Annotated in this window: 56 protein-coding genes and 1 pseudogene (1 of these 57 only partly in view); 20 read left to right on the forward strand and 37 right to left on the reverse strand. The window is 70.6% G+C overall.

Annotated elements, in window-relative coordinates; genetic code table 11:
• The 4 genes from ACFSNB_RS11570 to ACFSNB_RS11585 form a co-directional block, all read left to right on the forward strand.
• The coding region (locus ACFSNB_RS11570; RefSeq protein ID WP_377316667.1) for a murein hydrolase activator EnvC family protein at positions 1-606 on the forward strand (606 nt) is incomplete at its 5' end.
• Positions 603-1,955, forward strand: coding sequence for a S41 family peptidase (locus ACFSNB_RS11575; RefSeq protein ID WP_377316669.1), 1,353 nt, complete (start codon positions 603-605; stop codon positions 1,953-1,955). The genes ACFSNB_RS11570 and ACFSNB_RS11575, both read left to right, overlap by 4 nt.
• A 173-nt stretch (positions 1,956-2,128) precedes the next feature.
• Positions 2,129-3,397, forward strand: a complete 1,269-nt coding sequence (locus tag ACFSNB_RS11580; protein ID WP_377316671.1) for a divergent polysaccharide deacetylase family protein — start codon at positions 2,129-2,131, stop codon at positions 3,395-3,397.
• Positions 3,398-3,425: 28 nt separating this feature from the next.
• A complete protein-coding gene (locus ACFSNB_RS11585; RefSeq protein WP_377316795.1) occupies positions 3,426-3,914 on the forward strand; it encodes an RNA pyrophosphohydrolase in 489 nt (162 codons plus the stop codon).
• 164 nt (positions 3,915-4,078) lie between these two features.
• On the opposite strand, the gene ACFSNB_RS11590 is transcribed toward ACFSNB_RS11585, so the two are convergent.
• Entirely contained in the window at positions 4,079-4,906 is an 828-nt protein-coding gene (locus ACFSNB_RS11590; protein ID WP_377316673.1) for a prenyltransferase, read from the reverse strand.
• A 254-nt stretch (positions 4,907-5,160) separates the two neighbouring features.
• Here ACFSNB_RS11590 and ACFSNB_RS11595 point away from each other — a divergent pair, with 254 nt between their 5' ends.
• Together ACFSNB_RS11595 and ACFSNB_RS11600 are read left to right on the forward strand one after the other, a co-directional pair.
• Positions 5,161-6,252, forward strand: a complete 1,092-nt coding sequence (locus tag ACFSNB_RS11595) for a GGDEF domain-containing protein (RefSeq protein ID WP_377316675.1) — start codon at positions 5,161-5,163, stop codon at positions 6,250-6,252.
• A gap of 6 nt (positions 6,253-6,258) precedes the next feature.
• The gene (locus ACFSNB_RS11600) at positions 6,259-6,810 is read left to right on the forward strand and encodes a gamma-glutamylcyclotransferase (RefSeq protein WP_377316677.1); all 552 of its coding nucleotides are present in this window, start codon (positions 6,259-6,261) and stop codon (positions 6,808-6,810) included.
• A gap of 68 nt (positions 6,811-6,878) precedes the next feature.
• Here ACFSNB_RS11600 and ACFSNB_RS11605 read toward each other — a convergent pair whose 3' ends face one another.
• The 12 genes and pseudogenes from ACFSNB_RS11605 to petA form a co-directional block, all read right to left on the reverse strand.
• Complete coding sequence (locus tag ACFSNB_RS11605) at positions 6,879-7,145, reverse strand: DUF2934 domain-containing protein (RefSeq protein WP_377316679.1); 267 nt, start codon at positions 7,143-7,145, stop codon at positions 6,879-6,881.
• 74 nt (positions 7,146-7,219) lie between these two features.
• On the reverse strand, positions 7,220-7,840 hold the full coding sequence (plsY, locus tag ACFSNB_RS11610; protein ID WP_377316681.1) for a glycerol-3-phosphate 1-O-acyltransferase PlsY: 621 nt from the start codon (positions 7,838-7,840) through the stop codon (positions 7,220-7,222).
• Entirely contained in the window at positions 7,837-9,141 is a 1,305-nt protein-coding gene (pyrC, locus tag ACFSNB_RS11615; RefSeq protein WP_377316683.1) for a dihydroorotase, read from the reverse strand. The genes plsY and pyrC overlap by 4 nt, the downstream gene beginning before the upstream one ends.
• Positions 9,141-10,097 (reverse strand): aspartate carbamoyltransferase catalytic subunit, encoded by a 957-nt coding sequence (locus tag ACFSNB_RS11620; protein ID WP_377316685.1) that lies wholly within the window; start codon positions 10,095-10,097, stop codon positions 9,141-9,143. The genes pyrC and ACFSNB_RS11620 overlap by 1 nt, the downstream gene beginning before the upstream one ends.
• Positions 10,098-10,308: 211 nt before the next feature.
• Complete coding sequence (locus ACFSNB_RS11625) at positions 10,309-11,169, reverse strand: lysophospholipid acyltransferase family protein (protein ID WP_377316687.1); 861 nt, start codon at positions 11,167-11,169, stop codon at positions 10,309-10,311.
• On the reverse strand, positions 11,166-12,143 hold the full coding sequence (lpxK, locus tag ACFSNB_RS11630) for a tetraacyldisaccharide 4'-kinase (RefSeq protein WP_377316689.1): 978 nt from the start codon (positions 12,141-12,143) through the stop codon (positions 11,166-11,168). Before lpxK ends, ACFSNB_RS11625 begins: the two co-directional genes overlap by 4 nt.
• Complete coding sequence (locus ACFSNB_RS11635) at positions 12,130-13,410, reverse strand: 3-deoxy-D-manno-octulosonic acid transferase (RefSeq protein ID WP_377316691.1); 1,281 nt, start codon at positions 13,408-13,410, stop codon at positions 12,130-12,132. Before ACFSNB_RS11635 ends, lpxK begins: the two co-directional genes overlap by 14 nt.
• Positions 13,407-14,120 carry a lysophospholipid acyltransferase family protein gene (locus tag ACFSNB_RS11640; protein WP_377316693.1) on the reverse strand — a complete coding sequence of 238 codons (714 nt, stop codon included), beginning with the start codon at positions 14,118-14,120 and terminating at the stop codon, positions 13,407-13,409. The genes ACFSNB_RS11635 and ACFSNB_RS11640 overlap by 4 nt, the downstream gene beginning before the upstream one ends.
• Before the next feature lie 16 nt (positions 14,121-14,136).
• Entirely contained in the window at positions 14,137-15,921 is a 1,785-nt protein-coding gene (locus tag ACFSNB_RS11645; RefSeq protein ID WP_377316695.1) for an ABC transporter ATP-binding protein, read from the reverse strand.
• 218 nt (positions 15,922-16,139) lie between these two features.
• Positions 16,140-16,886 (reverse strand): cytochrome c1, encoded by a 747-nt coding sequence (locus tag ACFSNB_RS11650; RefSeq protein ID WP_377316797.1) that lies wholly within the window; start codon positions 16,884-16,886, stop codon positions 16,140-16,142.
• Positions 16,887-16,910: 24 nt separating this feature from the next.
• Positions 16,911-18,131: pseudogene (locus ACFSNB_RS11655) on the reverse strand (cytochrome b); the annotation flags it as partial.
• A gap of 11 nt (positions 18,132-18,142) precedes the next feature.
• The gene (petA, locus tag ACFSNB_RS11660; protein ID WP_377316697.1) at positions 18,143-18,697 is read right to left on the reverse strand and encodes a ubiquinol-cytochrome c reductase iron-sulfur subunit; all 555 of its coding nucleotides are present in this window, start codon (positions 18,695-18,697) and stop codon (positions 18,143-18,145) included.
• A 170-nt stretch (positions 18,698-18,867) separates the two neighbouring features.
• Here petA and ACFSNB_RS11665 point away from each other — a divergent pair, with 170 nt between their 5' ends.
• Positions 18,868-19,395 (forward strand): tRNA (cytidine(34)-2'-O)-methyltransferase, encoded by a 528-nt coding sequence (locus ACFSNB_RS11665; RefSeq protein WP_377316699.1) that lies wholly within the window; start codon positions 18,868-18,870, stop codon positions 19,393-19,395.
• Positions 19,392-20,231, forward strand: a complete 840-nt coding sequence (locus ACFSNB_RS11670; RefSeq protein ID WP_377316701.1) for a carbon-nitrogen hydrolase family protein — start codon at positions 19,392-19,394, stop codon at positions 20,229-20,231. The genes ACFSNB_RS11665 and ACFSNB_RS11670 overlap by 4 nt, the downstream gene beginning before the upstream one ends.
• A gap of 28 nt (positions 20,232-20,259) precedes the next feature.
• Here ACFSNB_RS11670 and ychF read toward each other — a convergent pair whose 3' ends face one another.
• The 4 genes from ychF to ACFSNB_RS11690 all read right to left on the reverse strand — a co-directional run bounded on the left by ychF (position 20,260) and on the right by ACFSNB_RS11690 (position 23,548).
• Positions 20,260-21,363, reverse strand: a complete 1,104-nt coding sequence (gene ychF, locus ACFSNB_RS11675; protein WP_377316703.1) for a redox-regulated ATPase YchF — start codon at positions 21,361-21,363, stop codon at positions 20,260-20,262.
• A gap of 6 nt (positions 21,364-21,369) precedes the next feature.
• Positions 21,370-22,092: an aminoacyl-tRNA hydrolase gene (gene pth, locus ACFSNB_RS11680; RefSeq protein ID WP_377316705.1), complete on the reverse strand. Its 723-nt coding sequence runs from the start codon at positions 22,090-22,092 to the stop codon at positions 21,370-21,372.
• A gap of 1 nt (position 22,093) precedes the next feature.
• The gene (locus tag ACFSNB_RS11685; protein ID WP_377316707.1) at positions 22,094-22,732 is read right to left on the reverse strand and encodes a 50S ribosomal protein L25/general stress protein Ctc; all 639 of its coding nucleotides are present in this window, start codon (positions 22,730-22,732) and stop codon (positions 22,094-22,096) included.
• Positions 22,733-22,855: 123 nt separating this feature from the next.
• Entirely contained in the window at positions 22,856-23,548 is a 693-nt protein-coding gene (locus ACFSNB_RS11690) for a cytochrome b/b6 domain-containing protein (protein WP_377316709.1), read from the reverse strand.
• Positions 23,549-23,724: 176 nt separating this feature from the next.
• On the opposite strand from ACFSNB_RS11690, the gene ACFSNB_RS11695 reads away from it, so the two are divergent.
• From ACFSNB_RS11695 to ACFSNB_RS11715, 5 genes are all read left to right on the forward strand, one after another.
• The gene (locus ACFSNB_RS11695; protein WP_377316711.1) at positions 23,725-24,657 is read left to right on the forward strand and encodes a LysM peptidoglycan-binding domain-containing protein; all 933 of its coding nucleotides are present in this window, start codon (positions 23,725-23,727) and stop codon (positions 24,655-24,657) included.
• Between the two features lie 141 nt (positions 24,658-24,798).
• Positions 24,799-25,653 carry a phosphatidylserine decarboxylase gene (locus ACFSNB_RS11700; RefSeq protein ID WP_377316713.1) on the forward strand — a complete coding sequence of 285 codons (855 nt, stop codon included), beginning with the start codon at positions 24,799-24,801 and terminating at the stop codon, positions 25,651-25,653.
• Positions 25,653-26,459, forward strand: a complete 807-nt coding sequence (pssA, locus tag ACFSNB_RS11705; RefSeq protein ID WP_377316715.1) for a CDP-diacylglycerol--serine O-phosphatidyltransferase — start codon at positions 25,653-25,655, stop codon at positions 26,457-26,459. Before ACFSNB_RS11700 ends, pssA begins: the two co-directional genes overlap by 1 nt.
• A gap of 196 nt (positions 26,460-26,655) precedes the next feature.
• A complete protein-coding gene (locus ACFSNB_RS11710) occupies positions 26,656-27,705 on the forward strand; it encodes an OmpA family protein (protein WP_377316717.1) in 1,050 nt (349 codons plus the stop codon).
• An 85-nt stretch (positions 27,706-27,790) separates the two neighbouring features.
• Entirely contained in the window at positions 27,791-28,324 is a 534-nt protein-coding gene (locus ACFSNB_RS11715) for an invasion associated locus B family protein (protein WP_377316719.1), read from the forward strand.
• A 182-nt stretch (positions 28,325-28,506) separates the two neighbouring features.
• Here the strand turns inward: ACFSNB_RS11715 and ACFSNB_RS11720 are convergent, their stop codons facing one another.
• Together ACFSNB_RS11720 and ACFSNB_RS11725 are read right to left on the reverse strand one after the other, a co-directional pair.
• Positions 28,507-28,986 carry a gamma-glutamylcyclotransferase family protein gene (locus tag ACFSNB_RS11720; RefSeq protein ID WP_377316721.1) on the reverse strand — a complete coding sequence of 160 codons (480 nt, stop codon included), beginning with the start codon at positions 28,984-28,986 and terminating at the stop codon, positions 28,507-28,509.
• Positions 28,983-30,473 carry a carboxypeptidase M32 gene (locus ACFSNB_RS11725; protein WP_377316723.1) on the reverse strand — a complete coding sequence of 497 codons (1,491 nt, stop codon included), beginning with the start codon at positions 30,471-30,473 and terminating at the stop codon, positions 28,983-28,985. The genes ACFSNB_RS11720 and ACFSNB_RS11725 overlap by 4 nt, the downstream gene beginning before the upstream one ends.
• A 110-nt stretch (positions 30,474-30,583) precedes the next feature.
• Between ACFSNB_RS11725 and elbB the strand changes: the two genes are divergently transcribed.
• Genes elbB through ACFSNB_RS11740 form a run of 3 tightly spaced genes read left to right on the forward strand, consistent with a single transcriptional unit; the run spans position 30,584 to position 32,413 of the window.
• Positions 30,584-31,252 carry an isoprenoid biosynthesis glyoxalase ElbB gene (gene elbB, locus ACFSNB_RS11730; RefSeq protein WP_377316725.1) on the forward strand — a complete coding sequence of 223 codons (669 nt, stop codon included), beginning with the start codon at positions 30,584-30,586 and terminating at the stop codon, positions 31,250-31,252.
• Entirely contained in the window at positions 31,246-32,010 is a 765-nt protein-coding gene (locus tag ACFSNB_RS11735; RefSeq protein ID WP_377316799.1) for a HesA/MoeB/ThiF family protein, read from the forward strand. The genes elbB and ACFSNB_RS11735 overlap by 7 nt, the downstream gene beginning before the upstream one ends.
• The gene (locus ACFSNB_RS11740; protein ID WP_377316727.1) at positions 32,003-32,413 is read left to right on the forward strand and encodes a DsrE family protein; all 411 of its coding nucleotides are present in this window, start codon (positions 32,003-32,005) and stop codon (positions 32,411-32,413) included. The genes ACFSNB_RS11735 and ACFSNB_RS11740 overlap by 8 nt, the downstream gene beginning before the upstream one ends.
• A 169-nt stretch (positions 32,414-32,582) precedes the next feature.
• On the opposite strand, the gene ACFSNB_RS11745 is transcribed toward ACFSNB_RS11740, so the two are convergent.
• The 5 genes from ACFSNB_RS11745 to ACFSNB_RS11765 all read right to left on the reverse strand — a co-directional run bounded on the left by ACFSNB_RS11745 (position 32,583) and on the right by ACFSNB_RS11765 (position 37,055).
• A complete protein-coding gene (locus tag ACFSNB_RS11745) occupies positions 32,583-33,350 on the reverse strand; it encodes an oxygen-binding di-iron domain-containing protein (protein WP_377316729.1) in 768 nt (255 codons plus the stop codon).
• 31 nt (positions 33,351-33,381) lie between these two features.
• Positions 33,382-34,101 carry a chemotaxis protein gene (locus tag ACFSNB_RS11750; RefSeq protein ID WP_377316731.1) on the reverse strand — a complete coding sequence of 240 codons (720 nt, stop codon included), beginning with the start codon at positions 34,099-34,101 and terminating at the stop codon, positions 33,382-33,384.
• Positions 34,102-34,271: 170 nt separating this feature from the next.
• A complete protein-coding gene (gene grpE, locus ACFSNB_RS11755) occupies positions 34,272-34,886 on the reverse strand; it encodes a nucleotide exchange factor GrpE (protein ID WP_377316733.1) in 615 nt (204 codons plus the stop codon).
• A gap of 16 nt (positions 34,887-34,902) precedes the next feature.
• Entirely contained in the window at positions 34,903-35,964 is a 1,062-nt protein-coding gene (hrcA, locus tag ACFSNB_RS11760) for a heat-inducible transcriptional repressor HrcA (protein WP_377316735.1), read from the reverse strand.
• 104 nt (positions 35,965-36,068) lie between these two features.
• On the reverse strand, positions 36,069-37,055 hold the full coding sequence (locus ACFSNB_RS11765) for a complex I NDUFA9 subunit family protein (protein WP_377316737.1): 987 nt from the start codon (positions 37,053-37,055) through the stop codon (positions 36,069-36,071).
• Between the two features lie 194 nt (positions 37,056-37,249).
• On the opposite strand from ACFSNB_RS11765, the gene ACFSNB_RS11770 reads away from it, so the two are divergent.
• The gene (locus ACFSNB_RS11770) at positions 37,250-37,792 is read left to right on the forward strand and encodes a Spy/CpxP family protein refolding chaperone (RefSeq protein WP_377316739.1); all 543 of its coding nucleotides are present in this window, start codon (positions 37,250-37,252) and stop codon (positions 37,790-37,792) included.
• 348 nt (positions 37,793-38,140) lie between these two features.
• Here ACFSNB_RS11770 and groL read toward each other — a convergent pair whose 3' ends face one another.
• The 7 genes from groL to ACFSNB_RS11805 form a co-directional block, all read right to left on the reverse strand.
• On the reverse strand, positions 38,141-39,784 hold the full coding sequence (gene groL / locus ACFSNB_RS11775) for a chaperonin GroEL (protein WP_377316741.1): 1,644 nt from the start codon (positions 39,782-39,784) through the stop codon (positions 38,141-38,143).
• 24 nt (positions 39,785-39,808) lie between these two features.
• On the reverse strand, positions 39,809-40,096 hold the full coding sequence (gene groES, locus ACFSNB_RS11780; RefSeq protein WP_377316743.1) for a co-chaperone GroES: 288 nt from the start codon (positions 40,094-40,096) through the stop codon (positions 39,809-39,811).
• Between the two features lie 232 nt (positions 40,097-40,328).
• On the reverse strand, positions 40,329-41,600 hold the full coding sequence (gene purD, locus ACFSNB_RS11785; protein WP_377316745.1) for a phosphoribosylamine--glycine ligase: 1,272 nt from the start codon (positions 41,598-41,600) through the stop codon (positions 40,329-40,331).
• A 95-nt stretch (positions 41,601-41,695) separates the two neighbouring features.
• The gene (locus tag ACFSNB_RS11790; protein ID WP_377316747.1) at positions 41,696-42,850 is read right to left on the reverse strand and encodes a glycosyltransferase family 9 protein; all 1,155 of its coding nucleotides are present in this window, start codon (positions 42,848-42,850) and stop codon (positions 41,696-41,698) included.
• A 3-nt stretch (positions 42,851-42,853) separates the two neighbouring features.
• Complete coding sequence (locus tag ACFSNB_RS11795) at positions 42,854-43,969, reverse strand: glycosyltransferase family 9 protein (protein ID WP_377316749.1); 1,116 nt, start codon at positions 43,967-43,969, stop codon at positions 42,854-42,856.
• A complete protein-coding gene (locus ACFSNB_RS11800) occupies positions 43,966-45,081 on the reverse strand; it encodes a glycosyltransferase family 9 protein (protein WP_377316751.1) in 1,116 nt (371 codons plus the stop codon). The genes ACFSNB_RS11795 and ACFSNB_RS11800 overlap by 4 nt, the downstream gene beginning before the upstream one ends.
• A 9-nt stretch (positions 45,082-45,090) precedes the next feature.
• Positions 45,091-45,477, reverse strand: coding sequence for a DUF6165 family protein (locus ACFSNB_RS11805; protein WP_377316753.1), 387 nt, complete (start codon positions 45,475-45,477; stop codon positions 45,091-45,093).
• Positions 45,478-45,642: 165 nt separating this feature from the next.
• On the opposite strand from ACFSNB_RS11805, the gene ACFSNB_RS11810 reads away from it, so the two are divergent.
• Positions 45,643-46,245: a D-sedoheptulose-7-phosphate isomerase gene (locus ACFSNB_RS11810; protein WP_377316755.1), complete on the forward strand. Its 603-nt coding sequence runs from the start codon at positions 45,643-45,645 to the stop codon at positions 46,243-46,245.
• A gap of 134 nt (positions 46,246-46,379) precedes the next feature.
• On the opposite strand, the gene ACFSNB_RS11815 is transcribed toward ACFSNB_RS11810, so the two are convergent.
• The 6 genes from ACFSNB_RS11815 to kdsB form a co-directional block, all read right to left on the reverse strand.
• Entirely contained in the window at positions 46,380-47,000 is a 621-nt protein-coding gene (locus ACFSNB_RS11815; RefSeq protein ID WP_377316757.1) for a D-sedoheptulose-7-phosphate isomerase, read from the reverse strand.
• 34 nt (positions 47,001-47,034) lie between these two features.
• Positions 47,035-47,985, reverse strand: coding sequence for a phosphoglycerate dehydrogenase (locus ACFSNB_RS11820; RefSeq protein ID WP_377316759.1), 951 nt, complete (start codon positions 47,983-47,985; stop codon positions 47,035-47,037).
• Entirely contained in the window at positions 47,982-48,647 is a 666-nt protein-coding gene (gene gph, locus ACFSNB_RS11825) for a phosphoglycolate phosphatase (protein ID WP_377316761.1), read from the reverse strand. The genes ACFSNB_RS11820 and gph overlap by 4 nt, the downstream gene beginning before the upstream one ends.
• 12 nt (positions 48,648-48,659) lie before the next feature.
• A complete protein-coding gene (locus ACFSNB_RS11830) occupies positions 48,660-49,409 on the reverse strand; it encodes an HpcH/HpaI aldolase family protein (RefSeq protein WP_377316763.1) in 750 nt (249 codons plus the stop codon).
• 77 nt (positions 49,410-49,486) lie between these two features.
• Positions 49,487-50,521 carry a Gfo/Idh/MocA family protein gene (locus ACFSNB_RS11835; protein WP_377316765.1) on the reverse strand — a complete coding sequence of 345 codons (1,035 nt, stop codon included), beginning with the start codon at positions 50,519-50,521 and terminating at the stop codon, positions 49,487-49,489.
• Entirely contained in the window at positions 50,518-51,291 is a 774-nt protein-coding gene (kdsB, locus tag ACFSNB_RS11840; protein ID WP_377316767.1) for a 3-deoxy-manno-octulosonate cytidylyltransferase, read from the reverse strand. The genes ACFSNB_RS11835 and kdsB overlap by 4 nt, the downstream gene beginning before the upstream one ends.
• Positions 51,292-51,727: 436 nt before the next feature.
• On the opposite strand from kdsB, the gene ACFSNB_RS11845 reads away from it, so the two are divergent.
• Entirely contained in the window at positions 51,728-53,923 is a 2,196-nt protein-coding gene (locus ACFSNB_RS11845) for a DUF6044 family protein (protein ID WP_377316769.1), read from the forward strand.
• Between the two features lie 40 nt (positions 53,924-53,963).
• Positions 53,964-54,603, forward strand: partial view of a glycosyltransferase family 2 protein gene (locus ACFSNB_RS11850; RefSeq protein ID WP_377316771.1) — the 5' portion only. It continues 332 nt past the right edge of the window; only the first 640 of its 972 coding nucleotides appear in the window; the start codon lies at positions 53,964-53,966; its stop codon lies beyond the right edge, outside the window.

A 54,603-nucleotide genomic window follows, 5' to 3' on the forward strand; every position in this document is an offset into this window, starting at 1 on the left:
GCGCCCCCGCCGTCCGCCCCGCCGCCGGCCGGCGAGGCGGCGGTGGCGGCGCGCGACGCCGAACAGGCGGCCCAGGCCGAGGCGGCGCGGACCCAGGCCGAGGCCGACCGCACCCAGGCCGAGGCCGACAAGGCGGGCGAGGAGGCCGAGCTGGCCTCGCGCGAGGCGGCGGCGACCCGGCTGACCCGCACCGGCAAGCCGTTCAGCCAGATGCAGGGGCTGCTACCCTTCCCGGCGCGCGGCCGGGTGGTCGAGACCTTCGGCCAGGTCAACGCCGTCGGCCACACCGTCAAGGGGATCGTGATCCAGACCCGCAAGGGCGCGCAGGTGATCGCCCCCTACGACGGGCAGGTGGTGTTCGCCGGGCCGTTTCGCGGCTATGGCCTGCTCTTGATCCTGGAACACAGCGAAGGCTATCATACCCTGCTCGCGGGACTGGACCGGGTCGATGCCAGCGTCGGCCAGAGACTGCTCGCGGGCGAGCCCGTCGGTGTCATGGGGCAGGACGACGCCAAACCCACCCTCTATGTCGAGCTGCGCCATCACGGCCAGCCGGTCAACCCGTTGCCGTGGCTGATGGCACGAAAAAATAAGGCGAGTGGATGATTCGAAAGATACTGGTCGCGGCGGGGACCGTCGCCCTGCTCTCCTCGACCGCCCTGGTTCCGGCCGCCCACGCGACCGAGCAGAAGGAGACCTACCGTCTGCTCGAACTGTTCGGCGAGGTATTCGACAAGGTTCGCACCGAATATGTCGAGCCGGTCAAGGACGAGGATCTGATCGAGGCGGCCCTCAACGGCATGCTGACCTCGCTCGATCCGCATTCGGGTTATCTGAACCCCAAGAACTCCAAGGACATGGACATCCAGACCCGGGGCGAGTTCGGCGGACTCGGGCTTGAGGTCACCATGGAGAGCGGCTGGGTCAAGGTGGTGTCGCCGATCGACGACACCCCGGCGGCGCGCGGCGGGATGCAGCCGGGCGACCTGATCACCCATCTCGACGGCGAGCCGGTCCAGGGCCTGTCGCTGACCGACGCGGTCGATCGCATGCGCGGCGCCCCCGGCACCGACATCAAGCTGACCGTGCGCCGGGGCGGCGCCCAGCCGTTCGACGTCAAGCTGACCCGCGCCGTGATCAAGGTGCAGACGGTCAAGGGGCAGGCGATCGGCGATGCCGGCTACATCCGCATCTCCCAGTTCAGCGCCACCACCGAGACCGACCTGCGCCGGGTGATGGGGCAGGTGCGCAAGGAGCTGGGCAAGAACCCGGCCGGCTATGTCATCGACCTGCGCAACAATCCGGGCGGCCTGCTCGATCAGGCGGTGGCGGTGGCCGACGATTTCCTCGAAAAGGGCGAAATCGTCTCGACCCGCTCGCGCCGGCCGGAAGACACCCAGCGCTACAACGCCCGCTCGGGCGACATCAGTGACCGGCTGCCGCTGGTGGTGCTGATCAACGACGGCTCGGCCTCCGCCTCGGAGATCGTCGCCGGCGCGTTGCAGGACCACAAGCGGGCGACCATCGTCGGCATCCGCTCGTTCGGCAAGGGCTCGGTGCAGACCCTGATCCCGCTGCCCGGCCATGGCTCGATCCGGCTGACCACCGCGCGCTACTACACCCCGTCGGGCCGTTCGATCCAGGCGGTCGGCATCGAACCCGACGTCAAGGTGCCGGTGGTCAAGGGCGAATCCGCCGAGCCCGAGCGGCGCAGCGAGGCCTCGCTGCCGCGTGCCCTGCCCAATCCCAACGGCGCCCATGCGCCCGACAAGGATAAGGACAAGGACGCCGACAAGGCCAAGGACAAGGCCAAGGACAAGGCCGAGCCCAAGACCGAGTGCAAGACCGAGACCCCGCCGCCGACCGTCAAGTTCGGCGACCCGGCGCAGGATTACCAATTGTCCCGCGCGCTTGAGGTCCTGCACGCCGCGCCGCGTCCGGCCGAGGCGCGCTAAAAGGGGCAGGCCGGCCAAGGGGCGGTGCCCCTTGGCGATCCCCCGGAGGGCCTGACGGCCCTCCACCCATGGGTTCGAAGGGCCCCTGGCCCTTCGCGGAGAGCGCCGAGAGGCGGAGCCTTTCGGCATGACGGGGTCCGGCACCGGCGCCGGCGCCAGCGGACGGGATGAGGATGGCTGCGACCCGCTACGACGATCTGGATGACGAGGAGGAGGACCTTCCTCCCGTCTTCGATTCGCTTTCCCTGCCCCCGCCGACGCCGCGCCGCAAGGGCCTGCCCTGGCGGCCGATCGCCTTGGGCGTCGCCGGTGCCGCGCTGCTCGGCGGCGGGCTCTATGTCGCCCTCGCCACCGACTGGCTCGAGTCCGGGCCGCACCAGCCCGAGGGGCCGCGTCTGGCCCTGCCGCTGCCCGAACGCCTGCCGGCGGCCGATCCCGCCGCCTTGGCCTCGGCCCCGGCGGCGCCGGCCGGCGATGCCCCGGCGGCTGCGCCGCCCACCGCTGCCTCGGCGGCTGCGCCGCACGCCGCTCCCGCCCGGGCGCTGCCGCCGCCGCGCGCCGAGGAGCCCGGGGTGCCGCAGCAGCCATCGGCCCGGGGCAGCATCGACAAGCCGCCCAGCTTCGAGGCCCTGCCCGATCTCAAGACCGCCGGCAAGCCGCTGCCGACGGCGCCGTTGCGCGACCTGCTGCGCCGTTCGCCGGCCGGCGACCTGCCCAGCCCCGGTGCCGACGGGCGCGAGCCGCGTCAGGCCTATGCCCGGCCGTGGGAAGGGCCGGCCGATCAGGCCCGCGTCGCGGTGGTGGTGGGCGATCTCGGCCTCGACCGGATCGCCACCGAGGTGGCGATCAACCGGCTGCCGCCCGAGGTGACGCTGGCCTTCAGCCCCTATGCCGCCAATCTCGATCAATGGATCCGCAAGGCGCGCGATCATGGCCACGAGGTGCTGATGGTGGTGCCGGCCGATGGCGGGGCCGGCATCCCGGTCGATCCCGGCCCGTTCGGGCTGGTCGGCGCCGCCGCGCCGGAATCCAATCTCGGCCGGCTGGAGACGGTGATGGCGCGCGGCCCCGGCGCCGCCGGCCTGATGTTGCAGGGCGACGGCTTCGCCGATGCGGCCGAGGCGCAGATGGTGCTGGGCACCGCGCGCGACCGGGGCCTGTTGTTCGTCGGGCCGGGCGGGGCTCCGCCCGACCGCACCCCGGCCCTGGCCGGGATCACCAGCGTGATCGACCGCGACCTGTTCCGCGAGGCGATCGATTTCCGCCTCAATCAGGTGGCGATGACCGCGCGCCAGAGCGGCCGTGCCGTGGTGGTGCTGCATCCGCGCCCGCTGTCGTTCGAACGGCTGGTCGGCTGGCTCGGCCAGCTCGCCCCCAACCGGCTGGTGCTGGCGCCGGTGTCGGCGCTGACCGCGCCGCCGCCGCCGCCGGCCAAATCGTGACCGGCCGCCCGGTCACCGCAGAGGATTGCTGATCGTGAGTCCACGTCTTCCCTATCAGGATCGCCCCTATCGCCAGGGCGTCGGGCTGGTGCTGCTCAACCCGGCCGGGCTGGCCTTCGTCGCCCGCCGCCTCGACACCGCCGACGCGTGGCAGTTCCCCCAGGGCGGCATCGATGACGGCGAAAACCCGGAACAGGCGGTGCTGCGCGAAATGAAGGAGGAGATCGGCACCGACCGGGTGACGATCCTCGCCCGCACCGCCGACGGCATCGCCTATGACCTGCCGCCCGAGATGGCCGACCGCTGCTGGAAGGGCAAATATCGCGGCCAGAGCCAGGTGTGGTTCTGCGCCCGCTTCACCGGCCGCGACGACGAGATCGACCTCGCCACCGAACATCCCGAATTCGACGCGTGGCGCTGGGTCGCCCTGGCCGAGGTGCCGGACCTGATCGTCCCGTTCAAACGGGCGATGTATCAGCGGGTGGTGGCCGAATTCCTGCCGCTGACGGTGAAGTAGCCGGGCTGCCGCCCCCGCGCGCAAACATGCACAGGTTAGGCGGGCTGCCGCCCGCCGGCCCGCTTGGAGGCTGGCGCCTCCAAACCTCCCCCTTTTTCATCGATGAAATCAAAGGGGGTCCGGGGCATCGCCCCGGCCGGGTGCGGGCGGGAGCCCGCGTACTTTCAGGCGAGGGCGGCGAGGACCAGCAGCAGGCCGCCGCCGAGATGGATGGCGATGGTCAGCCGCAGCGCGCTGAGCTGTGACGGCCGGTCGCGCATCATCAGGGGCGCCGCCGCCAGTGCCACCAGCATGGTCGCCACCGGCGGCAGGGTGGCCCAGGCCGGCAGGTCGGCCAGCCAGCCCAGCGCCAGCAGCGCGGCGGCGGCGGTGGCCTGGAGGGCGAGATAGAGCGACGGGGCCTGTTGTGGCCCGAGCTGGACCGCCAGGGTGTGGCGGCCGGCTTCGGCGTCGGCGCGCAGTCCCGGCATTTCGGTGCAGAGCAGGATCGCCGCCGCCCAGCAGGCGATCACCAGCGCCGCCAGCAGGGTGTCGAGCCCGATCCGGCCGCTTTGCAACCAGGCAGCGAAGGCCACCGGCAGGGCCGAGCCGAGCGCCACCGCCGCCTCGCCCAGGCCGCGCGCCGAGGGCGGCGGCAGGGCGTAGCTCAGCGTCAGCAGCAGGCAGGCGGCGACGAAGCCGAGCGCCAGCGGACCCCGGCTGAGGGCGAGGGTGCCGCCGAGGGCGCCGCCGGCCAGCAGCAGCAGCGCGCCCCATCCCGCCAGCCGTCGCGCGTTTTCCACCCCGGGATGGGGGCCGGCGTCGAGGCTGGCCAGCAGGTTGGCGCCGGCATGCAGGCACAGGGCGCAGGCCACCGCCGTCGCCAGCAGGGAAGGGTGGCAGCTCCGTCCGGCATGGGCTCCCCACGCCGTTCCCACCGCCACCGGCACCGCCGAGATGGCGAAGGTGGACGGCCGGATGGCACGCCATAGGGTCTGAAGCGTATCCCTCATCGCCCGCCACAGTGACTCCGCCGGTCGCCCTCCCGGTAGCCTCCTGCGACCGCTCCCGACCGAAGGCATGGCGCTCTTCTGTCCAAGGTATGGCGTTGAGGGGGCCGGAGCGGTGATCCCCCTTTCCTATCGCCGGGATCTGCCGCTATATGATGAACGGTCCGTCCCCCGATCGCAGACAGCGGCGGGGGAGGGAACGATGCGTCGGGCAGCCCGGGAGGACCCCAAGAATGCAGGGGTTGGTGGCGAGTGTGATGGATCCCCGTCTGATCGACCTGCTCGCGCAGTGGCGGGCGGCGGGCGGTATCGAGGATGCGCCCCGGCAGTTTCCCGACCATGCCGATCACCTGCTGGTGATCGAGGTCGATGGCGCCGGCAACCGCTATACCCATTACGGGCAGGCGTTCGTGGAGCATTTCGGCGCCGATCTGGCCGGCTGCGTGATCGACCGCCTGCCGGCCGAGGTGTTGCCGGCCGACCGGCGCGGCATGCTCGATTTCGATTATGCCTTCGTCCGGCGCGGCAACCAGCCGCTGTGGCGCTCCTATACCGCCGTGTTCGACGATGGCGACGCCGCCGAGACCTGGCAGCGGCTGGTGCTGCCGGCGGGCGAGGGACGGCTGGTGGTGGGGGCCTATCCGGTCGCCCCGCCCGCCCCGGACGAGGAGCCCGGCGCGGCGCTGCTGCGGATGGTGCTCGACCGGGTGCCGGTGCTGCTCGACGAGAGCGGGGGGATCGGCGACCTCGCCCTGTCGCTGCGGGCCTATTGCGACCATCAGCAGCATCTGGCCGAGCTGGAATGGCGCGCCACCCGGGATTCGCTGACCGGCATCGCCAACCGCGCCCATTTCCACCATCTCGCCGGGCTCGAACTCGGCCATACCCAGCGGATGGGGCGGTGGTTCACCGTGATGGTGCTCGATCTCGACCATTTCAAACGGATCAACGATCGCTGGGGCCACGCCACCGGCGACCGGGCGCTCCAGGCCTTCGTCGGCGCCTGCCGTCAGGCCCTGCGCGAGGGCGACATTCTCGGCCGCGTCGGCGGCGAGGAATTCGCCATCGCCCTGCCCGGTACCAACGAGGTCGCCGCCCGGGTGATCGCCGAGCGCCTGCGCGCCCAGGTCGAGCAGGTGACGCTGGAGGCCGATGACGGCAGCCTCGGCGGCTTCACCGTCAGCATCGGCGTCGCGGCGTGGTGCGAGGCGATGGCCGGGGGCGAAGGGGCCCCCAGCGTCGCCGAATTGCTGAAGCTGGCCGACGCGGCGCTGTACCGGGCCAAGGCGGCCGGGCGCAACCGGGTCGAGGTCGCCGCCTGGGCCGACCGCCCCAGGGCCGAGGAGTAGTCGCGCGTGCAGGATGGATTATGGGTGTTCGCCTACGGCTCGCTGATGTGGCGGCCGGATTTTCCCTACATCGCCGACCGGCCCGCCCGGCTGTGGGGCTATCACCGCGCGCTGTGCATCCTGTCCAGCCATTATCGCGGCACGCCACAGCGGCCCGGGCTGGTGCTGGGGCTCGACCGGGGCGGGTCCTGCCTCGGCCGGGTGTTCCTGGTGCCGCCCGATCAGGTCGAACGGGCCCGCGAGATCCTGATCGCGCGCGAGATGATTTCCGGGGTCTACCGGCCCTGTTTCCTGCCGGCGCGGCTGGATGACGGCAGCACCGTCTCGGCCTGGGCCTTCGTCGCCCAGCGCGGCCACGCCCAGTATTTCCGGGCGCAGCATCCGGGCGAACTGGTCCGGCTGATCCGTCAGGGGGTGGGCAAGGCCGGCACCAGCCGCGATTACCTCGCCGAGACCGTGGCCCAACTGACCGGCCTCGGCATCAAGGACGGCTCGCTGCACCGCCTGCTGGCGCGGGTCGATGCGGAAGCCGCCGGGCCCCACGCCCGCACCGCCTAGACCGACAATGGGGTCGCCGGGCCTTGCGGCCCTTCGCGCAGAGCCCGAGCGGCGGCGCCTCGCGGGGATTACTTCGCCTTGGCGCGGCTGCGCGGAGCGGCCTTGGGCTTGTCGGTGCTTGCGGTGCGCGGCTTGGTCGCGGTCTTCGGCTTGACGGCGCGCGGGGCGGCCTTGGCCTGTTCCGGCGCGGGGGCCGGGGCGGTGGCGGCCGGGGCGGCGGCGAGATGCAACTCGGCCTCCAGCCAGAAATCGAGGTCGCGGCCTTCGGGATGCCCCGCCTCCTGCCACAGGCGATAGGCCAGCGCGCGAATCTCGGAATCCGAACCGTGGGTCATCGACCGGTTACCCCTGCAAGTTGGTACCGGGCGGAACCATACCCCAGGCGCCGCCCTCGCACAATCCCGGGGGGTCAGCCCTTCTTGCGCCGGCCGGCGCCGATGCGGGGTTCCTCGCCCTTCAGCAGGCGGGCGATGTTGGCCTGATGGCGATGGAAGCCCATCACCGCGAGGCCGAACGCCATCAGCGCGGCGGCCGGGCCGGAGAACAGCCAGGCATAGACCGGCGACAGCGCCAGCGCCGCCAGCGCCGCCGCCGAGGAGATCCGGGCCAGGGCGGCCACCGCCAGCCAGGTCAGGCCGCAGGCGACCCCGACCGGCCAGCAGGCGGCGGCGAGGGTGCCGAAGGTGGTGGCGACGCCCTTGCCGCCCTTGAAGCCGAGCCAGACCGGGTAATTGTGCCCAAGCACGGCGGCGAAGCCGGCGGTCAGCATCGCGAGGTCGTCGGCGCCGGTCAGCAGGGCGGCGAGGCCGACCGCGATCGCCCCCTTGCCGCCGTCGAGCAGCAGGGTGGCCAGCGCCAGCCCCTTGTGGCCGGTGCGCAGCACGTTGGTGGCGCCGATATTGCCCGAGCCGATGCTGCGGATGTCGCCCAGCCCGGCGGCGCGGGTCAGCACCAGCCCGAACGGCACGCTGCCGAGCAGGTAGCCGCCGATCGCGGCGGCGGCGAGGGTGAGGACGAGGGCGGGGGTCATGCGCGGAACACGGTGCGGCCATCGACCACGGTGCGGGCGACCGCGCCGCGCACCAGACGGTCGTCGAACGGCGAATTCTTCGATTTCGAATGCATCGCCTTGGCATCGACGGTCCAGGGGCGCTCGGGGTCGAACAGCACCAGATCGGCCGAGGCGCCGACCTCGAGCCGGCCGGCGGCGAGGCCGAGGATCCCGGCCGGGGCGCAGGTCAGCCGCTTCAGTGCGTCGAGCAGCGACAGGATGCCGTCATGGACCAGTTCCAGCGTCACCGGCAGCAGGGTTTCCAGCCCGATGCCGCCGAATTCGGCCATCGCGAACGGCACCCGCTTCGAATCCTGGTCCTGCGGCGCATGGTCGGAGGCGATGGCGTCGATGGTGCCGTCCTTCAGCCCCTCGATCACCGCCAGCCGGTCGCTTTCGCCGCGCAGCGGCGGCGACAGCTTGGCGAAGGTGCGGTACTCGCCCACCGCCTGCTCGTTGAGGGCGAAATAGGGCGGCGCGGTGTCGCAGGTCACCGGCAGGCCGCGCGCCTTGGCGCGGCGGATCAGGGCGATCCCCTCGGCGGTCGAGACGTGGGCGGCGTGATAGCGCCCGCCGGTCAGCGCGACCAGCCGCAGGTCGCGTTCGAGCAGGATCGCCTCGGCCACCGCCGGCATCCCGGCCAGCCCGAGGCGGGTGGCGAACTCGCCCTCGTTCATCATGCCGCCCTCGACCAGCGAGGGCTCCTCGGGATGCTGGACGATCAGCAGGCCGAAGGTGGCGGCGTAGGACAAGGCGCGGCGCATCACCTGGGCGTCGCCGATGGCGCGGGTGCCGTCGGTGAAGGCCAGCGCCCCGGCCTCGGCCAGGGTGCCCATCTCGGCCAGTTCCTTGCCGGCCAGCTGCTTGGTGGCGGCGGCGTAGGGGAACACCTTGGCCAGCCCGATCTGGCGGGCGCGGCGGGCGACGAATTCCATCGTGGCGACGTCGTCGATCACCGGATGGGTGTTGGGCAGGCAGACCATCGCGGTGACGCCGCCGGCCACCGCCGCCTCGCCGGCCGAACGCAGGGTTTCCTTGTGTTCCTCGCCGGGCTCGCGCACCTGAACCCGCATGTCGACCAAGCCGGGGGCGAGACAGAGGCCGGCGCAATCGACCACCTCGATGCCGCTCGGCACCCCGCCCTGGAACAGGCCGGGGCCGAAATCGGCGATGGTTTCGCCGTTGGTCAGCAGGGCGCCCCGGGCGTCGAGACCCCGGGCGGGATCGAGCAGGCGGGCGTTGACATAGGCGACCAGACCGGTGGAGGCGCGGTTGGGCATCAGGAAGCGGCTCCGTTCTGGAGGGTGAGATGGCGGGTCAGCACGTCGAGGCAGGCCATCCGCACCGCCACCCCCATTTCGACCTGCTCGCGGATCAGCGAACGCTCGACGTCGTCGGCGACGTCGGAATCGATCTCGACCCCCCGGTTCATCGGCCCGGGATGCATGATCACCGCGTCGGGCTTGGCCAGCGCCAGCTTGTGGCGGTCGAGGCCGAAGAAGTGGAAATATTCGCGGATCGAGGGGATGAAGTTGCCGCGCATCCGCTCGTTCTGGATCCGCAGCATCATGATCACATCGACGCCCTCGAGCCCGCGCCGCATGTCGTGCACCACCTCGACCCCCATCGCCTCGATCGCGCTGGGCAGCAGGGTGCGCGGGCCGATCACCCGCACCTGGGCTCCCATCGCGTTGAGCAGATGGATGTTGGAGCGGGCGACCCGGCTGTGCAGCACGTCGCCGCAGATCGCCACGGTCAGACCCGACAGCCGCCCCTTGTGGCGGCGGATGGTCAGCGCGTCGAGCAGGGCCTGGGTCGGGTGCTCGTGGCTGCCGTCGCCGCCATTGATCACGGCGCAATTGACCTTCTCGGACAGCAGCTTGACCGCGCCCGAATCCGGGTGGCGCACCACCAGCACGTCGAGATGCATCGCGTTCAGGGTCATCGCGGTGTCGATCAGGGTTTCGCCCTTCTGCACCGAGGAGCCCGCCGCCTGCATGTTGATGACGTCGGCCCCGAGCCGCTTGCCGGCCAGCTCGAAGCTGGTGCGGGTGCGGGTCGAGTTCTCGAAGAACAGGTTGATCACCGTCCGGCCGCGCAGCAGCGTCTTGCGCTTGTCGTCGGAACGGTTCTGCTCGACATAGCCGTCGGCGATGTCGAGCAGGGCGGTGATTTCTCCCGGCGTCAGGCCCTGAATGCCGAGGAGATGGCGCAGATGCAGCGGCGTATCGGTCATGGCGGCGAACTATAGGCCGGGCCGATCTGGCTCGCAAGCGGGCCTCGTCGCGCCTCCGCGCATGGCGGGCTTCCGCCCGCACCCGACCGGGGCGATGCCCCGGACCCCCTTTGTTTTCAGCGATAAAAAAGGGGGAGGTTTGGAGGCGCCAGCCTCCAAGCGGGTGCGGGCGGCAGCCCGCTACCTTCGCATGCTTGCGCGTGGGGCGGCCTTAATCCGGCCAGCGGCGATGCAGCCACAGCCATTGTTCGGGCGCGGCGCGGATCCAGTCTTCGAGCAGGGTGTTGATGCGGACCAGCAGGGCGTGGCTGGCGTCGGGGCCGGGCGGGGGCATTTCCAGCGGCGGCAGCACGGTGACGCGGAAATGGGCGCCGCCCAGGCGTTCGGTCCGCGCCGGCACCAGCGGGCAGCCGAAGCGGGTGGCGAACTGGGCCACCGCCGGGGCGGTCATCGCGTCGCGGCCGAAGAACGGCACCGGCACGCCGTCATTCATCTTCTGATCGACCAGCAGGCCGAGATGGCCGCCGCTCTTCAGCACCTTCAGCGCCGCGCGGGCGCCCTCGGGGCCCTTCTGGATCTGGGCGCCCGAGGCACCCTGGCGGCCGGCGCGGTACAGCCGTTCGATCCACGGATTGTTGGCGGCGCGGTAGATCAGGTGCAGCGGCAGGCCGCGATGCAGCGCCACCGCGCCGTTCAGCTCCCAATTGCCGAGATGGCCGGAGATGAAGATCCCGGCGCGGTCGTCGTCGCGCAGCAGGTCGATCCATTCGCCGCCGACCAGTTCGACCCGCTCGGCGGCGATCTGGCGCAGATGGGGGAATTCGCCGGCGACCCGGCCGAGATTGTCCCACATCCCGATCAGGATCCGCTCCCGCGCCGCCTCGTCCCGTTCGGGCAGGGTGCGGGCGAGGTTGCGCCGGGCGATCCGGCTGACGCCGAGGCGGGGGCCGACGGCGCGGCCGAGCCAGCCGCCGAAAGCCGAGGCGGCGTCGAGCGGCAGCAGGCGGAACAGGCCCCACACCAGCAGGGCGGCACCGGCCTCGGCGGCGTGGCGCAGGCGTTTGGCGGTCATGGCCTCACTCCGATCCGGTCGAGCAGGGGGGAAAGCGCCGCCGGGTCGTCCCAGGCCAGCTCGACCGGCAGCATCGCGACGCGGTCGCGCAAATCGGCGGGCAGGCGGACCCGGTCCTTGGCGGTGGTGATCGCCACCGCCCCGCGCGCCTCGGCCTCGGCCAGCAGATCCTCGATCTCGGCGCGGCGGAAGGGATGGTGGTCGGGGAAGGCACGGGTCAGCACCAGCTCGGCGCCAAGCCCGGTCAGGGTGGCGAAGAATTTCTCGGGCAGGCCGATCCCGGCGAAGGCCACCAGCCGGCGGCCGGCGAGGTCGGGAGCGCCGGGCGCCGGCACCAGCCGGGCCCCCAGCACCGGCAGGCCGTGCCGCGCCGCCAGCGCGCCCAGCCCGGCGCGGTCGGGGCCGACGATCACCAGCGCGTCGGCGCGGGCCAGTGCGGTGGCGGGGGCCTCGCGGCAGGGGCCGGCCGGGATCGCCCGGCCGTTGCCGAAGCCATAGCCGCCATCGGCCACCAGCAAGGCGAGATCGAGGGTCAGCGCCCCGCTCTGGAAGCCGTCATCCATGATCAGCAGGTCGGCGCCGGTCGCCACTGCCGCCACCGCGCCCTCGCGCCGGTCGCGCGCGACCCAGGTCGGGGCGGCCTCGGCCAGCAGCAGCGCCTCGTCGCCGACCCGGGCGGCGTCGTGGCGGACCGGATCGACCCGGCGCGGGCCGATCTCGGTGCCGCCATGGCCCCGGGTCAGCAGATGGGGCGTCCGGCCGGCGGTGGCGAGGCGGCGGGCGAGGGCGATCGCCACCGGAGTCTTGCCGGCACCGCCGGCGACGACGTTGCCGACGCAGATCACCGGCACCGCCGGGCGGTAGGATTCGGCCTGCTCCAGCCGGCGGGCTGCCCCCCAGCGCCACAGCGCCGCCAGCGGTGCCAGGGCGCGGGCGGTGGCGCCGTTGTGGCGCCAGAATTCAGGGGCGCGCATGGCGGGCCTCGGCGGCGGCCAGCAGCGGGGCCAGCGCCGCCTCGACGCTGTCGAGCACCTCGGCCTCGGCCTCGGCCCAGGCGGCGGCGGCGGCGCGCATCCCGGCCAGCCGGGCCGGATCGGCCAGCAGGCCGGCCAGCGCCTCGGTCAAAGCGGTGCCGTCGGCCACTTCCAGCGCGGCGCCGGCGGCGACCATCTGCGCGGTCATCTCGGGGAAGTTCTCCATCCGGGGGCCGAACAGCACGGCGCAGCCGAGCCGGGCCGGCTCGAACGGGTTCTGCCCGCCGCCGACGGCGAGGCTCTTGCCCATCAGCACGATGCCGGCGAGGCGGTAGAACAGTCCCAGCTCGCCCATGGTGTCGCCGAGATGGATCGCGGTGCCGGCGCGCGGGGTCTCGCCGGCCGAGCGCATCGCCACCGACAGGCCGAGCGCGGCCAGCTTGCGGGCGATGTCGGGGCCGCGCGCCGGGTGGCGCGGCACGATCAGGGTCAGCAGGCCGGGAAAGCGGGGGGCGAGGCGGCGGTGGGTTTCGGCGACGATCTCCTCCTCGCCGGGATGGGTGCTGGCGGCCAGCCACACCGGGCGGTCGCCGATCGCGGCGACGAGGCGGGCCAGCTCGTCCGGGGCGGCCGGCAGCGGCGGCACGGTGTATTTGAGGTTGCCGAGGCAGCGCACGTCGCCGCCGCCCAACTGGCGCAGCCGGTCGGCATCGGCCTCGGTCTGGGCGAGGCAGAGGTCGAACCCGCCCAGCATCCGCCCGATCAACCGGGGCAGCCGGCGCCAGCGGGCGAACGAGCGGGGCGAGATCCGCCCCTGGATCAGCACCAGCGGCAGGTCGCGCCGCCGCGCCTCGAACAGCAGGTTGGGCCAGAAATCGGATTCGGTCCACAGCACCAGATCGGGCCGCCAATGGTCGAGAAAGGCGGTGACGTAGGGCAGCCGATCGACCGGGAGGTACTGATGCACCGCGCCTTCGGGCAGGCGGTCGCCCACCATCCGCGCCGAGGTCACCGTGCCGGTGGTCAGCAGCACGCCGAGGCCGCGCCGCCGCAGCCGTTCGACCAGCGGCAGCACCGACAGGGATTCGCCGACCGAGGCGGCGTGGATCCACACCAGCGGCCCGGGCAAGCGGGGCAGGCCGGGCTGGCCCAGCCGTTCGCCGAAGCGGCGGGGGTCTTCCTTGCCGCGCCGGCGGCGGTGGGCGAGATAGAGCCGGATCAGCGGTCCGGCCAGCCCGGTGGCGGCGCGGTAGACCCCCTCGATCATGACGGTTCCCCTTCCGGGGCGGCCGGTTCGGGGCTGTCCACCCCCAGCCGGGCGTCGGCCTCGCGGGTGAGGCGGTTGAGGGAGTCCTCGATCCGCTGGCGGGCCTGTTCCAGCCCGGCGGCATCGGCATCGGCCGGGACGAAGATCGGCTCGCCCCACACCAGTTCGCCCCGGGCGAAGGGCAGGGCGACGGCGAAGCGGTCCCAGCTGCCGAGCAGGCGGCGGCGGTTGGCCGACCAGGTGGCCGGCAGCACCGGGCAGCCGGACAGCCGGGCGACGGCGACGATCCCGGCGGTGGCGCGCATCCGGGGGCCGCGCGGGCCGTCCGGGGTGATGCCGACGCATTGGCCCGCCTTCAGCGCCTTCAGCATCGCCCGCAGCGCGGCGCCGCCGCCGCGCGAGGTCGAGCCGGCGACGGTGGCGATGCCGAAATGCGACACGGTGCGGGCGATCAACTGGCCGTCGCGGTGCTGGCTGATCAGCATGTGGATCGGTGTACCGCGCCGCCAGATGCGCGGCATCATCAGGATGCGGCCGTGCCAGAAGGCGAGGATGAAGGGCTGGCCCTGGTCCCACAGCGCCCGGGCCGGGCCGTCATCGATCACCCGCCAGCGCCCGGTCAGCGCCACCAGCCGGATGTACTGCGCCCCCAGCCAGCACAGCAGCCCGCGCAGGGTTTCGCTCTTGCCGAGGCGTTTGGCCCAGCTCATCGCGGCGCCTCCCGGCTCAGGCCCCGGCCGGGGCGATGGCGTCCTCGGCGAACTGCATCGCGTAGAGCCGGGCATAGAGGCCGCCGGCCTCGACCAGGGCGGCGTGGGGGCCGGATTCGACCAGCCGGCCCTGGTCCAGCACATGGATCAGGTCGGCGTTGGTGACGGTGGACAGGCGGTGGGCGATCACGATGGTGGTGCGGCCCTGCATCAGCCGCTCCAGCGCGGCGCGGACCTGATGTTCGGATTCGGTGTCGAGCGCGCTGGTGGCCTCGTCGAGCAGCAGGATCGGCGCGTTCTTCAGCATCGCGCGGGCGATGGCGATGCGCTGGCGCTGACCGCCCGACAGATTGAGGCCGCGCTCGCCCACCACGGTGTCGTAGCCGTCGGGCAGGCCCATGATGAACTCGTGGGCGGCGGCGGCGTGGGCGGCCTCGATCACCTCGTCGTCGGTGGCGCCGGGACGGCCATAGGCGATGTTGGCGCGGATGGTGTCGTCGAACAGGGTGATTTCCTGGCTGACCAGGGCGATGCGCTGGCGCAGCGAGGCCAGGGTGACGTCGCGCACCTCCTGCCCGTCGATCTCCACCCGGCCGTCGGTGACGTCGAAGAAGCGCGGCAGCAGGTTGAGCAGGGTGGTCTTGCCGGCCCCCGACGGGCCGACCAGGGCGACGGTGTGGCCGCCGGGAATGGTCAGGTCGATGCCGTCGAGCACGGCGCGGCTGCCGTCATAGGTGAAGAACACCCCCTCGAAGCGGACGGTGCCGTCGCGCACCACCAGATCGCGCGCGGCGGGGCGGTCGTGGATGGTCGGCTCGACGTCGAGCACGGCGAAGGTGCGCGCCGCCGCCGCCAGCCCCTCCTGGAGATTGGTGTTGAGCGAGGCGAGCGACTTCAGCGGCCGGTAGGCCAGCATCAGCGCGGTGATGAAGGAGAAGAAGGCGCCGGGGGTGGTCACCCCCTCGATCACCCGGGCGCCGCCATAGAGGATCACCACGGTGATGGCGATGCCGCCGAGAAATTCCATGATCGGCGACGAGGCGGAGCGGACCCGGGCGGCGCGATAGACCAGATCCTGGAGGGTCTCGATCAGGCCGCGAACGCGGGTCTTCTCGTATTCCTCCATCCCGTAGGCCTTGACCACCCGGATGCCCTGGATCGACTGTTCCAGATAGGTGGTGAACAGCCCCATCTGCTCCTGGGTGTTGGCGGTGACCTTGCGCATCCGCCGCCCCAGCCGGCTGATCGGCAGGATCGCCAGCGGGAAGACGAAGAAGGTCCACAGCGACAATTCCCAGTCCTGGTAGAACATCGCCCCGATCAGGAACAGCACCGAGGAGGCGTCCTTGCCGGCCCCGGTCAGGGCGTCGGACACGGCGAAGCGCATCTGGCCGATGTCGTTGGTCAGGCGCGACAGGATCCGGCCGGTGGGGTTGGCCTGGAAATAGGACACGTCGAGCCGCATCAGATGGCTGAACAGCCGGGTCTGCATGTCGGCGATCACGCGGAGGCCGACCCGCGACAGCAGCACCGCCTCGCCATAGCCGCAGATCGACTTGACGGCGAAGGTCGCCAGCACCGCCACCGCCAGCGGCAGCAGGTAGCTGGCCTCGCGCTCGGTGAAGATCTTGTTGACCACCGGGTCCATCAGCAGGGCGTAGCCGGCATTGGCGCCGGCGCCCACCACCATGCACAGCACCGCCAGCACCACCCGGCCGAGATAGGGGCGCACCCCCTCGCGGAACAGGCGCTTCACCAACTGGCGGGTGGAGGGATCGAAAGTGATTTTGGCTTTGCTCAAGATATCGCCCGGTCGCTTTTTCGGCGCGGCGGACCATAGCATTGGCGGCCGGCCCGGTCCAAATCAAACGGCGGCGCGCCCATCCCCATCAAAAACAGCGGAGGTCTGGAGGCGCCAGCCTCCAGGCGGGGCCGGGGCGGCAGCCCCGCAGGGGACGGAAAAGAAAACGGCCGCCATCCCGGGGGATGGCGGCCGTCGGCATGGGTCCCGTCAGGGGATCAATGCACGTCCTTCCAGATCTGCCGCTTGAGCGCGAACAGCAGAGCGGTCAGCAGGGCGAGGAACACCATCACCTTGACGCCGAGGCTCTTGCGGGCGTTCAGCTCGGGTTCGGCGGCCCAGTTGAGGAAGGTCACCACGTCCTTGGCGATCTGCTCCTTGGTCGCCTTGGTGCCGTCGGCATAGCTGACGACGTCGTCGAACACCTGCTGCGGCATGCCGATGGCATGGCCCGGGAAGTAGGTGTTGTAGTACTTCCCTTCCGGCACGGCGGCGTCGGCCGGCAGCTCCTCGGGGTAGCCGAGCAGCAGGGAGTAGACGTAGTAGGGACCCTTGGCGCGCGCCTTGGTGATCAGCGACAGGTCGGGCGGAACCGCGCCACCATGGACCTGGGCCGCTTCCTTGTCGTTGGCGTAGGGCGAGGGAATGTGGTCGGCGGCCCGGCCGGGACGCTTGAACATCGCCCCTTCGTCGTTCGGGCCGTCGGTGAATTCCTTCTCGGCGGCCACCGCCTTGATCTCGTCGCTGGTCAGGCCGACATCGGCGAGGTTGCGGAAGGCAACCCGCTTGAGGCCATGGCAGTTGGCGCAGACGTCATGGAACACCTGATAGCCACGGCGCAGCGAGGCCTGATCGTAACGGCCGAACACGCCTTCCCACGAGAAGGTGCCTTCCGGCTTCAGCAGGGTGCCGGTCTCGTTGGCCTGGGCGGTGCCGGACAGGCCGGTCGCCCCGATCAGCAGCATGGCACCGATCGCGATCGCCTTGACCACCGGCTGGGAGATCGAGGCCGGCAGGGCCAGCGGCTTCTCCTTGCGCGACAGCCAGGGCAGCACGATCAGGAAGTGGGCGAAGTAGTAGGCGGTCGCCACCTGGCTGACGGTGACCAGGATCCCTTCGGCCGGAGCCGCGCCGCAATAGCCGAGCACCAGGCAGTCGATCGCGAACAGCCAGAAGAACTGACGGAACAGCGGGCGGAAGGCGCCGGAGCGGACCTTCGAGCTGTCAAGCCAGGGCAGGGCGAACAGGATCAGGATCGCGCCGAACATCGCCACCACGCCCATCAGCTTGGCCGGGATGAACCACAGGTCGGCGGTGAAGGCGCGCAGGATCGCGTAGAACGGCAGGTAGTACCATTCCGGCACGATGTGCGGCGGGGTCAGCAGCGGGTTGGCCGGGATGTAGTTGTCCGGTTCGCCGAAGAAGTTGGGCGCCCAGAACACGAAGGCCATGTAGACCATCAGGAACACGCCGAGACCGAACAGGTCCTTGATGGTGTAGTAGGGGTGGAACGGGATGGTGTCCTGCGGGCCCTTGACGTCGATGCCGAGCGGGTTGTTCGACTTGACGGTGTGCAGCGCCCAGATGTGGACGCCAACCAGACCGACGATCACGAACGGCAGCAGGAAGTGCAGCGCGAAGAACCGGTTGAGCGTCGGGTTGTCGACCGAGAAGCCGCCCCACAGCAGGGTGACGATGGTGTCGCCGACCAGCGGGAAGGCCGAGAACAGGTTGGTGATGACGGTGGCGCCCCAGAACGACATCTGGCCCCAGGGGAGCACATAGCCGAGGAAGCCGGTCGCCATCATCGACAGGTAGATGAAGATGCCGACGAACCACAGCAGTTCACGCGGCGCCTTGTACGAACCGTAGTAAAGGCCGCGGAAGATGTGGATGTACACCAGGATGAAGAACATCGAGGCGCCGTTCGAGTGCAGGTAGCGCAGCAGCCAACCGTAATTGACGTCGCGCATGATCCGCTCGACCGAATCGAACGCCAGCGTGGTGTGCGGCGTGTAGCTCATCGCCAGGAACAGGCCGGTGAGAATCATGATCACCAGGGTGATCCCGGCCAGCGAGCCGAAATTCCACCAGTAATTCAGGTTCTTCGGCGTCGGATATTCAATGGCGCTGTGGTTGAGGACCGAGAAGATCGGCAGACGATCTTCGATCCAGTTGACCACCGCGTTGTTGCTTTTGGTGCCACTCATGACGGTCCCCCTCAGCCGATCCGCACGGTGGTGTCGGTGGTGAATTGATAGGCCGGTACGGCAAGGTTCTTCGGCGCCGGTCCCTTGCGGATGCGACCCGAAGTATCATATTGCGAACCGTGACACGGGCAGAACCAGCCCCCCCATTCCCCCCGGGGGTCGGTCGGCTTCTGCCCCAGCGGCACACAGCCCAGATGGGTGCAGATGCCGACGACGATCAGCCAGTCCGGATTCTTCACTCGAATCGAATCGGCCTGGGGATCGCGCAACTGCGACACCTCGGTGTTCTGGGCGGCGGCGATCTCCTCGGCCGTGCGGTGACGCACGAACACGGGAGCGCCACGCCACATCACGGTGATGGCCTGACCCGGCTTGATCGCCGACAGGTCGACATCGGTGGTGGACAGCGCCAGGGTGTCGGCGGCCGGGTTCATGCTGTGCACGAACGGCCACAGGGCGAAGCCCGTCCCGACCACGCCGACGGTGGACGCGGCCTGCAGCAGGAAATCCCGCCGCGTCTGCCCGTCCGCCGCCGAGGGCTGGGCATTCTTTGCCGTATCAGCCATTTCAAATCCTCTTGTTGGCCCGCGGAAGCGAGACTATTAAACACAATGGTCGGCCCGTTTCAACAGCCCTCTCGGCGCCGGGCCAAGCCGCCATGATACTCTATTCCCGCGCCGGGGCCAGTCGATCGGCGCACGTTCGTTGCCCGATCGTGGCGCAAGGAGATTTTTCGTTGCCGAGCGCGATCCGCCAGGAAATCTGCCCGCGCGAGCCGCTTCGGCTTGCCCTGTTCCAGCCGGATATTCCCCAGAACGCCGGCACCCTGATCCGCCTGTCGGCCTGCTTCGGCCTCGGCCTCGACGTGATCGAACCCTGCGGGTTCGTCTTCGATGACCGGAAGTTGAAAAGAGCCGGGATGGATTATATCGAAACGGCGCGGATCACGCGACATCCTTCCTGGGAGGCCTTCGCCCGGGCGCTGGCCGGGGACGGGCGGCGGCTGGTGCTGCTCACCACGGCGGGCGAGGCGCGCCACGACCGTTTCGCCTTCGCCCCCGGCGACACCCTGATGGTCGGGCGCGAAAGCGGCGGGGTGCCGGCCGAGGTGGCGGCGGCGGCGGCGGCCCGGCTGCGGATTCCGATGGCGGCCGGCGTGCGCTCGCTCAACGTCGCGGTGGCGGCGGCGATCGGCGTGGCCCAGGCGCTCGGCCGTCTCGACGCCTTCCCCGATGATTGCCCCCGCGAGGAGGTCCCCGCATGAGTCCGTTCAAGGCCGCCTGCATCCAGGTCACCGCCGGCAACAACCTGATGGCCAATTGCGAGGCCGCCGCCGCCCAGGCGGTCGAGGCCCGCGCCGCCGGGGCCGATCTGGTGCTGATGCCCGAGAACGTGGCGATGATGGAATCCGGCCGCACCGCGCTGGTGCTGAACGCCGAGCCGGAGCCGGAGAACCGGGCGCTGGCGTTCTTTCGCCATCTCGCCCGCGAGATCGATGTCTGGCTGCACATCGGCAGCCTGCATGTGCTGCTCGACGACGGGATGATCGCCAACCGCTCCTATGTGATCGATCCGTCGGGCGTGGTCCGCGCCAGCTACGACAAGATCCATATGTTCGATGTCGATCTCGGCCTGGGCGAGAGCTACCGTGAATCCTCGACCTTCACCCCGGGCGACCGGGCGGTGGCGGTCGATCTGCCCTGGGGCCGGCTCGGCCTGTCGGTGTGCTACGACCTGCGCTTTCCCCACCTGTTCCGCGCCCTGGCCCAGGCCGGCTGCCTGTTCCTGGCGGTGCCGGCCGCCTTCACCCGCACCACCGGCAAGGCCCACTGGCACGTTCTGCTGCGCGCCCGGGCGATCGAGACCGGCTGCTACGTGTTCGCCCCGGCCCAGTGCGGCGACCACAGCCCGCGCCGGCAGACCTATGGCCACGCTTTGATCGTCTCGCCCTGGGGCGAGATCCTCGCCGACGCGCTGGAGCGGCCGGGCTGGGTGATGGCGGAAATCGATCCGTTGAAGGTGCTGGAGGCCCGGCGCAAGGTGCCGAGCCTCGATCACGACCGCGCCTTCGCCCTGCCGGAGCCGCCGGTCGAGGAATAGGCCGCCGGCGGGGCCGGCGGCCGCCGGGTCAGACGTTGAACAGGAAGTGGAAGATGTCGCCGTCCTGGACAAGGTATTCCTTGCCCTCCAGCCGCATCTTGCCGGCTTCCTTGACGGCGGCCTCGCTGCCGCAGGCGACGAAATCCTCGAAGGCGATGGTTTCGGCGCGGATGAAGCCGCGTTCGAAATCGGTGTGGATCACCCCGGCGGCCTGAGGCGCCTTGGCGCCCTTCTGCACCGTCCAGGCGCGGGCCTCCTTGGGGCCGACGGTGAAGAAGGTCAGCAGGTGCAGCAGGTCGTAGCCGGCGCGGATCACCCGGGCCAGCCCGGTCTCGCCCAGGCCGAGGGTTTCCAGGAACTCGGCCCGTTCCTCGGCGGTGCCCATCTGGGCGATCTCGGCCTCGATCGCCGCCGAGATCACCACATGGGTGTTGCCCTCGGCGGCGGCGAAGGCGGCGACCCGCTCGGAGAAGGCGTTGCCGGTGGCGGCCGCGGCCTCCTCGACATTGCAGACATAGACCACCGGCTTGCTGGTCATCAGGCCGAGGGTGCGCAGGATGCGGCGCTGCTCCTCGTCGTCGAAGCCGACGGTGCGGGCCGGCTTGCCGGCGCGCAGCGCGGCCAGCAGCGGCGTCATCACCTCGACCTGGGCCTTGGCGTCCTTGTCGTTGTTCTTGGCCTTCTTTTCCAGCGGGACGATGCGGCGTTCGAGCGAATCGAGATCGGCCAGCATCAGCTCGGTCTCGATCGTCTCGGCGTCGCGCACCGGATCGACGCTGCCCTCGACATGGGTGATGTCGCCGTCCTCGAAACAGCGCAGGACGTGGACGATGGCATCGACCTCGCGGATGTTGGCGAGGAACTGGTTGCCGAGCCCCTCGCCCTTGCTGGCGCCGCGCACCAGACCGGCGATGTCGACGAATTCAAGCTGGGTCGGGATGGTCTTCTGGCTCTTGGCCAGTTCCGCCAGCCGGTCGAGCCGGGGATCGGGCACCGCCACCCGGCCGACATTCGGCTCGATGGTGCAGAACGGGTAATTGGCCGCCTGGGCGGCGGCGGTCTCGGTCAGGGCGTTGAACAGGGTGCTCTTGCCGACGTTGGGCAGGCCGACGATGCCGCAATTGAAGCCCATGGGGGGTCAGTCCTTGCTCGGGTTTTTGCTGAGGGCGGCGCGCAGAGCCTCGGCAAGGGCGCCATCGGGGGACGCCGCCCGGCCGGCCGGCGCGGCCGGCGCCGTCGTGGCGCGCGCGGGCGCGCCCTCGGCCGGGGCGGGCCGTTCGGTCTTGGGTTTGGGCGGGCGGGTCTGCACCGTCACCCGGTTCATGAAGCCGGGCTCGTCGCCGGACAGCAGCAGCGGCAGCGCCTCGGCCACCGCGTCGAGCAGCGGGGTGCGCCACGCCTCGTCGGCCTTGGCGAAGGCCGACAGCACATAGCCGGTGACCCGGTCGCGGTCGCCGGGATGGCCGATGCCGAGCCGGACCCGGAGATAGTCCGGGCCGAGATGGGAATCGATGCTCTTGAGGCCGTTATGGCCACCGGCGCCGCCGCCGCGTTTGACGCGCAGCCGGCCGGGGGGCAGATCCATCTCGTCATGCAGGACGAGGATCCCGGCGGGGGGAATCTTGAGGAAGCGGCTGGCCGCCGCCACCGCCTGGCCGGACAGGTTCATGAAGGTGGCCGGCTTCAGCGCCAGCACCTTTTCGCCGCCGACCGTGCCCTCGGCGGTCTCGCCCTGGAAGCGCGACCGCCATGGGCCGAAGCCATGGCGGCGGACGATCTCGTCCACCGCCATGAAGCCGATGTTATGGCGCGTTCTGGCGTAGTCCGGGCCGGGATTGCCCAGTCCCACCAGCAGCCACATCTCAGGCGTTGGCGTCCGGGGTGGCCGGGGCGGCCGGCTCGGCCGCGGCGGCTTCCTCGCCGGCGGCGGCGACGGTCGGGGCCGAGATCGAGATCACGGTGACTTCGTTCGCCAGATGGTACGGCTTGGCGCCGGCCGGCAGGGCGATGTCCTTCAGGTGGATCGAATGGCCGATCTCGACGCCGGACAGGTCGATCTCGATCTGGTGCGGGATCGCCTCGGGATTGCAGGTCAGCTCGATCTCGTGCAGCTCGACATTGACCACGCCGCCCTTCTTGACGCCCGGGCACTTGTCCTCGTTGACGACGTGGACCGGCACCTTGACGTGAACGGCGTGATCGGCCGACACGCGCAGGAAATCGACGTGCAGCGGCTGGTCGGTGACCGGATGGAACTGGACGTCACGGGCCAGGGCGCGCTCGGAGACGCCGTTGCCGAGGTCGATGGTGAACAGCTGGGTGAAGAACCCGGGCTTGTGCAGCTGGGCCCACAGCGCGCGGGGGTCGAGCTGGATCAGGGTGGCGGGCTTCTTCTCGCCATAGATGACGCCGGGAATCTTCTTGGTACGACGAACGGCGCGGGCGGCCCCCTTTCCGCTCAGCTCGCGCGGCTCGGCAGCGATGATGATCGCATCGGACATTTCGGTTCTCTCCTGACAGGACAAAGGGCGCGGCCTCCAGGGGTGCCGCGCCGAAAGGCGGTCCCATACACCACCCCGCGCCGTCCTGGCAAGCAAAACCGCCGGATTGCGCGGGGGCGGCGCCTATCTGCCCCAGATCGCCAGCCCGCCATAGACCAGCAGGGCGGCGAGGATCAGCAGGCCGAGGGCGCGGGTGACCGGCGCGTGCGGCGCCGCCTCGGCGCGGGCGGCAATGTCGGGATCAAGCTCGGTGTCGCCGCCGATCATCGGGGTGATCAGGTCCTGGTCGCGGCCGAAGCGGTAATAAAGAATCGCCGCGACATGCAGCCCGGCCAGCCCGAGCAGCACCCAGCCGCCGAGGCGGTGCAGGCTCGACAGCGTCTTGACGGTGGCGCCCGACACCGCCCAGGCCAGCGGGCCGTCGGTGGCGATGTCGTCGGTGGTGAACAGCCCGCTGGTCGCCTGGAGCAGCAGCAGGCCGAGCAGCACGCTGACGCTCCAGCCGCCGAGCGGGTTGTGGCCGAAGCCGGGCCACATCCCGGCGGCGCGGTGGTCGCGCAGATAGGCCAGCACCGCCGCCGGGCCGCGCACGAAGCTGGTGAAGCGGGCGGTGAAGCTGCCGCCGACGCCCCAGGCGAGGCGGAACAGCACCAGGGTCAGCAGCAGGGTTCCGGCGCTGAGATGCAGCGCCAGGGCGCCGTTGTGGCCGCTCAGCCACAGCACCGCGAACAGGACGGCCAGCGTCCAGTGGAACAGGCGGACCGGCAGGTCCCAGACCTGGACGCGGCGGGGGGTGAGGGGGGAGGGGATGGACATCGGCGGGTCTCCGGCGGGGGGCGGGAACGCGGTCGAGGATAGGCCTGCCCGTCCTCGTTGCCAAGGCGGGCGGGCGCGCCCTGGCCGCTTGGGGGGTCGTGACAGCCGGACGGCAACCTGATAGTGTCGCCGGGGTCGGTTGTTGCTCGTATCCGCCATCGCCAGTCGAGGCTCTGTTGACCCGGCCCACCCTGATCGCCGTTATCGGACTTGCCGTCGCGGCCGTTGCCGCGCTGCTGGCTTTCCAGCATGAGCGCGAGGATCCCCCGCCCCCCGCCACCACCGCCCCGGCGCCGGCGCCCGCCCCCGTCGCGGTGGCCGAGGCGCGCCGCCCCTCCTTCGACGTGGTCCGCGTCGGCGCCGAGGGCAATGCGGTGCTGGCCGGCCGGGCCCAGCCCGGAGCCCTGGTCCAGATCTTCGACGGCGCCGCCGAACTGGGGCGGGTCACCGCCGACGGACGCGGCGAATGGGTGTTCGTCCCGGCCGGGGCCCTGCCGCCCGGCGCGCGCGAGCTGCGCCTGCGCGCCACCGGTCCCGACGGCGAGGTGCTGGAAACCGGCGAGCCGGTGGTGCTGGTGGTGCCCGAGCCGGGCAGCGGTCCGGCGCTGGCGCTGAAATCGGCCCCGACCGGCGGCAGCGCCCTGTTGCAGGGGCCCGAAGGCGCGCTCAGCGGCGGTCTCAGCCTCGATCTGATCGATCACGACGAACGCGGCCACTGGGTGGTGTCGGGCCGGGCGCCGGCCGGGGGGCGGATCCAGCTTTATCTCGACGACCGTTTCCTTGCCGGCGGCGAGGCCGACGCCGAGGGCGGCTGGCGCATCGCCGCCGCGCGGCCGGGCGACGGTTCGCACCGGGTGCGGGCCGATCTGGTCGATGGCCGCGCCAAGGTGCTGGCCCGGGTCGAGGTGGTGTGGACCGCCGGCGAGCCGCTGCTGCATCTGCGCGACGGCGAGGTGGTGGTGGCCCCCGGCAACTCGCTGTGGCGGATCGCCCGGCGGGTCTACGGCCAGGGTGTGTCCTATACCGCGATCTTCGCCGCCAACCGCGATCGCATTCGTGATCCCGACCTGATCTATCCGGGTCAGGTCTTTACCGTCCCCTCGCGCTGAGGCGGCGACGGTTTCGACCCCGGAACGGCGGGGCCTGCCCCGCCGCAGCGGGCGTTTTCGAGATGAAAACCCCCTGTCCCGGCGGTATAAGGAGCGTTGCCCCGGACCATCCGGGGGGGACTCATGATCCGGAGGGTGTCCATGTCAACCCAGGACCTCAAGACTCTAGCCAAACATCTTTCCTTTCCCATCAATCGCGCCGGTTGGCCCTTCATCGCCATCGTTGCGGTGATTGCCTACATCATCGGCCATATCTGGAGCCTGCTCGGCTGGCTCGGCTTCTTCGCCACGCTGTGGACCGTGTGGTTCTTCCGCGACCCCAAGCGCGTCACCCCGACCCGTGACGGCCTGATCGTCGCCGCGGTCGATGGCACCGTCGGTTCGATCGATCAGGCGGTTCCGCCGGCCGAACTCGGCCTGGGCGGGCAGGCGCTGCCGCGTGTGACCGTGCTGCGGGGGCTTGGCGCGGTGCAGATCGCCCGCGCGCCGTTCGACGCCACCGTCACCAAGGCGGTGCTGGTCGAGGGCAAGTACCACGTCACCTCGCTGCCCGAGGTCGAGGCGGAAAACACCCGCGCCAGCGTCGCGTTCGCCGGGGCCGGCGGCAAGACCGTGGCGGTGGTGACCTATGCCGGCGCGATCGGCCGTGACGTCGCCCTGGGCCTCGAAGAGGGCCAGACCGTGGCCGCCGGCGAGCGTTTCGGCGTGCTTCAGTTCTCGATCGAGCCGTTCAAGCCGATCCTCGACCGCCTGATCCGCCGCTTCAAGGGCGAGAAGATCGCCCTGTGCGACAAGGAAGGGTGCAAGGGTCCGTTCTGCAGCCTGAAGGGGGCCGATTTCACCACCTTCACCAGCCACTTCGTCAACCGGATCGATCTCTACCTGCCGGCCGGTTCGGTGGTGCAGGTCGCGCCGGGCCAGTCGGTGGTCGGCGGTGAGACCGTGCTGACCGACCTCGCCTCCAGCGAACCCGCGCGTCCGTTCGAGACCCGCTGATGTTTCCTCGCAAGCGCCAGCCCCGCATCCCCGGCCTGTCGGTGAAGCGGCTCATTCCCAACGTCATGACGTTGCTGGCGCTCTGCGCCGGGCTGACCTCGATCCGCTTTGCCGCCCACGGTCTGTGGCGGGAGGCGGTGATCTCCACGGTCCTGGCCGCGATCCTCGACGGGCTCGACGGCCGGGTGGCCCGGTTGCTGCACGGCACCTCGAAATTCGGCGCCGAGCTCGACTCGCTGTCGGACTTCGTCAGTTTCGGGGTCGCCCCGGCGATGGTGCTGTATTTCTGGACCATGCGTGACGCCGGGGGGTTCGGCTGGGCGCTGGTCCTGCTTTTTTCGGTCTGCTGCGCGCTGCGGCTGGCCCGGTTCAACACCATGATCGGTGATCCGGGCCTGCCGTCCTACGCCTCGAACTTCTTCACCGGAGTTCCGGCGCCGGCCGCCGCCGGTCTGGTGCTGCTGCCGCTGATTCTGACCATTCAGTTCGGCGGCGGCTTCTTCGACCGCACCCCGATCGTCGCGGTGGTGCTGCTCGGCGTGTCGTTCCTGATGGTCAGCAAGATCCCGACCTTTTCCTTCAAGAAGGTTCGCATCCCCCACAAGTGGGTGCTGCCGATCCTGTTGCTGGTCGGGCTGGTGGCCGCGTTTCTCGTCACCGAGCCCTGGCTGACCCTGTCGGCGATGGGCATCACCTATCTCGCCACCATCCCCACCGCCCTCAGCGCCTTCCATCGTCTGGAGGCCAAGGCGGCGCGGGAGGGGGGCGAAACCTCCGCGACGCCGGCTCCGCCGTCGGCGTCGTGACGGCGCGCCGGGGCCCGGCCCCGGCGTTCCCGTCCCCCCGGGGTGGGCGGCACACTGTTGCCGATCTGCCACGGTCGCGCCCGAACCGCCCGCGATGGCGGGCGGGTGGCTTGCCGCTCCCTCGCGCCGTGCGCTATACCAGCCCTGTTGCCGTGCGGGATGCGGCGGCTTTGTTCTATGTCGGGAAGGTTGCCCAATGAAACATCTCAAGATCATGCTTGCCACCGCCGCGGCGGTTGTCGCGATGCCGGCTTTGGCCCATGCCCAGTGGTATGTTGGCGCCGATGTCGGTGCCAGCTTTCTTGAGGACAACAAGACCTCGTCGTCGAGCGGCGCGAGCCACAAGGTGACCTCGGACACCGGCTGGCTGGCCGCCGGTCAGGCCGGTTACGCGTTCGGCCCGTGGAAGGTCGAAGGCGAACTGAGCTGGCGTGACAACGGGGTCGACAAGACCGATGGCCGCGCCGCCCATGGCAGCACCACCGTCATCGCCCCGATGGTCAACGGTATCTACGAATTCCTGCCCGAATCCCGTGTGCATCCCTTCGTCGGCGTCGGCGTCGGTGTCGCCAATGTCGATGCCGGCAGCGTGACCGTCAACGGCACCAAGGTCTATCACGGCGACGACTGGCAGTTCGCCTATCAGGGCTTCGCCGGCGTCGGTGTCGATGTCGCCCACAACGTCGCCCTCAAGGCGCAGTACCGCTACTTCTCGACCCTCGACTACGACACCAAGGCCAATGTCGTCGCGCCGGGCACCCGTCTGAGCAACGAGTATCACGACCACGCGGTGCTGGTCGGCTTCACCTACAAGTTCGGTTCCGCGCCGCAGCCGGCGCCCGAGCCGATCGCCGCCCCGCCGGCCCCGCCGCCGGCCCCGGCCTATGTCCCGCCGGCGCCGAAGCCGGTCGCGGCCAAGCGTAACTTCATGGTGTTCTTCGACTTCGACAAGACCGCCATCACCCCGGAAGCCTCGCGCATCATCCAGCAGGCCGCCACCACCGCCCGCACCACCGGTGCCGCCCGCATCGAGCTGACCGGTCACACCGACCTGTCGGGCAGCGAGCGTTACAACCAGCGTCTGTCGGTCAACCGCGCCAACGCGGTCAAGGCCGAGCTGGTCAAGCAGGGCATCCCGGCGTCGCAGATCGACGTGGTCGGCAAGGGCAAGTCCTCGCCGCTGGTCGCCACCGCCGACGGCGTCCGCGAGCCGCAGAACCGTCGCGTCGAGATCGTCCTGCCCTAAACCGGGCAACGACACGACCCTGTCGAAGGGCCCGGCCGAGAGGTTGGGCCCTTTTGATTCTTTTTCTTCCTCCTGGAGGCCGCCGATGATCTCCCGTCTCGCCACCGTTGTCGCGCTCTCGCTGCTGTGGCTGCTCGGCCCCGCCGTCGCCGCGGACAAGGCCGCGGCGGATGCGTCCAAGCGCCTGGGCAGCTTCGGATCGTGGGAGGCCTTCGCCTATGGCGATGGCGCCGCCAAGACCTGCTATCTCGCCGCCGCCGCCACCAAGGTCACCGGCGGCGAAAGCGGCAAGACCTCGACCTTCCTGATCGTCACCCATCGCCCCGGTGCCAAGAGCCAGGACGAGGTCAGCCTCAACGGCAGCTACGGCTTCAAGAAGGAATCCGACGTCGAACTCCAGATCGGCACCGTCAAGCACGTCCTGTTCACCCGGGGCGACCGGGCCTGGGCGCGCGACGCCGATACCGACAAGGCGATCATCGCCGCCCTGCGCAAGGCCAAGGATGCCTCGCTGCATGCCACCCCGGCCAAGGGGGCGGCCCTCAGCGCCACCATCCCTCTCAACGGCTTCGGCACCGCCCTCGCCGCCGCCGACAAGGCCTGCGGGATCAAGCGCTGAGCCATCCCGACGCGTTACGCGGGCTCTGCCCGCGCCCGCCAAGGGCCGCAAGGCCCTTGGAACCCCTTCCTTGCCCTTCGCGCGGCAAATACCCGCGCCCAAGCTGAAAGGCCGGTCCGCGCCCGACTCCCAATGGGTTCCAAGGGCCTTGCGGCCCTTGGCGGGCGCGGGCGGAGCCCGTCTTAGGCGGCGCGGTGGCCTCGAACGGCGCCGGGAGACAGCGGCGGACGTGGACCGCCGGTTTCGAAGCCGGCCATCAGCCGGCGCAGGCGCGGCAGGTAGCCGGCCTTGTGCACGCTCTGCCAGCGGTCGAGCCGCCAGGGGCGGCGGTCGGCCGCCACCTCGGGCGGGCAGACATACATCTCCGCCGTCACCGTCCGGCCGTCGGCGGCGGTCACCGCGACCGGGCCGACGTCATATTCCCATCCCTCGTAATAGGCGAGGCGGGCGCGGTCGTCGGGATCGAGACCCTCGACCAGATGGCCCTCGACCCGGCCGCCGGGATGCGGCACCAGCATCGGATAGGAGCGGCCGGCGACGTGCCGGCGCAACTGGCCGCGCACCGTCGCCGGGGCGATGGTCAGGCCGTCGAGCGGATGGCCCAGCACCGTCGCCAGCACGTCGGGGTCCATCAGGGTGCCGAAAAAGAACATCGGCCTCATGGCAGATAGCGCCGGCGCAGATGGGCGACGAACACCGCCGGGTCGAGCGGGCGGCCGGTGGCGGCGGTCAGCAGCTCGGCGGTCGAGCCCGACGAGCCGCGCTGGTGGATCGCGCCCCGCAGCCAGTCGAGCAGCGGCCGCACCTCGCCCCGGGCCAGTCCGGCCTCCAGCTCGGGCAGGGCGCGGCGGGCGGCGTCGAACAATTGGGCGGCGGCCATCGCCCCCAGGGTGTAGGTGGGGAAATAACCCCACGACCCGCTGTACCAGTGGATGTCCTGGAGACAGCCGACCGCGTCGTCGGGCGGGGTCAGGCCGAGCAGGCGGCGATAGCCCTCGCCCCAGGCGGTCGGCAGGTCGTCGAGATCCATCGTGCCGGCGATCAGCGCCCGTTCCAGCCGGGTGCGGATGATGACATGGGCGGGGTAGGTCACCTCGTCGGCCTCGACCCGGATGAAGCCGGGGCTGACGGCGATGCCGCGCCGGTACTGCGCCTCCTCGGTCCAGTCCGGTCCGGCGCCGTCGAAGGCGGCGCGGATCAGCGGCGCGGCGAAGGCGACGAACGGGCGCGAACGGGCCACCTGCATCTCGAACAGCAGCGACTGGGATTCGTGCAGCACCATCCCCCGGGCGCGGCCGACCGGCTGGTGACGCCAGCGGCCGCCGGGCAGGCCGAACTCGTAGAGGGCGTGGCCGGTCTCGTGGATCACCCCGAGCAGGGCCGAGGCGTAATCGGCGGTGTCGTAGCGGGTGGTGATGCGGGTGTCCTCGGCATGGCCGCCGCAGAATGGATGGTGCGACACGTCGAGCCGGCCATGGCTGAAATCGAAGCCGAGCCGGGTCATCATCTCGATCCCCAGCGCCCGCTGACGCTCGACCGGGAACGGGCCGGGCGGCGCGGCCGGCGGCGGGTTGCGCCGCTGCGCCTCCAGCACCTCGGCCAGGAAGCCGGGCAGGAAGGCTTCGAGCGGGTCGAACACCGCCTCGATCGCGGCGGCGCGCCCGCCCGGCTCGTACTGGTCGAGCAGGGCGTCATAGGGATCGACCCCCAGCCGCTCGGCCTTGATCGCCGCCACCTCGCGCACCAGCCCGAGCAGCGGGCGCAGGGTCGGCAGTACCGCCGGGAAATCGGCGTTGGCGCGGGCCTCGCGCCACGCCATCTCGCAGGCGGCTTCGGCCCGGGCCAGGGCCTCGACCAGGGCCGGCGGCAGCGCGGCGGCATGGACCCAGTCGCGCCGCATCTCGGCCAGATTGGCGCGTTCCCAGTCCTCCAGGTCTTCGGCCCCGGCGGCGTCGAGCAGATCGGGCAGGTCGGGGGCGGCCAGGATCTGGTGGTGCAGGCCGCGCAGCACCGCGATCTGCTCGGCGCGGGATTCGGCGCTGCCGTCCGGCATCATCGTCGCCATGTCCCAGTGCAGCATCGACAGGGCGTCGCCGATCACCGAGGCCTGGTGGAAGCGGGTTTCGAGCCGGTCGTAGGCGCGGGTCATGCGGGCCTCCTGGGCAAGTCCGGAAAGAGTGGCGGCAAGGATAGACCATGGCCCCGGCGGCGGGAATTCGTATAATCGGCCGCCAGCCCGGCGCCAACAGGGAGGTTTCGATGACCCAGCATCCGCGCTTCGCCGTGATCCTGTCCGGTTGCGGCGTGTTCGACGGCAGCGAGATCCATGAAGCGGTCCTGACCCTGCTGGCGATCGACCGCCTGGGCGGCCGCTATCGCTGCTATGCGCCCGACCGTCCGCAAATGCATGTGGTCAACCATCTCTCCGGGCAGGTCGCCCAGGGCGAAAGCCGCAACGTCCTGGTCGAATCCGCCCGCATCGCCCGGGGCCAGATCGCCGATCTGGCGACGTTCGATCCGGCCGAGGCCGACGCGCTGATCCTGCCCGGCGGCTTCGGCGCGGCCAAGAATCTCAGCAGCTTCGCCACCGAGGGGGCCGCCTGCACGGTCGATCCCGGGGTCGAGCGCGCGGTGCGGGCGATGGTGGCGGCCGGCAAGCCGGTCGGCGCGCTGTGCATCGCCCCGGCGGTGCTGGCGCGGATCCTCGGCGACGGGGTCGAGCTGACCATCGGCGACGATCCCGCCACCGCTGCCGCGATCGAGGCGGCCGGCGCCCGCCACCGTGTCGCCGGCCGGGCCGAGGTGGTGGTCGATCGCGCCCGCAAGCTGGCGACCTCGCCCTGCTACATGCTGTCCTCGCCGATCGCCACCATCGCCGACGGCGCGGAGAACACCGTGCGCGCCCTGATCGAGCTGATCGGATCGTGAGCGGGCTCGATTTCACCGAGGCGCAGACCCACCGCTACGCCCGCCACATCCTGCTGCCCGAGATCGGCGGGGTCGGTCAGGCCCGGCTGCTCCAGTCGCGGGTGCTGGTGGTCGGGGCGGGCGGGCTCGGCTCGCCGCTGATCCTCTATCTCGCCGCCGCCGGGGTGGGCACCCTGACGGTGGTCGATGACGACGTGGTCGAACTGTCCAACCTGCAACGGCAGGTGCTGCACAATACCGAGCGGCTGGGGCAGGCCAAGGTCGACAGCGCGGTGGCCAGCATCGCCGCCCTCAATCCCGATGTGCGGCTGATCGCCCGGCGCGAGCGGCTGAGCGAGGCCAACGTCGCCGCCCTGGTCGCCGACCAGGATGTGGTCGCCGACGGTTCGGACAATTTCGCCACCCGCTTCCTGGTCAACGATGCCTGCCGCCGCGCCGGCCGGACCCTGGTATCGGCGGCGATCCGCCGCTTCGAGGGCCAGCTCGCCACCTTCCGCCCCGGCGGGCCGTGCTATCGCTGCCTCCATCCGGCCGAGGCCACCGGCGGCGACGGCCCCAGCTGCGCCGAGGCTGGGGTGCTGGGGGCGGTCGCCGGGGCGCTGGGGGCGATGCAGGCGATCGAGGTGGTCAAGGAACTGCTCGGGATCGGCGACAGCCTGGCCGGCCGGCTGCTGCGCTACGACGCGCTGTCGGCCCGGGTCAGCATCGTCCGCCTGCCGCCCGATCCAGCCTGCCCGGTCTGCGGCGGCCATGGCTGAGAAACTGGGGCTGCTGGTCGAATCCGGCCTCTATGACCGGGTGCATTACGGGTTGGCGATTGCCGCCGCTGCCCTGGCGGTCAACCGCCCGGTCACCCTGATGTTCAGCATGGCGGCGGTGCGGGCGTTGGAGGCGGCCGATGGTTGGACCCGTCTCGCCGTTCTGCCGGGCCAGCCGTCCCCGGCCGAGGCCGACGCCGCGCTGTGCGCCCGGGGCGTCGCCGGGTTCGAGGAATTGCTGGCCGCCTGCGCCGCGCTGGGGGCGCGGCTGATGGTGTGCGAGATGGGGCTGCGGGCGCTGGGGCTGACCGAGGCCGATCTGCGCCGCGACGTGACCCTGGCGCCGGGCGGGCTGGTCACCTTCCTGGCCGAAACCGAGGGCGGCGCGCTGCTGCTGGTGTAGAGGCGGGCTCCCGACCGCGCGCTTCGCGCGCAATACCAATGAGTTACGCGGGCTCCCGCCCGCGGGCCCGGCCGGGGCGATGCCCCGGACCCCCTTTGATTTTATCGATAAAAAGGGAGGGGTTCGGGGAGCTTGGCTCCCCGAGCAGGGTGCGGGGCGGCAGCCCCGCTTATGTCGCCGCGTGCCGGAACGCGCCGAGGCCGGCGGCGAGGTCGAGGCCGGCGAACCAGTCGAGGAAGCGTTTGACGTCGTCGCCCCGGAACACCAGCCCGTGCTGGGGGGCGAGGATGTCGATCTCGAGCCGCGACACCTGTTCGATCCAGGCGTCGCGGGCGGCGGGCGAGGGCATCCAGCGGCGGTGGAACGGCTCCATCGCCGGGATGTGGCGGGCGAAATCGGTGACGTAGATGCCGTTGGGGCGCTGGCCGTCGGGGAACAGCGCGGTGCCGACATCGCCCGAGAACAGGATCCGCGCCGCCGGGTCGTAGACGTGGAAATTGCCCGAGGAATGCAGGTAATGCGCCGGCAGCAGCCGCAGCTTCAGCGCGGGCGACAGGGCGATCTCCATCCCCTCGTCGGGGATGCGGGTGAAGGTGGCCTCGCGGTCGAAATGCGAGACGAAGCCTTCCCACAGCCAGGGCAGATAGACGGTCAGGCCGGGCGGGCACACCCGCCGCCACAGCGGCAGCGACGAGCCGATGTCGGGATCCTGGTGCGACAGGAACAGCGCCTTGATCTCCTCGACCGCGATCTCGCGGGTCAGCGCCGCCAGCATCGCCGGGAACACCTCGATCCCGCCCGGATCAAGCAGGATCGCCGCGTCGCCCGAGCGGACCAGATACTGGTTGGTGTCGATGACGCGGTCGGGCTTGTCGGCGTCCTGGCCGAACGCCTGCCAGCTGTGATCCTCGCGGCGGAACAGGGAAAAGCACTTCATTCGGAGGGGAACCCTTTCCTGGCGGCGGGGGTCAGCCGACGCCCTTCAGTTCGTCCAGGGTGTCGAGGCTGAGACGGCGCAGCGCCTCGCCGCGATCGCCGGCCCGGCGCACCGCGTCGGCCGCCTCGTCGATCATCTGGCGCAATTCCTCGACATAACGCCGCATGGTCTCGGCGACGGTGCGGAATTCCTTTTCGTGGCTGCCGGCGGCGGCGGCCTCGATCGCGATGTTGGTGGCGATCGAATCCGACTGGCTGACCACCTCCTCGATCGCATGGGCGCGGCGGGCGAGGTCGCGCACGGTCAGCGCCATCCCGTCGAGGGTTTCGACCATGGTGGCGCTGGCGTCGAGGAAGGCGCGGCCGGCGACGCCGTCCTCGCCGTCATGGCGCAGCGACAGGGCGCAGGATTGCTCGAACAGCGCCATCTGTTGCAGGCCGCGCAGCACGGTCGAGGACAGGGCGAAGGTGCGTCCGCGCAGTGCTTCCATCTCGTCCTGGAGCTGGGCCAGCCGGTTGACCAGTTCGCGGGTGTACTGGGTCAGGGCGCGGACCGCGCGCCCCTTGTCGCCGGCCCGGCCGGCGGCCAGTTCGGCGTTGAGCGACAGGACGCGAAGATTTTCCGCCAGCTCGTTGAGGGCGGCGAAGGCGTGGAACGCGCGGCGGCAATCGCCGAGCAGACCGCTGGCCCGCGCCTCGATCCGATCGGTGCGGGGGGTCAGGCTGCGCGCCGCAGCCGGGTCGTCGAACATCGCCTGCCGTCTCCTCGTCAGGTCAGGACCGGGATGGGGCGATCATAGCGGCTTCGCCACGCCGCGACAGAGGGAATCTGGCCGCCATCTCCGGTTATCATCGGGTAACCACCCCAGTCCCCGCCACCGCCGGGGCGGAGCGGGGCCGGGGGGAACCCGGGACGGAGCGGTCAGGCCGAGGTGTCGAGATTGCCGCCGCCGGCCTTGGGGCCGCCCTTGGCGACGCCGACCAGGGCCGGGCGCAGCAGGCGATCGTGCAGGGTGTAGCCGGTCTGGAGCTCGGTCACCACCGTGCCCTCGATCTGGCCGGGCTCCTCGACCTCCATCATCGCCTGATGCAGGTTGGGATCGAAGCGGGTGCCCTTGGCCACCACCTTGCGGATGCCGTGGCGTTCGAAGGTGGCGAGCAGCTCGCGCTCGGTCATCTCGACCCCGACCACCAGCGAGGCGACCGCCGCGTCGCCCTCGCGCGCCTCGGCCGGCACCGCGTCGAGCGCCCGGCGCAGGTTGTCGGCCACTGACAGCACGTCCTTGGCGATGTTGGCCACCGCGAACTTGCCGCGATCCTCGGCCTGCTGGGTCAGGCGGCGGCGGACGTTCTCGGTGTCGGCATGGGCATAGAGCAGGTCGTTCTTGAGCTTGGCCAACTCGGCCTCCAGCGCCGCGATCCGCTCGGCGGCGGGGTCGGAAGCCGCGGCGGGAGCCTCGGCGGCGGGAGCCGCCGGCTCGTTCCCGGCCGTCGGGCTGGCCTCGGCCGGCTGTTCGCTGGTCTGGTCCTCGGTCATGCGCTGTCCTCGATTGTCAGGATTGTCCGATGATGCGGCCGACCACCTTGGCGGTGTAATCGACCATGGGAATGATGCGGGCGTAATTGATCCGCTGCGGTCCGATCACCCCGATCGCGCCGACGATCCGTTCGCGCGAATCGCGGTAGGGGGCGACGATCATCGCGCAGCCGGTGACGCCGAACAGCTCGTTCTCGGCGCCGATGAAGATCTGCACCCCGTCGGCGTCGCGGGTCAGCTCGACCAGCCGCAGGAACTGTTCCGAGGTTTCGAGCGCGGTGAACAGGGCGCGGATCCGTTCGAGATCCTCGACCGCGGTGACGTCGTCGAGCAGGTGGGACTGGCCGCGCACGATCAGCGCCTTGTCGCTGTCGTTGCCGGTCCAGGTGGCCAGCCCGGCCTCGACCACCCGCCGGGTCAGGGCGTTGAGGGTGCTGCGCTGGAGGTCGAGGTCGGCGATGATCTCGTCGCGCACCCCGTCGAGCGAGCGGCCGGCGAGGCGGGCGCTGAGGTAATTGCCGGCCTCGGTCAGGGTCGAGCGGTCGACCCCGTCGGGCAGGTCGAGAATCCGGTTCTCGACCATCCCGTCCTCGGTCACCAGCACCACCAGGGCGCGGCGCGGCCCGAGCCAGACGAATTCGACATGCTTGAGCGAGCGCTGGATCCGCGGCGCCACCACCAGCCCGGCGCAGCGCGACAGCCCGGACAGGGTGGACAGCGCCTCCGACAGCGCCTGCTCGACGCTGCGGCCGCTGGCGCGGCATTGCAGGTCGATGTGGGTGCGCTCCTCCTCGCTGATCCGCCCGACCTCGAGCAGGCCGTTGACGAACATCCGCATCCCGGCCTGGGTCGGCAGCCGGCCGGCCGAGGTGTGCGGGGCATAGAGCAGCCCGCATTCCTCAAGGTCGGCCATCACGTTGCGGATCGTCGCCGCCGACAGCGGCAGGTCGGGCAGGCGCGACAGGGTGCGCGATCCGACCGGTTCGCCGGTCTCGACATAGGACTCGACGATCCGGCGGAAGATCTCCCGCGAGCGCTCGTTCAACTCGGTGACGACTGGCGCCTTGCCGCGTACCATCCGTTCTGGCGACCTCTGGTTGGATGCGGCGAAAATCTAGTGTCGCCGGCCCGTCCCGTCAATCATCCGCCCGGCTCAATCGCCGCGTCCGCGTGCCCTCCGGGTCAGTTGGCCGTGGCCGGGCCGTAGCGGCGCAGATAGTGGGGCAGGATCGTCTCGGCCGGGGTGGCCACGATCCCCAGCGCCTCCAGGCCGGGGGCCTCGCCGCGCAGGATGTTGTCGGCCTGCATCATCCGCACCTGATCGCGGGTCAGGGGCGGGGTCGGCAGATGTTCGAACAGCCGGGCCTGGGTCATCGCCAGCCCCATCGGCAGCGGCAGCAGCGGGCGGTGCAGCCCGGTGCCGTCCAGCACCAGTTCCATGATCTGCTTCATCGAATAGACCGTCGGCCCGCCCAGTTCGTAGGTGCGGCCGGCCAGCGCCGGGTCGTCGAGCACCGCCAGCGCGGCGGCGGCGACGTCGCCGACATAGACCGGCTGGAAACGCGGCCCGCCGCCGCCGAACAGGTCGAGTTCGGGCCGGGCCCCGTGCCATTTGACCTCGAAGCCGTCGGCGGTGAACACCGGCAGCACCGGCGACAGCTGGGCCATCCGGGCGAAGCGGTTGAAGAAATCGTCGTCGGGGCCGAACACCACCGAGGGGCGCAGGATGGTGGCGCCGGGGATCGCCGCCCGCACCGCCGCCTCGCCGGCGGCCTTGGAACGGGCATAGGCGGCGGGCGAGTCGGCGCTGACGCCGAGCGCCGACATCTGCACCATCGCCCCGATCCCGGCGTCGCGGGTGGCGGCGGCGACGGTGGCGGCGCCGTCGGCATGGACCGCCTGGAAGCTCTGGCGGCGGGTCTCGAACAGGATGCCGACCAGATTGATCACCGCGTCGGCCCCGGCCACCGCCGCGGCGACGCTGGCCGGATTGGCGAGGTCGGCCTGGACCAGCGCGATCTGTTCGACCTCGCCCAGCGGCCGCAGGAATTCGGCGGCGGCGGGATGGCGCACCGCCACCCGCACCCGCCAGCCGTCCTGGGCGAAGCGGCGGACCAGGGCGCGGCCGAGGAAGCCCGAACCGCCGAAAATCGTCACCAGCCGAGTCATTTCCCCCTCCTGCATGGGCATGGTACCCCTCATCAGGTGGGCGCGTTCGCGGGAAAATCAACACTCGTCGCCGTCGTTACCCGTCGCCGTCGTTACCGACCGTTACCTTTTGTTGCCGCCCCCGACATCGTCGGGTTACCCCCGGGGGGTATCACCAATCCCATCAGGCAGTTTCCTGTCGAAGGTGATCCGCGATGAAACCGTACCCCCACCTCATTCCCGCCGCCGTGCTGGCGGTCACCCTGGCCGCCGCGATCGGCGCCGCCCACGCCGATTCGATGCCGCGTCCCGGCCCGGCGGCGTTCTGCGCCGACCAGGACGCCCGGCTGGCGGCGCATCTGGCCTATACCGAGACCAAGCTGGGGCTGACCCCGGCCCAGACCGAGGAATTCCGCCGCCTGTCCGAGACGCTGAAGGCGGCCCAGGCCCCGCTCAAGGCGCTGTGCCCGACCGACGGCCAACCCCCGGCCACCGCCCTGCCGGCCCGGCTCGACCGTCAGCAGAAGATGATCGAGGCCCAAGGCGAGGCGGTCCGGCGCTCGGCTCCGGCGTTGCTGAAATTCTACCAGACCCTGACCCCGGCCCAGCAGGCGCTGGCCGATGACCTGCTGGTGATCCCGGGCGGCCATCCCGGCCCGCATTTCGGCGGCCATCGTCCTGGCCCCGACGGCCGGCCCGGCCCCGGCCCCGACCGGAGAGGAGAGGGTCCGCAGCCGCCCAACTGCGCCGACCGCTAGGCTCCTCTTCCGGGAACGCACGCCCTCCGGCCCGATCCTCCCAATCCCAGGAGGGCGGCGTTCTTCCTCCCTCTTCGCCGGTCCGGCCCTGCCCGACCGTTCCGGCGGAGAGGGTTTTCTTTTGTCCGCGTCCCGCCCGGGTCAGCTCATACCAAGCCGCAGTGATCGGAATCGATCACCGCTCCCTCAAGCGCCGGGCGGGGCGCCCCGGCGCCCCTGGATGCGTGGATCAAGTCCGCGCATGAGGGAAAACGAGCGGGCGGGCCGGGCATCGCAACCGGCGGCGGACATGAAAAAGCCCCCCTCCCGTGCGGGAGGGGGGCGATTCCTGGCCGGTGCGGCGTGGACTTAGAAGTCCATGTCGCCCATGCCGCCCATGCCGCCGGCGCCCGGAACCGGAGCGGCGTCCTTCTTGGGCTTCTCGACGATCAGGGCCTCGGTGGTGACCAGCAGGCCGGCGACCGAAGCGGCGTCCTGCAGGGCGGTGCGGACCACCTTGGTCGGGTCGATGATGCCGGCCGCGATCAGATCGACATACTCGCCGGTCTGGGCGTTGAAGCCGAAATTGACGTCCTTCTGCTCCAGCAGCTTGCCGGCAACCAGCACGCCATCGACGCCGGCGTTGTCGGCGATCTGACGCACCGGGGCCTGGAGGGCGCGGCGGACGATCTCGACGCCGACCTTCTGGTCGCCGTTGGTGGTGGCGAGGTTGTCGAGCACCTTGATCGAGTGCAGCAGGGCGACGCCGCCGCCGGCGACGATGCCTTCCTCGACTGCGGCGCGGGTGGCGTGCAGGGCGTCATCGACGCGGTCCTTGCGCTCCTTCACCTCGACTTCCGAGGCGCCGCCGACCTTGATCACCGCGACGCCGCCGGCCAGCTTCGCCAGACGCTCCTGGAGCTTCTCGCGGTCGTAGTCGGAGGTGGTCTCCTCGATCTGGGCGCGGATCTGCTTGATCCGGGCTTCGATGTCGGCCTTCTGACCCGCACCATCGACGATGGTGGTGTCTTCCTTGGTGATGTTGACGCGCTTGGCGGTGCCGAGATCGGCGATGGTGACGTTCTCGAGCTTAATGCCGAGGTCTTCGCTGATGACCTGACCGCCGGTCAGGATCGCGATGTCCTCGAGCATCGCCTTGCGGCGATCGCCGAAGCCCGGGGCCTTGACCGCCGCGACCTTCAGGCCGCCGCGCAGCTTGTTGACCACCAGGGTGGCCAGCGCCTCGCCCTCGATGTCCTCGGCGATGATCAGCAGCGGGCGGCCGGACTGGACCACCTGCTCGAGCACCGGCAGCAGCGGCTGGAGGCCGGACAGCTTCTTCTCGTGGAGCAGGATGAACGGGTTGTCCAGCTCGACGGTCATCTTCTCGGCGTTGGTCACGAAGTACGGGCTGGTGTAGCCACGGTCGAACTGCATGCCCTCGACCACGTCGAGTTCGGTGTCGAGGCCCTTGGCCTCCTCGACGGTGATCACGCCTTCGTTGCCGACGCGCTCCATCGCCTCGGCGATCTTCTTGCCGATGTCGGCTTCGCCGTTGGCGGAAATGGTGCCGACCTGGGCGATCTCGGCGTTGGTCGAAACCTTGCGCGAGCGGGTCTTGAGGTCGGCGATCACGGCGGCGACGGCGAGGTCGATGCCGCGCTTCAGATCCATCGGGTTGATGCCGGCGGCCACCGACTTGGCGCCCTCGCGGACGATCGCCTGGGCCAGCACGGTGGCGGTAGTGGTGCCGTCACCGACCAGATCGGCGGTCTTCGAGGCGACTTCCTTGACCAGCTGGGCGCCGAGATTCTCGAACTTGTCGGCCAGCTCGATCTCCTTGGCGACGCTGACGCCGTCCTTGGTGATCCGGGGGGCGCCGAACGACTTCTCGATTACGACGTTGCGACCCTTCGGGCCGAGGGTCACCTTCACCGCGTCGGCGAGGATGTCGACACCGCGCAGCAGACGGGTGCGGGCGTCGGTGGAAAACTTGACTTCCTTGGCAGCCATTTTTCTTGCTTCCTCTGGTCCGAATTACGCGAGAATGCCGAGAATGTCGGATTCCTTCATGATCAGGAGATCCTGACCGTCAACCTTCACCTCGGTGCCCGACCACTTGCCGAACAGCACCCGGTCGCCCGCCTTCACGTCCAGCGCAACCAGCTTGCCGTCTTCGCCACGGGCGCCCGGGCCGACCGCGATCACTTCGCCCTGGCTCGGCTTTTCCTTGGCGGTGTCGGGGATGATGATGCCACCGGCGGTCTTCTCTTCCGAGTCGAGGCGCTTCACCACCACGCGATCGTGGAGCGGTCTGAAAGTCATGGGACTAAACCTCCGTATGGTCTTTTTGGTACGGCGTTACAATGTCAGCCACCGAACCGGGTGCTCTGTTAGCACTCTCAGCCGGCGAGTGCCAACGATCTAAGCGGACGGGGGTATTCTGTCAAGCGATCCCGCATGAACTTTCCGTCATGGGCGGCGGAAAAGGATTCGTTCCCAGCCACTTGCGCCCGGCGGGGGGCGATCGGGCGGGGGGCTCGCCCCCCGCCGGCCGTCAGCGGGCGAGCGCCCGCCAGGCGATGTCGCGGCGACAGAACCCGTCGCTCCAGGCGAGCCGGTCGATGGCGCGATAGGCGCGGTCGCGGGCGGTGGCGACGTCGGCGCCGACGGCGGTGACGCCCAGCACCCTTCCGCCATTGGCCAGCACCTGCCCGTCCTTCAGCACGGTGCCGGCATGGAACACGGTGACGCCCTCGACCGCGCCGGCCTGGTCGAGTCCGCCGATCACCGTTCCCTTGCGGTAGGCGCCGGGATAGCCGGCGGCGGCCATCACCACCACCAGCGCCACCTCGTCACGCCAGGACAGGCTGACCTGATCGAGCCGCCCCTCGGCCGCCGCCACCAGCACCGGCAGCAGATCGGATTCAAGCCGGGCCATCAGCACCTGACATTCCGGGTCGCCGAAACGGACGTTGTATTCGAGCAGCTTCGGCCCCTCGGCGGTGACCATGATCCCGGCGAACAGCACCCCGGCATAGGGCCGCCCCAGCTCGGCCATGGTCGCCATCAGCGGCTGGATGCAGCGCGCGACGATCTCGGCCTCGATGGCGGCCGTCACCACCGGCGCGGGCGAATAGGCCCCCATCCCGCCGGTATTCGGCCCGGTGTCGCCGTCGCCGACCCGCTTATGGTCCTGGGCGGCGATCAGCGGCAGGGCGGTGGTGCCGTCGCACAAGGCGAAGAAGCTGCATTCCTCGCCTTCGAGGAATTCCTCGATCACCAGTTCGTCGCCGGCGGCGCCGAACACCTTGTCGCCCATCATCATATCGACGGCGGCGAGGGCCTCGGCCTCGGTCATCGCCACCACCACGCCCTTGCCGGCGGCGAGACCGTCGGTCTTGACCACGATCGGCGCCCCCTTGGCGCGGATGAAGTCCTTGGCCGCCCCGGCATCCCGGAAACGCTGATACCACGCGGTGGGAATCCCGGCCCGCGCCGCGACATCCTTCATGAACCCCTTCGAGCCTTCCAGCTCGGCCGCGGCGGCCGACGGCCCGAACACCCGGATCCCCTCGGCGCGGCAGCGGTCGGCCAGCCCGGCCACCAGCGGCGCCTCGGGCCCGACCACCACCAGATCGACCGCCTGGGCCCGGGCGAAGGCCACCAGCGCCTCGACATCCTCGGCGGGGATCGCGACACATTCGGCGCTGGCGGCGATGCCGGCATTGCCGGGGGCGCACCACAATTTTGTGAGCAACGGCGACTGCGCCAGCTTCCAGCACAGCGCGTGCTCGCGCCCGCCCGATCCCACCACCAGAACCTTCATGCCTGATCCTTTCTCGTCGTATCCCGTGACGCTCACCCCCAAAGGGTTCCAAGGGCCTTGCGGCCCGGGGCTGGGTGCGGGCAGAGCCCGCGCCTTCAGCCGGTCAGCCCGTCGAGGGCGCCGGTCACGTCTTCCACCGTGATCGCGGCGACACAGGGAAAGGCCTGATCCGGCCCGGACCGCTTGGGACAGCGCCACAGACAGTGATAGCAGTCCATCGCCACGGAAAGGAAGCGGCTCGCGGCCGGCCGCACCGCCTCGGGATAGGGCACGAAGCTGCCGAAATGCCCGCCGCCGGCCAGCAGCACGGTCGGCGCCCCCACCCCGATGGCGAGATGACCCGGCCCGGTGTCGTTGCTGACCACCGCCGCCGCATGCTTCATCAGATCGACCAGCTCCGGCAGCTTCAGGGTGCCGATGGTGTCGATCGCGCGCGGATCGCCGAGGGCGGCGATCGCCGGCTTGGCGAAGGCTTCCTGGCCGGCGCCGACGAACACCACCCTGAGCCCGCGCGCCAGACAATGGCGGGCGACGGCGAGGAACTGTTCAAACGGCCAGCGCCGTCCCGGCTCGTTGGAGCCGAAATTGAGCACGACATAAGGCCCGTCCCCGGCCAGCGCCGGCCGCCGGTCGGGCCAGGGCAGCCGCACCGTCTCGGCCGGCATCGCCCGCCCGGTCAGCGCGGCGAGGAAGGCGAAATGACGCAGTCCCTCATGGGTGGGATAGGGCCCGGTGTCGATCACCCGGGTGGCGCGGGCGAGATACCAGCGATATTCGGCCCGGGTGCGGTCGGTGACGAAGGGCTGGCTGACGATCCGCTGCGGCGCCCGGCTGGCCCAGACCAGGGAATCGGCGGTCAGGGTCTTGCGCATGAACATGTCGCACACCGCGACGGCGAAGCCCTGGCGCCGCACCCACAGGGCGATGCGCAGCCGGTAGGCCCATTTCTTCTCGAAGGCGTGCTCGTCGATCGTCACCACCCGGAAGCCGGGGAAGGCGTCGGGGACCAGACTGCGCCAGGAATGGCAGCCGAGCAGGGTGATCTCGCCCGGCTCGACCCCGAAGGCGGCGGGGTAGTGGTCGAGCGCGGCGCGGGCCATCACCATGTCGCCGATGCCGTCCATCCGCACCACCAACACCCCGCGCCGCCGCCGGGGGCCGGGCCACAGCGCGACCAGGGCGTCGATCGGACGGAACAGCCACCAGCGCCGGCGCATGCCGCGCGGAAACAGGATATCGCGCCACGTCACTTGCTAGAACGTCCCCCGGGTCACGGTGTCGCGGATCGCCGCCACCGCCGGGGCGATGTCGAGCCCGGCGACGCAGGGGAAATAGCCGTCCTCCAGCGGCAGGCGGCAGCGGCCGAGGCAGCCTTCACACACCATCGGCAGGGTGAGGAAACGGACATTGGCCGGGGTCACCGCCTCGTCATAGGGCACGCCGGCACCGACATAGGCGGCGCTGGCGAAGCATACCGTGGGCGTGCCGAGCAGCACGGCGAGATGGAGCCCGGCGGTATCGACCCCGACCGCGATCCGCGCCCCCATCAGGATCGAGGCCAGCCGTTCGAAGCCGCCGGTCTCGATCTCGACGTTGGGCTGGGCCAGCAGGGCCATGATCTCGGGGTTGCGGTCGAAATCGTTGCGGTGGCCGGCGACCAGCACCCGCCAGTGGGTCGGCACCGCCTCGACCAGCCGCCGCCAGTGTTCGGGCCGCAGCATGCGCTGGCGCACCCCGGAGAAGGGGAAGAACACCACGGTGTCGCCCATCCGGTCGGCCGGCGGCAACTGGCTGTCGGGCAGCAGGGCCATCTCGGGCGGCTTGCGGTCGTCGAGCACCGCGTCGGCGAAGTTCGACCAGCGCACGATCTTGTCCTGACGCAGCGGCCCGGAATCGAACAGCAGGTCGAACACCTGTTCGCTCTCGTCGCGGCGGCGCTCGAAATTGCGCTTGAGCGGCGGCGGCAGCATCCCGGCGGTCTCGACCGGGTCGGCGGCGACGATCAGCGCCTCGTCGCGCTCGTGCTCGCGGATGTAATCGAGCGAAACGATCAGGCGGAAATGCTGGGCATGCAGCTCGGCGAAGCTCTTCCAGCGATAGCCGATCTCGTCGAGCCGCTCGAAATCGATCCGGCGGATCTTCAGCAGGCGGGGAAACAGGAAGGCCATCCCGGCGGCGTCGCCCCGGCACAGCAGGGTGACGCTTTCGTCGAGCCGGCCGAGCCGCATGAAGCGGGCCAGCACCGCCGACAGGAACACCATCTCGGCCGGGCCGCGCGAACTGACCAGCAGCACCCCGCCGGAGCGCCGCCGCTTGCGTTGCCGCAGCAGGAAATTGAGCAGGGGATCGAGCAGCGGGGCGATGGTCATGGCGGGTTCCCGAGCAGGCTGGCGACCGTCTCCACCACCAGATCGGGGTCGAGGGCGGCGACACAAGGATACATCGAATCGACCAAAGGTCGCCGACAATCCCCCAGGCACCCCTGACAGGGCATCGATTGCCACAGCACCCGCACCGACGGCGGTGCCACCAGCGGATCGTAGGGCACGATCTCGCCGACATAGGCGGCGCTGGCGAGGCACAGGGTCGGCGCCCCCAGCGCGGCGGCGAGGTGGAAGCAGGCGGTATCGACCGACACCACCAGCCGGGCCGAGCGCAGCTTGCCGGCCAGTTCGGCGAACGGGGCCGGCTCGAACGCCACCCCGGGCAGGTCGAGCAGCGGGCGGAATTCGGGATTGCGGTCAAGGTCGCTCGGGTGGCCGGCGATCCGCATCGCCCAGCCGGGCGGCAGCAGCGCGTGCAGCCGGCGATAGAGGTCGGGCGGGCTCTGCTTGGCCTTGACCGCCGAGAAGGGCTGGACGAACAGGGTCGGTTCGGGCAGCGGCACCGCCGCCGGCAGCCGCGCCGGCGGCAGCGCGACCTGGGGCGGCGGCAGCTCCGCGCCGGTCAGGGCGCGGGCGAGATCGGCCAGCCGCAGCAGCTTGTCGCGCAGCACCGGCCCGGGCTCGACCAGCCGGCGCCAGCGTTTGGCGGCGCGGTCGAGCCGGCGCTGATGCTTCGGCCAGGGCCGGGCCACCAGCGCCGCGCTGTCGGGGGCGGCGCAGGCGGCGGCCAGCGCCTCGTCGAGGTCGGGATGGCGGACGAAATCGGTCGAGACCACCAGCCGGTAATGGGCCCGGTACAGCCGCAGCAGCAGGCGGCGGCGCGGTCCGACCCGGCGCAGGTCGGCGAAATCGACCGCCTCGACCCGGATCCCGGGCGGCAACAGGAAGGCCATCTTCGCCGCGTCCTTGCGCAGCAGCACCGTCACCGTCTCGCCCGGCCGGGCCAGCGCGGCGAAGCGCTCGACCGCCAGGGCGAACAGCACGGTGTCGCCCAGCCCGCCGGCCGAGATCAGCAGCACCCCCGCCGCCGGTCCCGGCCGCCGGGTCAGGCGCCGTTCCAGCCCCAGCAGCGGATCGAGCAGACGGTGCGGCTTCACGGCGGCGGCTCAGTAGGCGGCGTAGGATTTCTCCTCGACCAGATCGGAGCCGAGGAGGTCGTTGATCCGCCGCTTGACGGCGGCGCGGCGGTCGTTGGTGACGTAGACCGAGCGGGCGAGGCGGATGAAGGTCTCGCCGAAATCCTGGGCCCGTTCGCAGTCGCGGATCTCGTCCTCGATCTCCCACAGCGATTCGTTGATGGTCTTCAGCTCGCCGGCCAGCGCGGCCAGCCCGGCATGGCCGGGGAACTCGCGGTCGCGCACCGCCGCCAGGGCGTCGAGTTCGCGCCGGACATTGGCCAGCTTGGCCGGGTCGCTCAGGCGTTCCGCCTTGATTTCAAGGATGGTGATCTTGTCGATGACCTCGCCCCAGGATACGGGCACCAGAACGGACATGGCGAACCTGCGAAAGCTGCTGATGGCGGTTTCTTAGCAGATATCGCCCTCCCCCCCAAGGCCGCAACCGCGCGACGATGACGGGGCGGGGCAAGCGGAACCTCGCGGAACGGGGCGAGATCGGCTAGGCTCGCGCCTCCCGTTGCGCCGAGGAGCCCGTTGCCCATGACCGATTCCCTTGCCCCCTGCCGCGCGGCGATCGACGCGGCCTTCGTCCTGCTGCGTGACGCGGTGGCGGCCGGCGGCAAAATCCTGACCTGCGGCAATGGCGGCAGCGCCGCCGATGCCGAGCATATCGTCGGCGAACTGATGAAGGGCTTTCACCTCAAGCGCCCGTTGACGGCGGAAGAGGTGGCGGCGCTGGCCGCCGTCAGCCCGCAGGAGGGGCCCCGGATCGCCGCCGGGCTGCAACGGCCGATCGCGGCGATCTCGCTGGTCAGCCAGACCGCGCTGATCACCGCCATCGCCAACGACAATGACGCCGACCTGATCTTCGCCCAGCAGGTGCTGGGGCTGGGCCGTCCCGGCGACGTGCTGGTGGCGCTGTCCACCTCGGGCAATTCCCGCAACGTCATCGCCGCCGCCCAGGTGGCCCGCGCCTTCGGTCTCAAGGTGGTGGCGCTGACCGGGGCCGGCGGTGGCGCGCTGGCGCCGCTGGCCGACGTGGCGATCCGGGTGCCGGCGACCCAGGTGCCGGCGATCCAGGAACTGCACCTGCCGGTCTATCACGAATTGTGCGCCCGGCTGGAACAGGCCTGCTTCGGCTGACCGGAGCGGGCTCTGCCCGCACCCGCCAAGGGCCGGGGGCCCTTGGATCCCATTCCCTTATCCTTCGCCCCCCCGGAAAACCAATGGGTTCCAAGGGCCTTCGGCCCTTGGCGGGTGTGGGCGGAGCCCACGTTTCAGAAGGTGCGGGCGGCGACCAGGGCGGGGTCCATCCGGCTCTGGCGCAGATACTGGGCCAGGATGTGCATCAGGCTCTGGTGGGTGTCCTCGACGATGCCGTAATTGCGCGCGTCGACATGGAGGTTGACGTCGGCGCGGCCGGCCGAGGCGCCGCCGTCGAAGCCGGTCAGGGCGATGCTCGCCACCCCGCGCGCCCGGGCGGTTTCGACCGCGCGCACGATGTTGGGGGAATTGCCCGAGGAGGAAATCGTCAGCAGCACATCGCCGGGGCGGGCGAAGGTTTCGATCTGCCAGGCGAACACCTCGGCATAGGCGATGTCGTTGGCGATCGCGGTGATCAGGCTGGGGGTGGCCGACAGGCTGACCACCCGGGGGCGCCAGTCGGTGTCGGCCTGGACCCCCTTGGCGCAGTCACACACCAGATGGTCGGCGATCGCCGCCGAGCCGCCGTTGCCGCAGGAAAACAGGGTGGCGTCGCGGGCGAAGGCCTCGGTCAGCAGGGCGGCGGCGCGGGCCACCGAAGCCGGATCGACCGAGGCGGCGGCCCGGGCCAGTTCGGCGAAATAATCGGCGCAGAACGCGCCGGCCTCGGCGTAGGGATGGTCGGGAAAGCGCATCGCGGGCCCCTTCGTCGGGAGGTGTGGGGCGGGGTCAGCCGGCGGGGAAGCTGCCGTCCGGCTCGGGCAGGCGGGCGTGATCGAGGCCATCGATCGCGGCCCGGCCCATCGCCAGCACCGCTTCCTCGGCACTGCCGCCGATATGCGGCGTGACCAGCACGTTGGGCAGCCGGATCAGGTCGAGATCCTCGGGCGGCTCGCTGGCGAACACGTCGAAGGCGGCGCCGCCCAGGCGGCCGTCCAGCAGCATCGCCTTGACCGCCGCCTCGTCGAGCAGGCCGCCGCGCGCGGCGTTGATCAGGATCGCCCCCGGCTTGAGCCGGCTCAGCCGCTCGGCCGACAGCAGGCCCCGGGTCGAGGCATCGAGCGGCAGATGCAGTGTCACCACGTCGCTTTCGCCCAGCAGGGTGTCGAGATCGACCGGCCGCACCCGATGGGCGGCGTAGAATTCGGGGAAATCGAGGATGTCGTGGGCCAGCACGGTGCAGTCGAACGCCCGCAGCAGCGGGACGAGGTCCTTGCCGATATGGCCGCAGCCGACGATGCCGACCGTCTTGCCGGTCAGCTGACGCCCGACCAACTGGCGCCAGCCGCCGTCACGGGCCAGCGTGTTGGCCTGGGGGATCAGCCGCAGCAGGCTGATCGCGGTGGCGATCACCAGTTCGGACACCGAACGGCGGTTGACCCCGCCGGTCCAGCCCAGCCGCACCCCGCGCCGGGCCAGGGCGGCGAGGTCGATCATGTCGAGCCCGACCCCGTATTTGCCGATCACCTTGAGGTCGGGCAGTTGGGCGAGCAGATCGTCGGTGATCTTCTCCAGCGCGGTGATCGCCTTGTCGTGGCCGCGCAGGAAGGCGGCCAACTCGGCCCCGGCCAGCGAGCGGCCGCTCTCGTTGAAGGTGACCTCGGGATAACGCGCCAGCAGTTCGGCCCGCAGCACCGGATGGCGCGAGAACGAGCGCGAGGCGACGGCGACCCGGCTCATCGCGCCAGCCCGGCCAGCGCCGCCGGCAATTGGTCGAAATGGGACAGGATCGCGTCGGCGCCCAGCTCGGCCACCGGCACCCGGGCATAGCCGAAGCTGACCACCAGCACCGGGATCCCGGCATCGCGGGCGGCGGCGACGTCGGTGCCGGAATCCCCGACCATCACCGCCGGCCGGCCCTCGGCGCCCATCCGGCGCAGGGTTTCGCGCAGATGCTCGCCATCGGGCTTGCGGCGCGGGAAATTGCCGCCGACCACCGCGCCGAAATGACGGGCGAGGTCGAGCGTCTCGATCACCGGCCGGACGATCTCGTCGGGCTTGTTCGAGCACAGGCCGAGCGGGGTGCCGGCCAGCCCGGCCAGCATTTCCGGCACGCCGGGGAACAGCCGGGTCTCGTCGGCGGGATGGGCCTGATAGAAGGCGATGTAGGCCGCGATCAGCTCGGCCAGCTCGTCCTCCGCCGCCGGATGGCCGGTGGCGGCAAAGGCGCGTTCGATCAGCGGCCGGGGGCCTTCGCCGACGAAGGTCATCACTTCGGGCAGGCTCAGCGCCCGCCGTCCCTCGCGCACCAGCAGGCGGTTGATCGCGCCGCGAACGTCGGGGATGCTGTCGATCAGGGTTCCGTCGAGGTCGAAAATGATCGCGGGGGTGGGGGCGGACATGCTCCGGTCTCCTCAGGCTTTCAGCGGGGCGAAGACGTGGCGGATCGCCTGGGCGTCGGTGCCGAAGGCGATCAGGCGGAAGCCTTCCTCCTTGCGCGCCTCCAGTCCGTCGAGCACCGGGGCGACCTGATGGATCCCGGCGGCCTTGCCGGCCTCGGCGCAGGCGTGGCGGACCTCGGCCATGGCGTCGGCGAAGGCGGGGGTGGCGAAATTGCCGGCCTGGCCCAGGCTGGCCGACAGGTCATACGGCCCGAGGAACAGGGCGTCGACCATCGGCAGCGCGGCGATCGCGGCGGCGGCGGCGACGCCGGCCCGGGTTTCGATCTGCGGCACCAGCAGCGGCTGGAAATGGTTGAGCATGGTGTCGAAGCTGTCGCCGAACTGGTTGCCGCGCGACAGGCCGACGCCGCGCTTGCCGGCCGGCGGATAGAGGCAGTGGCTGGCGAAGGCGCGGAAATCCTCGGCGCTTTCGACCACCGGCACGATCAGCCCCTGGCAGCCCTGATCGAGCAGGCGCCGGGCCAGATAGGGGTCGGCCGAGGGCAGCCGGGCGAACGGCGCCACCCCGTGACGCTCGGCGGCGATGAAGACCCGGCCGGCGGTCTCGATGCCGATCGCGCCATGCTCCATGTCGACCGCCAGCCAGTCGAAACCGCAGCCGGCGAGGCATTCCGCCAGCTCGGGCGAGGGCAGGGTCAGCCAGGCGCCGATGCTGCTGCGGCCGTGACGAAGGGTGGACCGGATATCCGCCGCACTGGTCATGATGGAAAACCTTTCAGCCCAGGAAAAACGATCGGGGTCGGGGAAAAAACGGTTGGGGGGCGTCTGGCGGGGCGGGGTCAGAGATCCCAGCGCCGCCGCCAGTCCGGATCGGCGCGGTAGATGTCGTACACCAGCCGCATGGTCTTCAGCGCCTCGTCGGACGAACCATGCTCGACCGGGCGATCCTCCCGCACCGCGTCGGCGAACTCGGCGATCTCGTCGGCCCAGCTCGGATCGGTGTTGTAGCGGGTGGTCTGCTCGCGCGGGTCGCCGTTGCCTTCCTCGTCGCGCCACGCCACGGTCAGGGTCTCGGCGCCATAGCTCTTCGAGCCCGACAGGATGCCGGACAGGGTCAGCGCCGCCCGTTCCAGGGTGATCGACAGCGAGAAGCGGTGCCGCCACTGCGTCGCCGAGGAATGCAGCATCGCCACCACCCCGGCGTCCGAGCGCATCAGGGCATAGGCGTTGTCCTCGACGTCGTGGCCCCAATAGCCGTTGCTGACGATGCTGTGGATGGTGGTGAACTCGCCGCCGAACAGCCGCATCAGATCGACCATGTGGATGCCCTGGTCGAGCAGGATGCCGCCGCCGGCGATCGCCCGCTGCGAACGCCAGTCGCTCTGACCGAAGCTGATGATCTTCGACTTGCCGTAGGTGCCCTTGAGGTCGAGCACCCGGCCGAACGTACCCGACCGCACCAGCCCGAGCGCGTCGCGCACCGAATCGTGATAGCGGTGGTTGAAGCCGTATTTCAGCTTGAGCCCGGGATGGCGGCGCTCGGTGGCGATCACCCGCTCGATGTCGGCGACGTCGCGCCCGGGTGGCTTTTCGCAGAACACGTGCCGGCCCCGCTCCAGGCCGAGGATGGTGGCGTCGGCGGCGACGTCGTTGGTCAGACAGACCAGCAGGATGTCGAAATCCTGCTCAAGCAGATGGTGATAGTCGCTGAAGGCGGGCAATCCGTCGGGCAGGGCGGTGATGCCCTGGGGTCCGAAGCTGCGGTCGGCCACCGCGACGGTGCGGAGCGCGGGATGGGCGTCGATCACCTGACGGCGGCGGCGGCCGACCACGCCATAGCCGGCGATGCCGACCCGGAGCGGCGCGCTGCTCACCGGCCCAGCTCCAGATAGCGGGCGGTGATCGGGTCAGCGCGCAGCACCTGCTCGGCGCGGTCGCGGTCGGCCGGGGTGTCGACGCCGATGGTCTCGCGGTCGGCGACGACGATGCGGATGGCGTAGCCGTGTTCGAGGGTGCGCAGCATGTCGATCTGCTCGATCCGTTCGAGCGGGGTGCGCGGCAGCTGGCCGAACGTGTCGAGGAAGGCGCGGGAGAAACCGATCACCCCGGTCTGCTGGTAGACCGGGGGGAAGTCCTTGACCCGCGAACGCGACGGGATCGGGCTGCGCGAGAAGAACAGCGCCCGCCCGTCGGGGGCGGCGCAGACCTTGACGCAATTATGGTCGTCATGGTCGGCGGCCGAATGGATCGGCGAGGCGAGATTGACCACCGGGGCGGGGGCCTCGGCATAGGCGGCCAGCATCTGCTCGATCATCGCCGGCGTCACCAGTACCTCGTCGCCCTGGACCATCAACACCAGATCGTCGGCGGCGGGGGCGATTCCCAGTTTGGCCACCGCCTCGACGGTGCGGTCGACGCAGCCGGGATGATGGTCGCCGGTCATCACCGCCTCGCCGCCGGCGGCGACCACCGCGTCATGAATTTCCCGATCGCAGGTCGCGACCACCACCCGGTCCAGTCCGCGCGCCAGCCGGCAGCGGTGCCAGACATGCAGCACCAGCGGCAGGCCGAGCAGGCCGATCAGGGGTTTGCCGGGAAAGCGGGACGAGGCCATGCGGGCCGGAATGATACAGACGGCGCTCACGAACGGAACTCCTCGCGAGAAACGATATTAAAGAAACGTCCCCTCGCCGGATCGGGCATGCGACAGCGACGGGGCGGGGGCTCGATCCGAGGTGCGGTGTCGCTGGGGACGGCGGGAGGGATCGGGCCGCGGTCCAGGGCCGGGGCAGGGGGCCAGGCGCCGCAGGCGAGACCGTGGAGCGGAGACCGTCCGATGTCAATTGAGATTCACCCGCCCGGGCCATTTTGGCGCCGAACCTGACCGCCGGGAAATCGATGCCGCGCCTTGCATCCACCCCGGCCTTATGCCAAACACGAGCCTCCCGACAGGATCGGCGAAGGCCCGGGGCGGCCTTCCGATCAGCCGCCGTTGATCGCCGAACGGCCCATCTTCCCGGGTGTTGTGTCCCGTGCCGCCATGGTCACGGGCTGGATCGTTGCAGGACGAGGGGGCCAGTATGCTCAGCCAGATCGGGGGGGGGATATTCCTGTGTGGTCTGATCGAGATCACGGTTGCCGCCGCCGCCTTTCTCCTCTTGTGGCGGTGGTGCCCGCGCTTCGCGCCCGACCGCCGTCGGGCCGCCCTGCTGCTGTTTCTCTGGTGCCTGCTCGCCACCCTTGAATATTGGGTGTTCGGCCCGCGCTCGTTCGTGATGGTCAATGACGAGGGCGAATTCTCGCTCCCGCTGTTCCTCTATCTGGCCCGTTGGTATCAGGGGGGCAGCTTCGCCCATGGGGTGATGGGCGGGGTTGATGCCAATTTGCTTTACGGTACCCAGTTCCTCTGTCTGGAACGGCTGCTGTTCGACCACCTTCCCGCCTGGGGCGCGATGGCGGTGCATAAGGGATTGGTGGTGGCGACCGCCGCCTCGGGGGCTTATCTGCTGGCGCGGCGCGGTGCCGGGGCCGGACGGGGGGCCGCCGTCGCCCTGGCGATGATGATCGTGTTGGCCCATCGCTACGCGCTGACCGTCACCGTCCATCACGGTCTCGGCTACGCCCTGATCCCTTGGGGCGCCTATATCCTGGTGTTCCGTTCCGGGCGCCGCTGGTTCTGGGGCGCGGCGGCGCTGCTGGCGCTGGTGCATGCCGCTTCCTCCTCCGCCACCCACAGCGCGATGGGCTTCGCCCTCGGCGCGGTGGCGGTGTGGCTGTTCGCCGGCCGGCCCCATCCCGTCCGGTTCTGGGGCGGGCTGGCCCTGGTCGGCGCGCTGTCCCTGCTCAGTTGGCACGAAACCCTGTTCGCGATGATCGTCGAGGGCGCTGACAGCGCCCGCGCGCTGCATGGCGGGGTTCCTGGGGCGCTGTGGTCTTTGCTCTTTTCGGGATCATGGGGGCGGATGATGGAACTCGTTCCACTGATCCTGCTCGCCCTGGGGCTGTTGGCGGTGCGGCGGTCGCCGTTGCTGGGTCGGGCCGGGGGCATGGTCCTGTTCACGGTGCTGGCCGGTCCGCTGCTGATCCATCTGCCCTGGGCGCGGTTCGGCCTGGCTCCCCTGGCGGCGGTCGATTTCACCTATTTGACCCTGGGCCTGACCGCGGTGGCGGTGATGGTGATCGGCTGGGCCAGTCGCCCGGCGGTTCCGGGCAACGCGGCCCCGGCTGGGGCCGCGCGGGCGCGGCTGCCGCTGCTGACCACCGCCATCCTGGCGATGGCGGTGGGGACGATGGGCTGGCACAAGGCTTGGCATGGCCTGCAATGGTTCGGGATGGGCGGTCAGAGCGTGCTGGTCGCCTATGACGACCTGACCCGGCACGACTGGACCGGGGCCGCGCCGGTGCGGGTGGTCAGTCTGCCCTACCGGCTCGAGCCCAACACCGTCGCCACCTATGGTCTGGAAAGCTTCGACGGCCTGCTCAACATCGTGCCCGAGCTGCGCTCGCGCTTCTGGGCGGCGGCGTTTCCCGCCCCCAACCCCAATCTGACGGTCGGCTACAATTACATCTCGTTCCAGGGCGGGCTCGATTTCCTCTGCTGCGACTCCTATCCGCTGGCGCGGATCGCCGCGCCCGAGGTGCTGCGGCTGGCCAATGTCGGTTTCGTGCTGAGCCTGTTGCCGCTCGAGGGCGCGGGGGTGACCCAGGTGGTGGGGCCGGCGGCCGACTGGCGGCCGCCGCGGCGGGGCGATTCCCTGCGGGAACGCCTGACCGGATATGGCCGGATGCTGCTGGGGCCGGTCGGGGTGCATGTCTACCGGCTGGACGAGCCGTTGCCGCGCGCCCATGTCGCCCGGCGGGTCGAGGCCGTCCCGGCGGAGATCGATCCGGGCACGGTGGAAACGGTGGCCCGTGCCGCCCTCGATGGCGCCGCCCTGGTCGCGCCTGACGCCCTGCCCGGGCTGCGCGGCGACGAATCCGCCCGGGTCGAGTCGGTTGCCGAGACCCCCGATGGCTATCGGGTGGCGGTATCGGCACCGGCGGGCGGCGTGTTGCTGGTCAATCAGCTTTGGCGGCCGTTCTGGCGGGTCGAGATCGATGGCGTGCTCCAGCCGCCGCCGGTCGCCGCCAATCTGATCGAAATGGCGGTGGCCTTGCCGCCGGGGGCGCGGCGCGTCGAACTGCGCTATAGTCCGCCCCGCCTGCGCTCCTGGCTCGGTGCCGCGTTGCACCGGCTGTGGGCGGGTCGCGGAGACGATCATCCGGCGGCCGGCTGAGGCGCGGCGCTGGGGAACCGGGGGAAGGAGTTCACGGGCGATGCTGTCGATCATTTCGCCGCTTTACAATGAACGGGACAATGTCCGGCCGCTTTATCAGGCGGTGGTCGCGGCGCTGGACGGGGTCGGGCGGCCTTACGAACTGATTCTGGTCAATGACGGCAGCACCGACGGCACCGCCGACGAACTGGCGGCGCTGGCCGCCACCGATCCCCGCCTCAAGGTGATCAATTTCCGCCGCAATCACGGCCAGACCGCGGCGATGATGGCCGGGATCGATGCCGCCTCCGGCGAGATCCTGATCCCGCTTGACGGCGACCTGCAGAACGATCCGGCCGACATTCCCGCCCTGCTCGCCAAGCTGGAGGAGGGCTATGACGTGGTGTCGGGCTGGCGGTTCAACCGCCAGGATGCCGCCTTGCGGCGCAACCTGCCGAGCCGGATCGCCAACTGGCTGATCTCGCGCATTTCCGGGGTGCATCTGCACGATTACGGCTGCTCGCTCAAGGCCTATCGCCGCGAGGTGCTGGAAGGGGTGCGGCTCTATGGCGAGATGCACCGCTTCGTGCCGATCTACGCCTCGTGGCAGGGGGCGCGGGTGACCGAGCTGCCGGTCCGCCACCATCCCCGCCGCTTCGGCCAGTCCAAATACGGCCTGGAGCGGATCGGCAAGGTGCTGC

Origin of the sequence: Phaeospirillum tilakii (assembly GCF_042683125.1) — a bacterium.
GTDB classification, from domain to species: domain Bacteria; phylum Pseudomonadota; class Alphaproteobacteria; order Rhodospirillales; family Magnetospirillaceae; genus Phaeospirillum; species Phaeospirillum tilakii.

Coding starts and splice junctions, on each gene's coding strand:
- ACFSNB_RS11575 (WP_377316669.1), top strand. CDS start 603: ATGATTCGAAAGATACTGGTCGCGGCGGGGACCGTCGCCCTGCTCTCC.
- ACFSNB_RS11580 (WP_377316671.1), top strand. CDS start 2,129: ATGGCTGCGACCCGCTACGACGATCTGGATGACGAGGAGGAGGACCTT.
- ACFSNB_RS11590 (WP_377316673.1), bottom strand. CDS start 4,906: ATGAGGGATACGCTTCAGACCCTATGGCGTGCCATCCGGCCGTCCACC.
- ACFSNB_RS11595 (WP_377316675.1), top strand. CDS start 5,161: ATGGATCCCCGTCTGATCGACCTGCTCGCGCAGTGGCGGGCGGCGGGC.
- ACFSNB_RS11605 (WP_377316679.1), bottom strand. CDS start 7,145: ATGACCCACGGTTCGGATTCCGAGATTCGCGCGCTGGCCTATCGCCTG.
- plsY (WP_377316681.1), bottom strand. CDS start 7,840: ATGACCCCCGCCCTCGTCCTCACCCTCGCCGCCGCCGCGATCGGCGGC.
- pyrC (WP_377316683.1), bottom strand. CDS start 9,141: ATGCCCAACCGCGCCTCCACCGGTCTGGTCGCCTATGTCAACGCCCGC.
- ACFSNB_RS11620 (WP_377316685.1), bottom strand. CDS start 10,097: ATGACCGATACGCCGCTGCATCTGCGCCATCTCCTCGGCATTCAGGGC.
- ACFSNB_RS11625 (WP_377316687.1), bottom strand. CDS start 11,169: ATGACCGCCAAACGCCTGCGCCACGCCGCCGAGGCCGGTGCCGCCCTG.
- lpxK (WP_377316689.1), bottom strand. CDS start 12,143: ATGCGCGCCCCTGAATTCTGGCGCCACAACGGCGCCACCGCCCGCGCC.
- ACFSNB_RS11635 (WP_377316691.1), bottom strand. CDS start 13,410: ATGATCGAGGGGGTCTACCGCGCCGCCACCGGGCTGGCCGGACCGCTG.
- ACFSNB_RS11640 (WP_377316693.1), bottom strand. CDS start 14,120: ATGAGCTGGGCCAAACGCCTCGGCAAGAGCGAAACCCTGCGCGGGCTG.
- ACFSNB_RS11650 (WP_377316797.1), bottom strand. CDS start 16,886: ATGCTGCTGATCGGGGCGACCGGCCTGTCCGGCACCGCCCAGGCCAAC.
- petA (WP_377316697.1), bottom strand. CDS start 18,697: ATGGCTGATACGGCAAAGAATGCCCAGCCCTCGGCGGCGGACGGGCAG.
- ACFSNB_RS11670 (WP_377316701.1), top strand. CDS start 19,392: ATGAGTCCGTTCAAGGCCGCCTGCATCCAGGTCACCGCCGGCAACAAC.
- ychF (WP_377316703.1), bottom strand. CDS start 21,363: ATGGGCTTCAATTGCGGCATCGTCGGCCTGCCCAACGTCGGCAAGAGC.
- pth (WP_377316705.1), bottom strand. CDS start 22,092: ATGTGGCTGCTGGTGGGACTGGGCAATCCCGGCCCGGACTACGCCAGA.
- ACFSNB_RS11685 (WP_377316707.1), bottom strand. CDS start 22,732: ATGTCCGATGCGATCATCATCGCTGCCGAGCCGCGCGAGCTGAGCGGA.
- ACFSNB_RS11690 (WP_377316709.1), bottom strand. CDS start 23,548: ATGTCCATCCCCTCCCCCCTCACCCCCCGCCGCGTCCAGGTCTGGGAC.
- ACFSNB_RS11700 (WP_377316713.1), top strand. CDS start 24,799: ATGTCAACCCAGGACCTCAAGACTCTAGCCAAACATCTTTCCTTTCCC.
- pssA (WP_377316715.1), top strand. CDS start 25,653: ATGTTTCCTCGCAAGCGCCAGCCCCGCATCCCCGGCCTGTCGGTGAAG.
- ACFSNB_RS11710 (WP_377316717.1), top strand. CDS start 26,656: ATGAAACATCTCAAGATCATGCTTGCCACCGCCGCGGCGGTTGTCGCG.
- ACFSNB_RS11715 (WP_377316719.1), top strand. CDS start 27,791: ATGATCTCCCGTCTCGCCACCGTTGTCGCGCTCTCGCTGCTGTGGCTG.
- ACFSNB_RS11720 (WP_377316721.1), bottom strand. CDS start 28,986: ATGAGGCCGATGTTCTTTTTCGGCACCCTGATGGACCCCGACGTGCTG.
- ACFSNB_RS11725 (WP_377316723.1), bottom strand. CDS start 30,473: ATGACCCGCGCCTACGACCGGCTCGAAACCCGCTTCCACCAGGCCTCG.
- elbB (WP_377316725.1), top strand. CDS start 30,584: ATGACCCAGCATCCGCGCTTCGCCGTGATCCTGTCCGGTTGCGGCGTG.
- ACFSNB_RS11740 (WP_377316727.1), top strand. CDS start 32,003: ATGGCTGAGAAACTGGGGCTGCTGGTCGAATCCGGCCTCTATGACCGG.
- ACFSNB_RS11745 (WP_377316729.1), bottom strand. CDS start 33,350: ATGAAGTGCTTTTCCCTGTTCCGCCGCGAGGATCACAGCTGGCAGGCG.
- ACFSNB_RS11750 (WP_377316731.1), bottom strand. CDS start 34,101: ATGTTCGACGACCCGGCTGCGGCGCGCAGCCTGACCCCCCGCACCGAT.
- grpE (WP_377316733.1), bottom strand. CDS start 34,886: ATGACCGAGGACCAGACCAGCGAACAGCCGGCCGAGGCCAGCCCGACG.
- hrcA (WP_377316735.1), bottom strand. CDS start 35,964: ATGGTACGCGGCAAGGCGCCAGTCGTCACCGAGTTGAACGAGCGCTCG.
- ACFSNB_RS11765 (WP_377316737.1), bottom strand. CDS start 37,055: ATGACTCGGCTGGTGACGATTTTCGGCGGTTCGGGCTTCCTCGGCCGC.
- ACFSNB_RS11770 (WP_377316739.1), top strand. CDS start 37,250: ATGAAACCGTACCCCCACCTCATTCCCGCCGCCGTGCTGGCGGTCACC.
- groL (WP_377316741.1), bottom strand. CDS start 39,784: ATGGCTGCCAAGGAAGTCAAGTTTTCCACCGACGCCCGCACCCGTCTG.
- groES (WP_377316743.1), bottom strand. CDS start 40,096: ATGACTTTCAGACCGCTCCACGATCGCGTGGTGGTGAAGCGCCTCGAC.
- purD (WP_377316745.1), bottom strand. CDS start 41,600: ATGAAGGTTCTGGTGGTGGGATCGGGCGGGCGCGAGCACGCGCTGTGC.
- ACFSNB_RS11795 (WP_377316749.1), bottom strand. CDS start 43,969: ATGACCATCGCCCCGCTGCTCGATCCCCTGCTCAATTTCCTGCTGCGG.
- ACFSNB_RS11805 (WP_377316753.1), bottom strand. CDS start 45,477: ATGTCCGTTCTGGTGCCCGTATCCTGGGGCGAGGTCATCGACAAGATC.
- ACFSNB_RS11810 (WP_377316755.1), top strand. CDS start 45,643: ATGACCGATTCCCTTGCCCCCTGCCGCGCGGCGATCGACGCGGCCTTC.
- ACFSNB_RS11815 (WP_377316757.1), bottom strand. CDS start 47,000: ATGCGCTTTCCCGACCATCCCTACGCCGAGGCCGGCGCGTTCTGCGCC.
- ACFSNB_RS11820 (WP_377316759.1), bottom strand. CDS start 47,985: ATGAGCCGGGTCGCCGTCGCCTCGCGCTCGTTCTCGCGCCATCCGGTG.
- gph (WP_377316761.1), bottom strand. CDS start 48,647: ATGTCCGCCCCCACCCCCGCGATCATTTTCGACCTCGACGGAACCCTG.
- ACFSNB_RS11830 (WP_377316763.1), bottom strand. CDS start 49,409: ATGACCAGTGCGGCGGATATCCGGTCCACCCTTCGTCACGGCCGCAGC.
- ACFSNB_RS11845 (WP_377316769.1), top strand. CDS start 51,728: ATGCTCAGCCAGATCGGGGGGGGGATATTCCTGTGTGGTCTGATCGAG.